This is a genomic window from Methylobacterium sp. (assembly GCF_019750675.1).
Taxonomy (GTDB): Bacteria; Pseudomonadota; Alphaproteobacteria; order Rhizobiales; family Beijerinckiaceae; genus Methylobacterium.
This window is the reverse complement of the sequence record NZ_JAIEOF010000293.1, coordinates 1-50,130: the sequence shown is the minus strand read 5'-3', so window position 1 is coordinate 50,130 and position 50,130 is coordinate 1. Positions and strand designations below refer to the sequence as shown.

The following is a 50,130-nucleotide window of genomic DNA, read 5'->3' as shown; positions in this document are numbered from 1 at the left end:
AGGGTTCACCCAAGATCGAACGAGAGGGGCCGCGCGGACAGATCCGCGCGGCCCCTTTTCCATCTCATACGGTTTCCAGTTGATGGCTTCGGTCATCCTGTACGCGACGCGCTCCCTCTCCTGGAAGGAGAGGGTTGGGGTTGAGGTGTGGTCCATCTCCGGAAAGGTCACACACCTCACCCTGTCCCTCTCCTTCCAGGAGAGGGGACCCGCGCCAGAAACCGAACGATTCCGCCCGAAACCGTTTCAGATGCCCTTCAGCGCCTGCGCCATCGCCACGAAGGCCGAGACCGGGACCTCCTCGGCCCGCGCGGTCTCGGGGATGCCGGCGGCGTCGAGGAGCCGGGCCGGGTCCGGAACGGCGGCCTTCAGGCTCTGGCGCAGCATCTTGCGGCGCTGCCCGAAGGCCGCGCGGGTGATGGCCTCCAGGGCCTGCACCGAGCAGGGCAGGGGATCGCGCCGCGGCGTCAGGCGGACGACGGAAGAGGTGACCTTCGGGGGCGGTACGAAGGCCGAAGGGGCGACGTCGAACAGGATGTCGGCCTGCGTGCGCCAGCCGCAGAGGACGCCGAGGCGCCCGTAATTGGCCCGGTCGTTCTCGTCGGCGACGATGCGCTCGGCGACCTCGCGCTGGAACATCAGCGTCAGGGATTCCCACCACGGCGGCCAGGCCGCGCCGGCGAGCCAGCCGACGAGGAGCGGGGTGCCGATGTTGTAGGGCAGGTTGGCCACGATCCGGACCGGCCCCGGCCCGATCAGCGGGGCGGGATCGAAGTGCAGGGCATCGGCGTCCACCACCTCCAGGCGTCCCGGATAATGTGCGGCGATCTCGGCGAGCGCGGGCAGGGCCCGGGGATCGCGCTCGATGGCGACGACCCGGGCCGCGCCCTCGGCCAGCAGCGCCCGGGTCAGGCCGCCGGGGCCGGGGCCGATCTCCACCACGGTGACGCCGTCGAGGGGGCCGGCGGAGCGGGCGATCCGGCCGGTCAGATTCAGGTCGAACAGGAAGTTCTGGCCGAGGGCCTTCTTGGGCTCGAGGCCGTGCCGGCGCACCACCTCGCGCAGGGGCGGCAGGCCGTCCGCGCTGAGGCCGGGTTCCTCGCTCACGCGCCGGCCCCTTCGCGCAGGTGGGTGCCCTTGGCGAGGCTCGACCCCTTGGCGAGGCGGGCGGCGAGCCGCAGGGCGGCCATCAGGCTGTCGGGCCGGGCGATGCCCCGGCCGGCGATGTCGAAGGCGGTGCCGTGGTCGGGCGAGGTCCGGATGAAGGGCAGGCCCAGGGTGACGTTGACGCCGTCGTCGAACGCGATGGTCTTGATCGGGATCAGCGCCTGGTCGTGGGTCGGCGTCAGGGCCACGTCGTAGGTCGCGCGGGCGCGTTCGTGGAACAGGGTGTCGGCGGGCAGCGGCCCCCGGATGTCGATGCCTTCCCCCTGCAACTGCATCACCGCCGGCTCCAGCACGTCGCGGTCCTCGCTGCCCATCGTGCCGTTCTCGCCCGCATGCGGGTTGAGTCCCGACAGGACGAGGCGGGGGCGCTCCAGGCCGAAGCGATGGCGCAGGTCGTGGGCGACGATGCGGGCCGTGCGCACCACGAGGTCCTGGGTCAGGAGGTCTGGCACGCGGCGCAGGGCCACGTGGATGGTCACCGGCACCACCGACAGGGTCTCGCTCCACAGCAGCATCACGGGGAGCGGCGGCGTCTCGCCGGGCGCCACCGCGAGGGCGGCGAGGAACTCGGTGTGGCCCGGATGGGCGAAGCCCACCTGGGTCAGGACGTACTTGGCGATCGGGTTGGTCACCAAAGCGGCGGCGACGCCGCGCGTGACGAGGTCCACCCCGGCGGTGATCGATTCGAGGATCGCCCCGGCGGAGGCCGAGTCCGGCCGGCCGGGCTCGGCGTCGACCCGCATGCCGCTGGGCAGCGGCATCACCGGCAGGGCGCGGGGAAAGACCTCCTCGGCGAGGTCCGGGCCGACATCCGCGACCGGGACCTGCAGGTTCATGGCGCTGGCGCGGCGCTCGATGAAGTCGGGATCGCCGATGAGGAAGAAGGTCGGGAGGCCGGGCCCGGCATCGCGCCTAAGCCACGCCATCAGGGCGAGTTCCGGGCCGATCCCGGCGGGATCGCCGAGGGTGAGGGCGATCGGTGCCAGTCGTCGGGTCATCGCCGGTTTCCTCGTCCCGGAACGCGAAGGCGCCTCAACGGACGGTCGAGATGCCGTCGGCCGTGACCGCGGTTCCGAGGTTCTGGCGGAAATCGGCTTCGCCGAGGGTCTTCAGTTCGAGCCGCAGCAGCACGGTGCGGTTGCGCTCGCTGGTGCCGAGCGCGGCGGCGGTGGGGGAGACGATGTAGTTCACCGACACCGTGGTGCACTCGTCCTGGTAGCCGCCGCCGATGCTCATGCCGGAGAGGTAGAAGCGCCCGGGGTTGGAATAGACCGGCGCGTCGCCGACCGGGTTGGCGAGGTAGGAGGCGTAGGCGGTTTTGAAATTGTCGCGCACGTCGAGGTAGTGCGACATGTCGATGAGGGCCGAGCCCGTGACGAACCAGTTCGGCGTCACGTGGTAGGTCGCCGAGGCGGTCAGGCCCTCGCGGCGGTTGGCGAAGCCGAGGGCCGGCTGCGCCTTGTAGTAGGAATAGAAGGCCGAGAGGTCGATCGGCGCGAAGGGCGCGAGCCGCGCGATCACGCCGGTCTCGATCCGGTTCACCCCGAGATCCGCCTGGTCGAAACGGCCGCGCGTGATGAAGGTGATGTTCTGGTTCGGCGAGACCTGGACCCGGCCGACGAAGTCCGACCGGCGGTTCTCCAACCCCGAATCGAGGCCCACATTCGCGATGTCGCCCCGGCGGAACGAGTTCACGCCCGCGATCTGGATCGACTCGCCGAACATGGCGTTCGCGTACCAGCCGGCCGGCGTCACCACGGAGTACTGGGCACCGAGATTGGTGCGCACGCCGCCCTCGACCCGGTCGTAGCCCGAGAACTTGTCCCACTCGAACAGCGAGGTGTCGTCGAAGATCAGGCTCTGCGCGTCCTCGTTCGGCAGGCGGCCGATACGGGTCTCGCTCGGGCGCGCGATGACCTGCGCGATCGGCTCGATCGTGTGGACGCCCAAGGGCCCGAAATTGCTGACGAAGGGATAGCGGTAGTCGATGCCGACGGCCGGCAGCACGCGGCCGGAGAAGTCGGCGTCCTGCCGGGCGATGTTCTGGACCAGGGCGTTCTGGTAGCCGGAATTGCGCGGGTCGACGAAGAACGCATCCGTGCGCAGGTAGGCGAAGGGCGTGAAGACCTGGCCCATGTCGTCGATGAAGGACCGCCGCCAGGAGAGCTGCGCCGAGGCCCGCGTGTTGGTGCCGGCCAACCCGCGCACGACGCAGCGGCCCCGCTCGAACACCGTGCAGGTCTCGTAGAGGTTGTAGGTGCGGCCGTTGATGGTGGGCTGGAGCAGGTAGCCCGTGGGGCTCTGGACCGCCTGGAAGTCGGTGGCCTGCCGGGTGAGGCTGGTGATGTTCGCCTCGAACCGGACCTCGCCGCCGAGCTGGCCCGGACCGTTGATCCGCTTGTCGTAGTCGATCACCGGCGCGACGAAGGGCTGCTCCTTCTGCCAGTCGAAGCTCGACAGGCCCTTGAAGTAGTAGCCCCGGGCCTCGAACCACGAGCGGTCGCCCTGGCCGATCAGGTAGGCCGTCGAGACCGCCTCACGGAAGTAGTCCGTGGTGATGCTCTGGTTGCGGATGCGGTAGTTGTCGAGGAACCACTTGTCGGTCACCCCGACCACGTCCCAGCCGGTGCGCCAGCGGTCGTTGATGTAGAACTGGCCCTTCGACTCGATCGAGCCGCGAAAGTCGCGGTCGCCCGCCCCGAGGGGGCCGGGCAGGAAGGCGCTCGGCGTGGTCTGGAAGATGCCCGACAGACGCAGGTTGTAGGAGCCGGTCTCGAGGCGGTGCCGGAACTCGGCCTGCCCGAGGACGCCCTGGTTGCTCAGGAAGGCCGGTGACAGGGTGAGGTCGTAGTTCGGCGCCAGGTTCACGAAGAACGGCGTCGCGATTCCCGAGCCCAGCGCCGTCGAGGTGAGGAAGCGCGGCGTCAGGAAGCCGGTCTTGCGCTTCACCGTCGGGTCGGCGGTCTCGAAATACGGCAGGTAGGCGACCGGGATCCCGCCGATCTCGAGGGTCGATTCCTCGAACGCGACGGTGTGGGTCTCGTTGTTGTGGACGATCTTGGTGGCGCGGATCTGCCAGAGGGGCGGCGTCTCCGGGTTGTTCTTGCACGGCTCGCAGGCCGTGTAGGTGCCGTACTCGAAGCTCGTGGTGTCGCCCTCGATCCGCTCGGCGCGGGGTGCCGAGAACCGGGTGCGCACGGGCTGGCCGTTCAGCTCCACCGTCTGCTGCACCCGCAGGGCATCGATGAAGCCGCTCCGGAAGTCGTCGGTGAGCTCCATCTTCTCGCCGGTGAGCACGGCGCCCGTGGCCTCGGTCAGCCGCACGTTGCCCTCCGCGAAGACGCGGCTCGCGTTGCGGTCGTAGGTCACCCGGTCGGCCTGCAGGGTGCGGGCGCCGTAATGCAGCTCCGCGTTGCCCCGCGCCGTCACCGTGTTGCGGTCGTTGTCGTAGATGAGCTCGGCGGCCTCCACGAGGAGGCGCTCGGCCGGCTTCTGGGCCGCGCCGGCCTTCTGGCCGGAGCCGGCCGCACCCTGGGCCAGGGCTCCGCCGCCGAGCGCCGCGGGGGCGGCGACCGTGACCAGGGCCACGAAGCCCGTGGCGAACGCGATGTCGGCGACCCTACGCAACGCCAGTCCCAACTCCTGCCAAGGTTCCCGCTCCGTCCCCACCGTGGAGTCCGGCATCAGCCGTCCTCCTGATAGAGAAGCGTGAGCGTACCGAGGAGACTCCCTACCACGGCCGGGAACCACGCCGCCACCGTCGGCGTCACGATTCCCGAGGCACCGAGGCCTTCCAGCACCTGTCGGGCGACATACAGCACGAACCCCGCCGCCACGCCGCCCAGCACCAGCTTGCCCACCCCACCAAAGCGGAAGAACCTTAAGGAAACGCTGGCCGCCACCAGCACCATGGCGAGGAACAGCACCGGCCGGGCGAGCAGCACGTCGTACTGGAGCCGGTAGCGGGTGGCATCGAGGCCGGCCCGCTCGAACCGCGAGATCGTCTCGGGGAGTTGCCAGAAAGGCACGGAATCCGGCGGCGTGAAGCGCTGCCGGACCTGCGAGGGCACCAGGGTGGAGGCGATGAGGTAGGTGTCGTAGCTCTCCGCCGGCTCGCCCAGCGCCATCACGCGGGCTTGGCTCAGCGCCCAGTAGCCGTCGTGCAGGGTCGCCCGCGCCGCCTCGATCTGCGCCGTGAAGGTGCCGGCATCGTCGAAGGTGAAGACCGAGACGCCCGCCAGGGTGGTCGTGCCCTCGATGGCGGTGTCGGCCCGCAGGATCGCCTGTCCGTCGAGGCCGCGCTGGCGGATCCACAGGTCCTTGCCGGAATTGGCCTTGGTGGACCGCGAGAAGATCTTGGCCTCGATCTCGGTGGAGCGCTGCTTCATCAGCGCGGAGACCGGATTGTAGACCCCCACCGTGAAGGCGCCGATCGCGAGCGCCACGAACGCACCCGGCTGCAGGAACTGCCAGGCCGAGATGCCGGCGGCGCGCGCCACCACGAGTTCGAGCTTGCGCGACAGCTGCAGCAGGGTGGCCATCGAGCCGAACAGGATCGCGAAGGGCAGCACGCCCTCGGCCACCGCCGGGGTGCGGTAGAGCGAGAGCTGCGCCATCAAACCTGTGGACGCACCCTCGGCATCCCCCGCGCGACGCAGGAGCTCGACGAAATCGAGGGTGTAGACGAGGGTGAACACCGTGAGGAACACGCCGAGGATCGTGCGCACGAAGCGCATGGCGAAGTAGCGGCCGAGGGTGGCACCGATCAGCATGGCCGCGCGCTCCGCCTCACTGCACGCCGAGGCGCGGACGCCGGCCGAGGCGGCCCGCGAGCCCGCTCATCGCCCGGGCCACCCGCGCGTTCCAGGCCCGCACCGCCGCGCCGTTGAAGATCATCACCGCCGAGATCAGGATCGCCAGGAGGGGCACGGCGTAGACCGCCACCACCGCGCCCGGGCTGCGGGCGGCCGCACTCGAGGCGGCGAAGCCCCCGATGCGCACCACCACCACGGCGAGCACGGCGCCCGCCACCGCGAGGCCGCGTCCCTGGCGCGTGGTGCGCGGATCGCCGAGCGCCGCGAAGGCGATGAAGGTGAGGGCGAGGGGGTAGAGCCAGGACGAGAGCCGGTCGTGCAGCTCCGCCCGGAAGCGGCCCTTCTGCTGCCGGTAGTAGGTCTCGCTGGTGTCGGGGAACAGGAGCTGCATCGTGGCACGCTCGCGCGGCTTGTAGACGAGCTCGGCATCCGGCGGCGTGAAGGCGGCCAGATCGACGGTGTAGCGCTCGAAGGTGATGATCGAGGCGTCGCGCGAGCCCTTCTGCTGCCGGTGGATGCTGCCCTTCTGCAGGGCGAGGTAGCTCTGGCCGCCATACTCCATCGCCTGGCCGCGCTCGGCGAGGTAGACCACCGACTTGCCCGCCTCGCGCTTGTCCTGGATGAACAGGCCGAGCAGGGCCCCGCCGGGCCCGCGCTCGCGGAAGTGGAAGGTGATGCCGCTGTCGAGACTGGTGAACTGGCCTTCCTTGACCACGTTGGCGATGAAGTCGCCGCGCACGCGGGTGAGCACGTCCCGCAATTCCTGGAACGAGGACGGCATGACCTGGATCGTCAGGAACGCCACCGCGAGGCTGACGGCGAGGCCGAGGCTGAGGAAGGGGCGCAGGATCTGCCGGGGTCGCATGCCGGCGGCCGACATCACGATGAGCTCGGAATCGCCGTTGAGCTTGTTGAGCGCGTAGACCACCGCGATGAACAGCGCCACCGGCGCGATCACGGTGATCAGGGTCGGCAGCGACAGGCCCGTGATCAGGAAGAAGATCACCAGGGTCTGGCCCTTGGCGGTGATTAGGTCGAGCTCGCGCAGGGCCTGAGTCACCCAGATCGTGCCGGTCAGGCCGACCAGGCAGGCCAGGAACGCCCCAAGCGCGATTCTGAAGATGTAGCGCTCGATCTGCGTCATCGGTTCTCGTGGATCGGCGTCATGCGGAATTGCCCCCCGCATCGGCCAGGGCGCGTCGACGCCCCGTCCGTCTCTCTAGCCGCCCACCCCCCGGCGGTCGACTCCGACCGGGGCGCGCCAATTCGGGCGGTTTCGCGGCATCGTGATCGCGTTGCGTTCTCTGCCTCAACGGGTACACAGAAGCCCTCGGAGCGGCGCGTCCCAGCGCGTGCCGCTCCGCACACGATTTCTCGCGCACCATCGATCGAACGGATTCCATCGTTCGAGCCAAATTCTCGGAAAGCAGCGTCATGGCGGACGGAATCACGATCGCGTTCGGGCCCCTGGGGCCGGTGGGCCGGGGCGACGTCGTCCTCTTCGTCGGCGACGATCTCGCCCTGGCCCCGGCGGTCGCCCAGGCCATCGGCGGCGGGGTGGCCGATCTCGTGGCCCGCGCGGCGGCCAGCGAGCGCTTCAAGGGCAAGTCCCTGTCGGCCCTGGCGCTGCCCGCCCCGGCCGGCCTCGAGGCCGACCGTCTGCTCGTCATCGGTCTTGGCTCGGAGAAGGACCGCGCCAAGATCGACTGGCCGGCGCTGGGCGGCTTCACCGCCGGCAAGGTCTCCGGGCGCAGCGCCGGAGTGGCGCTGATCGCCGCCGGCCTCGACGTCACCGCCGCGAACGCGGCCGACTTCGCCCTCGGCGCCCGCCTGCGCCACTACAGCTTCGACCGCTACAAGACCAAGAAGAAGCCCGAGGGCGAGGACGCCAAGGGCACCGCCCTGACCCTGATGGTGGCCGACGTCGCCGCCGCCGAGGCCGCCGCGAAGGTGTCCGAGGCCGTCGCCGACGGCGTCATCCTGGCCCGCGAACTCATCAACGAGCCGCCGAACGTCCTCTACCCGGAGGAGTTCGCCCGCCGCGCCGAGGCGCTGACGGCGCTCGGCGTCGAGGTCGAGGTGCTCGGCCCGGGCAAGCTCGAGGCGCTGGGCATGGGCGCGCTGCTGGCCGTGGCCCAGGGCTCGACGCGCGAGGCCCGCGTCGTGGTGATGCGCTGGAACGGCGCCACCGATCCGAACGAGGCGCCCATCGCCTTCATCGGCAAGGGCGTGTGCTTCGATTCCGGCGGCGTCTCGATCAAGTCGGCCGGCGGCATGGAGGACATGAAGGGCGACATGGGCGGCGCGGCCTGCGTCGTCGGCACGCTGCACGCGCTGGCCAGCCGCAAGGCGAAGGTCAACGTGGTGGGCGCCATCGGCATCGTCGAGAACATGCCGGACGGCAACGCCATGCGGCCGAGCGACATCGTCACCTCGATGTCGGGCCAGACCATCGAGATCATCAACACCGACGCGGAAGGGCGCCTCGTCCTCGCCGACGTGCTCTGGCACGTCCAGAGCGCCTACAAGCCGAAGTTCATGATCGATCTCGCCACCCTGACGGGCGCCATCATCGTGGCCCTGGGCCAGGACATCGCCGGCATGTTCTCCAACGACGACGCCCTCTCGGCCAAGATCACGGCGGCCGGCGAGGCGACCGGCGAGGCCGTGTGGCGGATGCCGCTGATCCCGGCCTACGACAAGGCGATCGATTCGAAGTTCGCCGACATGAAGAACACCGGCGGCCGTCACGGCGGGGCGGCCACCGCGGCCTCGTTCCTGAAGCGCTACGTCAATGACGTGCCCTGGGCCCACCTCGACATCGCAGGCGTCGCGATGTCCTCCTCGGCGAGCGAGATCAACCGGAGCTGGGGCGCGGGCTGGGGCGTGCGCATGCTCGACCGCCTGGTGCGCGATCACTACGAGGCCTGAGCCGCATGCTGGCGGCCGTGATCCCGCTGGCGGCCGCGATCCTGGCGGTCGCCCTCGCGTTCGCCACGGGCTTCGACCAGCGGTGGGCCCTACCGCCCGAACTGGACGCCCGGTTCTACGGCTTCTTCCTCGATCGCTATCCGCTCTTCGCGATCGCGATCGTCTACGGGCTCGCCTGTCTCGGTCTGCGCATCGTCCGGCCGGGACCGGCCGGCTGGCCCCGCCGCCTCGTCGGTGGGGCGCTCGCCCTCGCGCTGTTCCTCGCGGTCTGCCTCTACCCCACCTTCGGCGGCGTGACCCTGCGCCTCGCCTTCGCCAGCGGCGGCACCGCCTTCCTCACGCAGCAGGCGATGCCGGCGGCCTATGCCCTCGGCTCGGCGCTGGCCGCCATGGTGTTCGCCGCGGCACTCGGCGTCGGCGCCCTGCTGATCGGCAACCGGACGGCGCAGCGCCCCCGGCGCTGGCTGCGCGCCCTCGGCGAGGCGCTCGTCCGCACCCTCGCCCTCTGGTTCGCCCTGGCGGTCCTCGGCCTCGCGCATGCGGCGGGCTTCGGGATCTGGCCGCGTCGGTCGATGACGGCGGGCGACGCCCTGTTGGCCGTGGCCCTGGCGGCCATCGCCTTTCTGCCGCACGTCGCCTGCACCCGTTTGGGTTGCACCGGACTGACGACGCGGCGGGATCGTTCCCGCCGTCTCCACGCCGCGACTTGATCCGGCCGCCGGGATGGCCGAGGATGGTTTAGATGTGAACTAAGGGGGCAGGAAGCCGCCGGGTCACATCACAGGGAGGATGACATGGCCGAAACCCGGAGCGCCGCGCGCCCGTGGCTGTCCGCTTATCCGCCGGGCATTCCGGCGGACCTCGACATCGACCGCCTGGGCACGCTGGTCGACCTGTTCGACGACTGCATGGCGCGCCCGGCGCCACGTCCCGCCCTGGAGAGTTTCGGCGTCCAGGTTTCCTACGCGGCCCTCGGCGCATCCGCCGAAGCCGTCGCTGCCTGGCTCGCCGGCCAGGGCCTCGCCAAGGGCGACCGCGTCGCGATCATGATGCCGAACGTGGCGGCCTATCCGGCCACGATCTTCGGCGTGCTGCTCGCCGGCTGCACCGTCGTCAACGTCAACCCGCTCTACACCCCGCGCGAGCTGACGGCGCAGCTGAATGATTCGGGCGCGCGCGTCCTCTTCGTCCTCGAGAACTTCGCCCATACGGTGATGCAGGCCCTGCCGGACCTCGCCCTCGACCGCATCGTCCTGGCCGGACCCGGCGACGGCCTCGGCCTGAAGGGGCGGCTGGTCACCCTGGTCTCCCGCCACATCAAGAAGGCGGTGCCGCCCTATCGGTTTCCGGACGGGCTCGCCCTCCGCTTCGAGGCGGTGATCCGCGCGGGTACCGGCAAGCCCAAGGTCCGCGTGCCCGTCGGCCAGGACGACCTCGCGTTCCTGCAATATACCGGCGGTACGACGGGGGTCGCCAAGGCGGCGATGCTCACCCACCGCAACATCATGGCCAATGTCGAGCAGAGCCGGGTCTGGTTCCGCGTCTCGGCGGACGACGGCCGGATGCGCGTCATGGTCACGGCGCTGCCGCTCTACCACATCTTCGCGCTGACCTGCTGCTTCTTCTTCTTCATGAAGGTCGGCGGCTGCTGCCTGCTGATCGCCAACCCGCGCGACGCGGACGGCTTCATCAAGACGCTGAAGGGCACGCGCTTCACCCATTTCTCCGGGGTGAACACCCTGTTCAACCTGCTCATCAACCACCCGAAGATCCACGAGGTCGACTTCTCGAACCTCGACTTCGTCATCGCGGGGGGCATGGCGGTGCAGGCCACCGTCGCCGAACGCTGGAAGGCGATCACCGGCTCCGCCATCGTGGAGGGCTATGGTCTGTCCGAGACCTCGCCGGTGGTCTGCGTCAACCCGCCGGACCTCCCCGAATGGAGCGGGACCATCGGCTATCCCCTTCCCTCCACCGACGTCTCGGTGCGCGGGCTCGACGGGCAGGCGGTCGGGATCGGCGAGCCCGGCGAACTCTGCGTGCGCGGGCCCCAGGTCATGGCCGGCTACTGGAAGCGCCCGGACGAGACCGCCCGGGCGACGACGGCGGACGGCTACTTCCGCACCGGCGACGTGGCGGTGCTGAACCCCGATGGGCAAGTCCGCATCGTCGACCGGATGAAGGACATGATCCTGGTCTCGGGGTTCAACGTCTATCCGAACGAGATCGAGGACGTGCTCGCCAGCCATCCGGGCGTGCTCGAATGCGCCGTGGTGGGGGCCGTCAACGACGAGACCGGCGAGATGGTCGTGGCCCACGTGGTGCGCAAGGACGAGGCGATGACCACCGACGCGCTGCGGACCTTCGCGCGCTCGCAGCTCACCGGCTACAAGGTGCCGCGCCGGGTCGTCTTCCACGACGCCCTGCCCAAGACCAATGTCGGCAAGGTGCTGCGCCGGGCGCTGCGCGACGATTCCCCCCCTCCCTGATGTCCGGGTCCCGTAACCTTCGGCGGTCCGCCGGCGAAGGGTGACATCGCGACGGCTTGCGCGCCTGCCGCGTCCGGCCGATGTCAGAGGGCGAAATGTCCTGGCAACAGGCCGGCGCGCAGCGATCCGCGCCGCAGGGAGGGACCGACATGCATATCAGGCGAAACCGGGCATGGGAGATGCCCGAACATCTCGCGACGCCGGAGAGCGTCTTCCTCGACCGGCGACGCCTGCTCGGCGGCGCGGCCGGCCTCGCGGCGGCCTCCCTCGTCGGGACGGAGCGCGCTCTGGCGGCCTCCGACCCCACCGCCGATCTCTACCCGGCCAAGCGCAACGAGGCCTATACCCTCGACCGCCCGCTGACGCCGGAGAAGTTCAGCGCCGACTACAACAACTTCTATGAGTACGGCACCTCGAAATCGGTCCTTCCGGCCGCCAACGCCCTGAAGACCCGGCCCTGGACGGTGGCGATCGACGGTCTCGTCGAGAAGCCGATGACCCTCGGGATCGACGACCTCATCCGCAAGATGCCCCTGGAGGAGCGCCTCTACCGGCACCGCTGCGTCGAGGCCTGGTCGATGTCGGTGCCCTGGACCGGCTTCCCGCTCGCGAAGCTCGTGGCCCTGGCCAAGCCCACCGCGGGCGCGAAATACATCCAGATGCAGACCTTCCTCGACCGCGCGATGGCGCCGGGGCAGAAGTCGTTCCTGTATCCCTGGCCCTACACCGAGGGCCTGACCCTGGAGGAGGCGGCCAACGACCTCGCCTTCGTCGCCACCGGCGTCTACGGCAAGCCCCTCGCCAATCAGTTCGGCGCGCCGATCCGCCTCGTGGTGCCCTGGAAGTACGGCTTCAAGTCGGTGAAATCGATCACCAAGATCTCGTTCGTGGCCGAGCGGCCGAAGACCTTCTGGGAAGGGCTGCAGGCCGCCGAGTACGGCTTCTGGGCCAACGTCAACCCGGCGGTGTCGCATCCGCGCTGGAGCCAGGCGACGGAGCGGGTGCTCGGCACCGACCAGCGCGTGCCGACGCTGATCTACAACGGCTACGGCGAGCAGGTCGCCGGCCTCTACAAGGGGCTGGAGAAGGAGCGCCTGTTCGTCTGACCGACGCGGGCGGGGAGGGCCGGGGCGGCGGACCACCGCCCCGTCCCCTGGCCTCAGTAGGTCCAGCGCTGGGCCTTGGCGACGAGGAAGTCGCGGAACGCCTGCACGCGGGCGACGGTGCGCATCTCCTCGGCGTAGACGAGATAGCTCTCCATGTGGGGCATCTCGGTCTCGCGCATGACCTGCACGAGCCCGGTCTGACCCTCCGCCGCGTAGTCGGGCAGGATGCCGATGCCGGCGCCGGTGTCGATGGCCTGCTGCAGGGCGGTGATGTTGTTGACCGTGAAATGGATCGTCCGGCGCTCCTGGCCCTCGCGGCCCACCGTCGAGAGCCAGTGCGTGGCCAGCAGGTAGGACGGCTCGTTGCCGCCGAACGAGACGAGGCGGTGGTTGTCGAGGTCGGCGATCGATTTCGGCTCGCCGAAGCGCTTCACGTAATCCTGCGACGCGAAGGCGTGGTAGTGCACGGTGAACAGGCGGCGCTGGATCAGGTCCGGCTGGGCCGGGCGCCGCATCCGGATGGCCACGTCCGCCTCGCGCATGGCGAGATCGAGCTCCTCGTTGGTGAGGATGAGCTCGACGCGGACATCCGGGTAGAGGTCGAGGAATTCGGCGATCCGCTGGGCGAGCCAGGCCGTGCCGAGACCCACCGTGGTCGTCACCTTGAGGTCGCCGGTCGGCCGCTCGCTGGTCTCGACGAGGCGCGCCTTGGTGTTCTCCAGCCGCAGCTTCATGTCGCGCGCCGCGCGGAACAGGAGGTCGCCCTGCTCGGTCAGGATCAGGCCGCGGGCATGGCGGTGGAACAGCGGCGCCTTCAGTTCGCGCTCGAGGGCGCTGATCTGCCGGCTCACCGCCGACTGGCTCAGGCCGATGTCGTCGCCGGCGCGGGTGAAGCTGCCGGCCTCCGCGACGTTGAGGAAGATGCGGATCTTGTCCCAGTCCAAGGCGACCACTCCCGTACGCAACCCGACGCCGATTGGCCCCGCACCATGAACGTCGCGGCCAGGTCCCGGCGGACCCGGCTCCGGTCACCCGCGCATCGGTGGGGAATCGGAGGAAGAGTCATGCGGCAAGCGCCGACGGCTCATGCCGCCAGCGCTTAGGTTAGGGGAACGACCTTGCGATTGTCTTGACGTCCCGCGCAAGGCGCAGGCCGCGTTCATCCGCCGGATTCTTGCATCCGTAGGATTCTTGCATCCGCCGGATTCTTGCTATTCGGCGGCCGCTTGCTGCGGCGTTTCGCCGACTTCGAGGGCGGCGAGGTATTTCTCCGCGTCGAGGGCAGCCATGCACCCCATGCCGGCGGCGGTGATCGCCTGACGGTAGACGTCGTCGGTGACGTCGCCCGCCGCGTAGACGCCCGGGATCGCCGTGTGGGTGGTGCCCGGCGCGGTCTCGATGTAGCCGCCGTCGCGCATGGCGAGCTGGCCCTCGAAGATCGCGGTGGCGGGCTGGTGCCCGATGGCGATGAAGACGCCGTCGGTCTTGCGCTCGGTGATCTCGCCGGTGCGGGTGTCCTTCAGGCGGACATGGGTCACGGACGGGGGCTTCTCGCCGCCGCAGATCTCCTCCACCGCGTGGTGCCAGACCACCTCGACGTTGGGATGCTTGAACAGGCGCTCCTGCAGGATCCGCTCGGCCCGGAACTCGCCCCGGCGATGGACGACGATCACCTTGGCGGCGAGGTTGGCGAGGTAGAGCGCCTCCTCCACGGCGGTGTTGCCGCCGCCCACCACGACCACCTCCTTGCCCCGGAAGAAGAAGCCGTCGCAGGTGGCGCAGGCGGAGACGCCGAAGCCCTGGAACCGGGCTTCGGACGGCAGGCCCAGCCACTTCGCCTGGGCGCCGGTGGCGATGATGACCGCGTCGGCCGAGTAGGTCTCGCCGGAATCGGCCTCGAGCCGGAACGGCCGGACCTGAAAATCGACCTTGGTGATGTACTCGGACACGATCTTGGTGCCGACATGCTCGGCCTGGGCGCGCATCTGCTCCATCAGCCAGGGCCCCTGAATCGCCTCGGCGAAGCCCGGATAGTTCTCGACGTCGGTCGTTATCATGAGCTGGCCGCCGGGCTGGAAGCCCGAGATCATCAGCGGCTCCACCATGGCGCGGGCCGCGTAGATCGCCGCGGTGTAGCCGGCGGGACCGGAGCCGATGATGATGAGTTTGGCATGCGTATGGGCCATCGTGTCCGTCCTCCTTCAGGCCCAGTTCGCGCGGTGATCCGCGTAGGCCTTGGCCATCGCGTCGGCGATGGCGGGTGTCGCATCCATGGGCGGGTAGTGCATTTCCTCGAGGCGGCCGATGAAGGGCTTCAGGGCGCCCGCCATCGCGAGCCCCGCGAAGAGCCGTCTGTGCCGGATATAGGTCTTCGGCAGGTTGAACAGGAGGACGGGCGCCCCCGTGCTCACGGCCTCGCCGACCATGTTGGCCGAATCGGAGGTGACCACGATCTGCTCGGCGAAGGCCAGCATCCCCACATACGGGTTGCCGCCGGTTCCGTCCCAGAAGAAGCCGCCCTTGGCCGCCACGAGGTCGCGCAACGCCTTGCGCAGGTTCTCCGGCGTGCGCCGGGACACCGTCACCATCAGCGAGCAGCCGCCATCCGCGAGCTTCGTAAGCTCGGCCAGCAGGCGGCGCATGTCGGCGGCGCGGTAGCTCAGGTGCCGGCTGTCGCCGCCCACCAGCACGGCGACGCGGGGCCAGGGCAGGTCGACGAGGCGCGGATCGGGCGCATTGCGCGCGGCCTCGATCCGGGCGGCCGAGACCGGATGCGGGGGGGTGAGGGTGGTGAAGACGTTGGGGCCGCGCAAATCGTCGTAATCGGGCACCCAGACGAAATTGGCCGTGTCGTGCCCCGTGCGCGGATCCTTGAGGAAGGCCGTGAAGGTGCGCCCGCCGGAGGCCTGCCGGACGGCCCGGAGATACGGCACCGCGCGCCGGCCCGAGGCGATCAGCAGGTCGGGCAGCGGACCCGCGAGGGCGCCCTTGCGCCCGCCCGGCTGGTCGCGCGGGTCGATCGGCCCCCAGGGCGCCATCCAGCCGAAGGGCGGGCGGGGCGTCACGCGCCGCCGCTCGAAGGCGACGCCGAGGGTTTCCGCGATGGCGACGCACTGGTTCTCGTCGCCGGCCTTGCCGTCGGTGATGATCCAGGTTCGGGCCCGGGCGAGGTCGGGGAGTGAGTTCGGCGCGGCCGCGCCGGAAGCGGAGGTCATTGCGGACGCTGCCGACATCGGACGATCCAGGTCAATCCTTTAGGAGCGGTCAATCCACCAGGAGGATCGCTCCTGGAAAAACCGACCGCCCGGTGGTCGCTCGGTGAGCGCTCAATCGCGCGCGAGCGCCCGGCGCAGCCATCCCGCGTAGTGCCCGGCGATGGCGGCGACGCGCCGCCGCTCGGATTCGGGGTCGTACCAGGCGCCGCCGGAACTCGCGGGCGTCGCGGAGAGCTGGGGATGGCGCGCCAGAACCTCGCCGCGCCGCCCGACGAGAAGGGCGTCCCCGTCGAGGTAGTCCGTCTGTCCGCCCCCGCCGAAGCGTCCGCGCCCGCCCTCGCCACCCGCGTACGGGTTGATCGTAAGGCCCTTGATCCGCACCACCAGCACGGGCCCGGCGCCGCCGAGCCGGTCGGCGAACTCCGTGCGCAGGGCCGCCGTCAGGTCGTCGCGCAGGGCCAGGGCTTGCGCACCGCCGCCCTGGGCGAGCAGGGGCTGGACGTCGACGCGGATGCCGGAGAGCCCGGCGGCCGCGAAGCCGGCGGGCGGTTCGGCCCGTGCCGACCCCGGGGCGCCGGTCCAGAGCAGGACCGCGAGCCCGAGCGTCGCCCCGGCCGCGCGCAGCGTCACCGGCCGCATCGGCGGATCAGCCGCCGTACTGGACGGCGACCACCTCGTAGGACTTGCCGCCGCCCGGCGTCGTCACCTCGACGGTGTCGCCGACGCCCTTGCCGATCAGCGCACGGGCGATGGGCGACGTGATCGATACCAGGCCCGAGCGGACATCCGCCTCCGGCTCGCCGACGAGCTGGTAGGTCTTCTCCTCCTCGGTGTCCTCGTCGAGGAGCTTCACGGTGGCGCCGAACTTGATCTTCGTGCCCGAAAGCTTCGAGACGTCGATCACCTCGGCGCGCGAGATCATGCTCTCCAGTTCGAGGACGCGGCCCTCGTTGTGGGACTGCGCCTCCTTGGCGGCATGGTACTCGGCATTCTCCGACAGGTCGCCGAGGGCGCGGGCCTCGGCGATGGCCTGGATGATCCGCTGGCGCTCCACCTGCTGGCGGTGCTTCAACTCCTCTTCCAGCGCTGCGTAACCGCGCACCGTCATCGGAACCTTGTCTATCGTCATCGTCTCGCGCCACAATGAATAGGCCCGGCCAGGAGCACTGTGCTCCCTCCGGGCCAGAGTAAGAAACTCCTGAACCGCAGACAGCACGGCCCCCGATCAAGTCGGAAGCCGCGCCAAAATTCAGGCCGCGAAGTATTCCTGCAAGGCGCGGACCTTGAGATCGCCCCCGAGATAGGCCTTGATCCCTTCGGCCGCCGCCATCGCTCCGGCAAGAGTGGTGTAGTACGGCACTTTATGCAAGAGGGCCGCACGCCGGAGTGAACGCGAGTCCGAGAGGGCGCCGGCGCCCTCGGTGGTGTTGAACACCAGCTGGATGTCGCCGTTCTTGATCGAGTCGACGACGTGCGGCCGGCCCTCCAGCACCTTGTTCACCCGCTCCGTCGCGACCCCCTGATCCGCCAGGTAGCGCTGGGTGCCGCTGGTGGCCACGATGGTGAAGCCGAGCTCCGACAGCAGCCGGATGGCCGGCAGGATGCGCTCCTTGTCGGCATCGCGCACCGAGACGAAGACCGCGCCGCCCTTCGGCACCAGGGTGCCGGAGCCGAGCTGGCTCTTGGCGAAGGCGACGCCGAAGCTCGAATCGAGGCCGATGACCTCGCCGGTGGAGCGCATCTCCGGTCCGAGCAGGACGTCGACGCCGGGGAAGCGCGCGAAGGGGAACACCGCTTCCTTGACGGCGATGTGGTCGAGATCCTTGGCCTTGAGGCCGAAGCTCGCGAGGGGCTCGCCGGCCATGACGCGGGCGGCGATCTTGGCGATGGGCTCGCCGATGACCTTCGCCACGAACGGCACCGTGCGCGAGGCGCGGGGGTTCACCTCCAGCACGTAGATCGTGCCGTCCTTGATGGCGTACTGCACGTTCATCAGGCCGCCGACCTTGAGCGCCAGGGCCATGGCCTTCGTCTGCCGCTCCAATTCCGAAATGATCTCCGGCGAGAGCGAGCGCGAGGGCAGCGAGCAGGCGGAATCGCCCGAGTGGATGCCCGCCTCCTCGATGTGCTCCATGATGCCGGCGATGAACACGTCGGTGCCGTCGCAGATCGCATCGACGTCGATCTCGGTGGCGTCCGAGAGGTAGCGGTCGAACAGCAGCGGGTTCTTGCCCAGCACCGTGTTGATCTGCCCCGTCTTGTCGTTGGGGTAGCGCGCCTTGACGTCGGAGGGGATCAGGCTCGGCAGGGTGTCGAGGAGGTAGTCGGCGAACTGGGTCTCGTCGCGGATGATCGCCATCGCGCGGCCGCCGAGCACGTAGCTCGGGCGCACCACGAAGGGCAGGCCGAGATCGGAGGCGATGAGGCGGCTCTGCTCCACGGAGTAGGCGATGCCGTTCTTCGGCTGCTTCATCCCGAGCTTGTCGAGGAGGCGCTTGAACTGGTCGCGGTCCTCGGCGAGGTCGATGGCATCCGGCGAGGTGCCGAGGATCGGCACGCCGGCGGCCTCCAGGGCGCGGGCGAGCTTCAGCGGGGTCTGGCCGCCGAACTGCACGATGACGCCGTGGAGGGTACCGGCCTGGCGCTCGGTCTCGATGATCTCGAGGACGTCCTCCTGGGTGAGCGGCTCGAAATAGAGCCGGTCGGAGGTGTCGTAGTCGGTCGAGACCGTCTCCGGGTTGCAGTTGACCATGATGGTCTCGTAGCCGGCCTCCGAGAGCGCGAAGCAGGCGTGGCAGCAGCAATAGTCGAACTCGATGCCCTGGCCGATCCGGTTCGGGCCGCCGCCGAGGATGATGACCTTCTTGGCGTCGGTGGGCCGCGCCTCGTCCACGACGGTCCCGGCGAAGGGCGCCACGTAGGTCGAGTACATGTAGGCGGTGGGGGCCTGGAACTCGGCCGCGCAGGTGTCGATGCGCTTGAAGACGGGGCGGACGCCGAGCGCCCGCCGGGCGGCCCGCACGCTGTCCTCGTCGGTCTTGGCGAGCACGGCGAGGCGCGCGTCGGAGAAGCCGGCGGCCTTGAGATGGCGCAGCGCTCCGGGGGTGTTCGGGATGCCGTGCGCCTTGACCCGGTTCTCGAGGTCGATGATCGCCTGGAGCTGCTCCAGGAACCACGGATCGATCTTGCAGGAGGCATGGACCTCCTCGTGGCTGACGCCGAGGCGCAGCGCCTGGCCGACCTTGAGCAGACGGTCGGGCGTCGGCGTGCCGAGGGCCGCCTTGATCGCGTTGTGGTCGTCGCCCTTGCCGAGCCCCTCGATCTCGATCTCGTCGAGGCCGGTGAGACCGGTCTCCAGGGAGCGCAGGGCCTTCTGGAGCGATTCGGCAAAGCAGCGGCCGATCGCCATGGCCTCGCCCACCGACTTCATGGCGGTGGTCAGGGTCGGCTCGGCGCCGGGGAACTTCTCGAAGGCGAACCGGGGAATCTTGGTGACGACGTAGTCGATCGACGGCTCGAACGAGGCCGGGGTCGCGCCGCCCGTGATGTCGTTGGCGATCTCGTCGAGGGTGTAGCCCACGGCGAGCTTGGCCGCGACCTTGGCGATCGGGAAGCCGGTGGCCTTGGAGGCCAGCGCCGACGAGCGCGAGACGCGCGGGTTCATCTCGATGACGATCATCCGGCCGGTGGCCGGGTCGATGGCGAACTGCACGTTCGAGCCGCCGGTCTCGACGCCGATCTCGCGGAGCACCGCGAGCGACGCGTCGCGCATCACCTGGTATTCCTTGTCGGTCAGCGTGAGCGCCGGCGCGACCGTGATGGAATCGCCGGTGTGGACGCCCATCGGGTCGATGTTCTCGATGGAGCAGACGATGATGCAGTTGTCGTTCTTATCGCGAACGACCTCCATCTCGTATTCCTTCCAGCCGAGGACCGACTCCTCGATCAGGACCTCGTTGGTCGGCGAGGCGTCGATGCCGCGCTCGACGATGTCCAGGAATTCCTCGCGGTTGTAGGCGATGCCGCCGCCGGTGCCGCCCATCGTGAAGGAGGGGCGGATGATCGCCGGCAGGCCGACCTCGGCCAGCGCGATCAGCGCCTGCCCGATGGCGTGCTCGCCGTAGCGCTTGCGCCGCTCGGACTCGCCCCGGTGCCAGGTCTTCTCGAAGGCGGCGAGGGCGGCCGTCCGGGCCTCGCCCTCGTTCGCGGCCTCGATGCGGGCGATCTCGGCGAGGTACTTCGCGCGGTCGGCCTTCTTGGCGGCGGAGGCGTTGGCGAGCGCCGATTTCGGCGTCTCCAGGCCGATCTTCGTCATCGCGTCGCGGAAGAGGTGGCGGTCCTCCGCCTTGTCGATCGCCTCGGTGGTGGCGCCGATCATCTGGACGTCGAACTTCTCGAGCACGCCCATCTTCTTGAGGGAGAGGGCGCAGTTCAGCGCGGTCTGGCCGCCCATGGTGGGCAGCAGGGCGAACCCGCCCGGAACGGCGTAGCGCTCCTTCTCGATGATCTTGGCCACGATCTCGGGCGTGATCGGCTCCACATAGGTGGCGTCGGCCATGTCCGGGTCGGTCATGATCGTGGCCGGATTCGAATTCACCAGCACGATCCGGTAGCCCTCCTCGCGGAGGGCCTTGCAGGCCTGGGTCCCGGAATAATCGAACTCGCAGGCCTGACCGATGACGATCGGCCCCGCACCGATGATCAGGATCGAGGAGATGTCGGTGCGTTTCGGCATCGGGCGCCTTGGCTGCAAGCACGCGCGCCCGGCCGGGCACTGTGCCGGAGCGGCACGGGCCTGGGGGCGCTAGCGGCGTGGATTGTCGTTGATCTTGGCACTTACACGCAGCCCGCTTCCATTGGAAGGGCGTGGGCCGACGGTGGAGCGCCGACGGGGCTCAGAAGCCGAGATAGAGGGCCGAGACCGCGCGGTCGATGGACAGGTAGAACACTCCGAAGGCGACGAGCGCGGCGGCGGCGAATTCGAGGGCCGCGTTGGAGAGGGTCTGGCTCCGGCGCAGCATCTCGCGGCCGAAATACAGGCCGATCCAGGCGAGCGTCATCACCACCGGCATCGCGAACAGGAAGGACCAGGTGCTCTCCACGCGGTCGAGGCCGGTCGCGGGGTCGATCAGCGCCCGGATGTTGCGGACCCAGGGGGCGTAGCAAGCCGAGAACAAGGCGGTCATCCAGGCGAGGCCGACCGCCACCCCGAGATGGAACGTGAAGAGGCGATGCAGGCGCGAGAAGTCGTCGCGCGCGTCGTCGAACGTCATGTGGAAATCCCCGCCTGTATCCGGATGCGAACCCGCCACGATCCTCGGAGGTCGTGGTGAACGGGTCGTTGACGGGGACGGAGATGCCGGGAAATGCCGGATTTTTTGTGACCGCGCGGGAACCATTTCGCGGTTGGCATTTTCGGAGTGCAGGGCAGGCCTACGCCCGGAGCGCCGCCGGACGGCGATACGGCCCGCCCGGCGTTCGCGGGATCAGTCGGCGCTGGTGACCAGGGTCTCGGGCTTGCCGGCCTTCATCAGGGCGACGAAGCGCTCGAACAGGTAGTGGCTGTCGCGCGGGCCCGGCGAGGCCTCGGGGTGGTGCTGCACCGAGAAGGCCGGCCGGTCGGTGAGGGTGAGCCCGCAATTCGAGCCGTCGAACAGCGAGACGTGGGTCTCCAGCGCGGTCTCGGGCAGGCTCGCCGGGTCCACGGCGAAGCCGTGGTTCATCGAGACGATCTCGACCTTGCCGGTGGTCTTGTCCTTCACGGGGTGATTCGCGCCGTGATGCCCCTGGGCCATCTTCACGGTGCGGCCGCCGAGCGCGAGGCCCATGAGTTGGTGCCCGAGGCAGATGCCGAAGGTCGGGACCTTCTCTTCGAGAAGCGCCCGGATCACCGGCACGGCGTATTCTCCGGTGGCGGCCGGATCGCCGGGGCCGTTCGACAGGAACACGCCGTCCGGCTTCATGGCCATGATCTCCTCGGCGCTCGTCGTGGCGGGCACCACGGTGACGTCGCAGCCGGCTTCCGCCAGCAAGCGCAGGATGTTGCGCTTCACGCCGTAGTCGATCGCCACGACCTTGAGGCCGGTGCCGGGCTTGCGGTCGCCGTAGCCGGTCTTCACGCCCCAGGTGGTCTGCGACCATTCCGAGCGCGCGCGGCTCGTCACCGGCGGCACGAGGTCGAGGCCTTCCATCGGTGCCAGCGCGGCGGCGCGGGCCTTCAGGGCCTCGCGGTCGAAATGGCCGCCCGGATCGTTGGCGATGACCGCGTTCGGCATGCCGTGGTCGCGAATCAGCGCGGTCAGGGCGCGGGTGTCGACGCCGGTGATGCCGACGATGCCGCGGGCCTTGAGCCAGGCATCGAGGTGGCTCGACGAGCGCCAGTTCGACGGGTTGGTGACGGCGGAGGCGATCACGGTGCCGCGCACGCCCGAGGCCGGGGCCGCGTCGAGGCTCTCGAGATCCTCGTCGTTGGTGCCGGTGTTGCCGATATGCGGGAAGGTGAAGGTGACGATCTGGCCGGCATAGGACGGGTCGGTCAGAATCTCCTGATAGCCCGTCATCGCGGTGTTGAAGCAGACCTCGCCGTCGGCGACACCGGTCTGGCCGATGCCGAATCCCTCCAGCACGGTTCCGTCCGCCAGGACGAGGAGGGCGGTCACCAGGGGCTCCGCCCAGGGAGCCGGGGGCGCGGGCACGGCAGGCGTGTGGACGCCTTCATCTTGCAGCATCGGCGTGATCTCGCTTATGTCCGGCCGATCCCGGCGCCGTTCAGCGGCGCGTGCGGGCGGCTTGTCGTGCGGCGCTCATAGCGAGCGCGCCGCGTCAGGGTCAATGTGGCCCCGGCGTCGGCGCGTCTCAAGAACCCCGGTTCGCGCAGCAATTCGCAGACCACGCCGTCGATCCGCCCTCCGGGGTCCCGCTTTTTCAGGAGTCACACCATGCTGCGCGCCCGTCTCACCACCGAGATGAAGGAAGCCATGAAGGCCGGCGACAAGGCGAAGCTCGCCACCGTCCGGATGATTCAGGCCGCCCTGAAGGACAAGGACATCGAGGCGCGCGGCCTCGGCAAGGAACCGGCCTCCGAGGAGGACATCCTCGCGCTCCTCCAGAAGATGATCAAGCAGCGCAACGAATCGGCCGCCGTGTACGACCAGGGCGGCCGGCCCGAACTCGCCGAGAACGAGCGCAACGAGGTCGCGATCATCCAGGGCTTCCTGCCCCAGCAGATGGACGAGGCCGAGACCCGGGCGGCGATCGACAAGGCCGTGGAGGAGACGGGCGCGGCCGGCCCCAAGGACATGGGCAAGGTCATCGCCGCGCTGAAAGGGGCCTATGCCGGCCGGATGGACTTCGCCAAGGCGAGCGGCCTCGTGAAGGACGCGCTGAACGCCAAGGCCTGAGGGCGTCCCGGCGCCGCGCATCGGCGTTGGGGACTCCTTAAGCCCGGGCTGCTAGTCTCGACGGCCGCAGAGGTCCGGTTCCAGCCGTGCGTTACCCGCCCCACATCCTCGAAGAGATCCGCGCGCGCCTGCCCGCCTCCGACATCGTGGGGCGGCGCGTGCGGCTGAAGAAAGCGGGCCGCGAGTGGCGCGGCCTGTCGCCGTTCAATGCCGAGAAATCGCCGTCCTTCTACGTGAACGACCAGAAGCAGTTCTATCATTGCTTCTCCTCCGGCAAGCACGGCGACGTCTTCACCTTCCTGATGGAGACGGAGGGCCTGAGCTTTCCGGAAGCGGTGGAGCGTTTGGCGGCGGAGGCCGGCGTGTCCCTGCCGGCGCCGAGCGCCGATGCCCGCGAGCAGGAGACCAAGCGCGCCGGGGCCTTCGAGGTCATGGAGATGGCCGCCGCCTTCTTCGAGGAGCAGCTGCGCGGCCGCGCCGGTACGGAAGCCCGCGCCTATCTCGACCGGCGCCAGCTCGGCCTGGAGACCCGGACCCGCTTCCGCCTCGGCTACGCACCCGGCGACCGCTACGCCCTGCGCGACCACCTCGCCGCCAAGGACGTCGACCGCGACCTGATGATCGAGCTCGGCCTGCTCGTGGCCGGCGAGGACATCCGCGTGCCCTACGACAAGTTCCGCGACCGGGTGATGTTTCCGATCTGCGATTCGCGCGGGCGCGTCATCGCCTTCGGCGGCCGGGCGATGCAGAAGGACGCCAAGGCGAAGTACATGAACTCGCCGGAGACGCCGCTCTTCCACAAGGGGCAGCTGCTCTACAACCTGCATCAGGCCCGCAAGCCCGCCCATGACCGCGGCGTCATCATCGCGGTTGAGGGCTACGTCGACGTCATCGCCATGACACTCGCCGGCCATCCCAACGCGGTGGCGGGCCTCGGCACGGCGCTCACCGAGGAGCAGATCGGCCTGCTCTGGCGCAACGCCGACGAGCCGATCCTGTGCTTCGACGGCGACGGCGCCGGCCAACGCGCGGCCTTCAAGGCCCTCGACGTGGCGCTGCCCGGCCTGACGCCGGGCAAATCCCTGCGCTTCGCCATGCTGCCCGAGGGGCAGGACCCCGACGATCTCCTGCGCGCCGAGGGCAAGGCGGCCGTCGACCGGGTGCTCGACGCGGCGCGCCCCCTCGTCGAGGTGCTGTGGTCGCGGGCCACCGACGGGGCCCCCCTCGATACCCCCGAGCGCCGGGCCGGCCTCGCCAAGTCCCTGCGCGAGATGGTCGCCTCCATCCGCGACGAGACCGTGCGCGGCTTTTATCGCGATGAGATCGAGGGGCGGCTGCGGGCGCTGTCGCCCCAGGCGAGCCAGGGCCGGCGCGCCTGGGAGCCGCGTGGCGGGGGAGGTGGCGGCGGTCAGCGGCCAGCCTTCCAGCGCCAGCCCCGTCCGGGCGATCCACCGCCCTCGCCGCGAATCACCACCAAGTTCAACCCGCTCTATGCCGGCGAGACCAGCGCATCGGGCCCGGTGGCCTTCCGCGACCGGGAGGCGATGATCGTCTGCAGCCTCCTCGTCCACCCCGAACTCCTCGGGATCGAGGCGGAGGACCTCGCCGAGCTCGAACTCGGCGACCCGGACGCGCAGGCCCTGCGCTCTCTGTTGCTCGACAGCCACGCCGATGCGGATCTGCCCGGCGTCGAAGTTCTGGAGAGCCGTCTCAAGCGGGCCGGGCTCACCGAAGCGGCGGCCCGATTGGCCAGCCATGTGCGGCCGGGGGACCGCTGGACCCTTGACGCGCATGCCGATCCTGTGCGTCTCGAAGACGCATTGCGTCAGGCCGTGATCTTGCACCGCAAGGCTGGAGCGCTAAATAGCGAACTCCGCTTGGCTGAGCGGGCCCTGGTCGAGGACGAGACGGAGGCGAACTTCGCTTGGCTGTGCGACGTGAAGGCCCGTATGGCCGTGATCGCAGGCGCGGAGGCGGACGAGGTGGTGCCCGATGCGGACGAGGCATCGACACCCTGAAGCGTACGCCCGGAATGAATTCGGCCGCCATCGGCGGCGCATGGTTAACAATCGGTCAAGCGTCTCGCTTGCATACCGGGATCTGACATCGACGCGGCTGTCATCTCGACGGTCCGCACATCACATGAATTTCGGCGTCGACGACGCGGAGTGAGCGACACGCTCCCGCGCGACACTGACACGACAACCATAGGCGGACCATGGCGACGAAGGCAACGGAACGGGACGAGACGGATGCTGCGCCGGAGCAACAGACCGACGGGCCGCTCCTCGATCTGACGGATGCCTCCGTCAAGCGGATGGTGAAGCTCGCGAAGAAGCGCGGCTACATCACCTACGAAGAGATCAACGAGGTCCTGCCCGACGGCCAGTCCGATCCCGACCAGATCGAGGACGTGCTGTCGCAGCTCTCGGAGATGGGCATCAACGTCGTCGAGGCGGAAGAGACCGAGGAGACGACGGAGGCCAAGGCCAACGGCGAGGCCGATGACGAGGACGGCGCCGAGGGCACCGAGGTCGCCGAGATCGCGCCGGCCAAGCCCCTGGCTGTCCGCGAGACGACGGCCAAGGAGCCCACCGACCGCACGGACGATCCCGTGCGCATGTACCTGCGCGAGATGGGCTCGGTGGAGCTCCTGTCCCGCGAGGGCGAGATCGCCATCGCCAAGCGCATCGAGGCCGGTCGCGAGGCGATGATCGCGGGGCTCTGCGAGAGCCCCCTGACCTTCCAGGCGATCATCATCTGGCGCGACGAACTCGTCGACGGCCGGGTGCTGCTGCGCGAGATCATCGATCTGGAGGCCACCTACGCGGGCCCCGACGCCAAGAACGCGATGCAGATCGCGGATGGCGCCGAGGAGGGCGAGGAAGCCGAGTCCGAGGCCCCGGCGCCGCCCGAGGGCGACGACGAGGACGACATGGAGAACAACGTCTCCCTGGCGGCCATGGAGACGGAGATCAAGCCGCGCGTCCTCGAGACGTTCGACAACATCGCCAACAATTACCGCAAGCTGCGCAAGCTGCAGATCGATCATGCCGAGCTGAAGGCTTCGGGCGGCACCCGCACCGATGCCCAGGAGCGCAAGCAGGACGAGCTGAAGGACGCCGTCGTCACCGACGTGAAGTCGCTCTCGCTCAATGCCAACCGCATCGAGGCCTTGGTCGAACAGCTCTACGACATCAACAAGCGCCTCATCTCGCATGAGGGCCGCCTGATGCGCTACGCCGAGAGCCACGGCGTCGCCCGCGACGAGTTCCTGCGCCATTATCAGGGCTGGGAGCTCGACCCGAACTGGATGGAGCGCGTCGGCAGCCTCGGCGGCCGCGGCTGGAAGAACCTCGTCGAGAAGGGGTCGGGCGAGGTCGCCCGCCTGCGCGAGCAGATCCTGACCCTGGCCTCGGAGACGGGCCTGGAGATCGGCGAGTACCGCAAGATCGTCAACATGGTCCAGAAGGGCGAACGCGAAGCCCGTCAGGCCAAGAAGGAGATGATCGAGGCCAACCTGCGCCTCGTGATCTCGATCGCCAAGAAGTACACCAACCGCGGCCTGCAGTTCCTGGACCTGATCCAGGAGGGCAACATCGGCCTGATGAAGGCGGTGGACAAGTTCGAGTACCGGCGCGGTTACAAGTTCTCGACCTACGCCACCTGGTGGATCCGTCAGGCGATCACCCGCTCGATCGCCGATCAGGCCCGCACCATCCGCATCCCGGTGCACATGATCGAGACGATCAACAAGATCGTCCGGACCTCGCGCCAGATGCTCCACGAGATCGGACGGGAACCCACGCCCGAGGAACTGGCCGAGAAATTGGCCATGCCGCTGGAGAAGGTTCGAAAAGTTCTGAAGATCGCCAAGGAGCCGATCTCCCTCGAGACGCCCATCGGCGACGAGGAGGACAGCCACCTCGGCGACTTCATCGAGGACAAGAACGTCGTCCTGCCCATCGACGCGGCGATTCAGTCGAACCTGCGCGAGACCACCACGCGCGTGCTCGCCTCCCTCACGCCCCGCGAGGAGCGCGTGCTGCGCATGCGCTTCGGCATCGGCATGAACACCGACCACACCCTGGAAGAGGTCGGCCAGCAATTCTCGGTGACGCGCGAGCGTATCCGTCAGATCGAGGCGAAGGCCCTGCGCAAGCTCAAGCATCCGAGCCGGTCGCGCAAGCTGCGCAGCTTCCTCGACAACTGAGCCTGTCGCGGGCGATGCCGGCCCGGGTTCTCATCCCGGAGCGACGCCAGCGATCATCGCGATGAGCCGGATGATGGCGCCCCCGGGCGTTTCGCCCGGCGGGTTCGAGAACCCGGCGTGGTCCTTTCCGTCATGGGAAGGACCACGCCGGGCGTTTCGCACCGGTTGTCGTATCCCGAGCCCGAACCCACCTTGGCCATATGCTTGACCGCGGCCCGCCCCAGCCACAGCCCACCGCCGAAGCCGACGGCTCGGAGGCGGCCGACGTTCCCTTCGGCGCGCTTCAGCAATGCGTCGCCCTGCGGGACTGGCTGCTCAGCGAAGGCGCGCGGATGCCCAAGGCCGAGGACCTGCTCTCGGGGCTCGCCGAGCGCCTGATCGCCCTCGACGTTCCGGTGGATCGCGCCACCACCGCCATCGACGCGCTGCACTCCGAATATTCCGGCGTCGGCCGGTTCTGGACCCGCGAGGCCGGCTCCACGGTGCGGCTCTTCCCGCACGGGGAGGCCTCCGAGAAGGCCTATCGCCAGAGCCCGTTCTTCCGTGTCCACGAGACCGGCGAGTGGCTGTTCCTCGATCTGCCCGAGACGCCGGACGACGCCTTCGCGGTGATCCCGGACCTCAAGGCGGAGGGCTACCGGCACTACATCGTCGCGCCGCTGTTCTTCACCAACGGCACCCGCAACGGCATCTCGTTCGCCACCCGCGCGGAAGCCGGGTTTCGCGACGAGGACGTGGCGATCCTGCGCTTCGTCATGCCGACGCTCGCCGCCGTGATGGAGATGCGCAGCGTCAACAAGCAGCTCGACCACGTGCTGCGGATTTACGTGGGCGACGAGCCCCACAAGGCGATCCTCGGGGGCTCGATCCGGCGCGGTCACGTCCAGCGCATCCGCTCGGCCATCCTGTTCGCCGACATGCGGGACTACACCCGCATCTCCGCCGACATGACGCCGGAGGAGGCCGTCGATCTCCTGAACATCTTCTTTGACTGCCTCGTGCCGGCGATCGAGCGCGAGGGCGGCGAGGTCCTGAAATATCTCGGTGACGGCCTGCTGGCGATCTTCCGCGAGCGGGGGGACGATCTCGGAGGCGCCGCCAAGGGGGCCCTGACCGCCGCTCAGAGTGCCATGGCGGCGCTCGCCGAGGCCAATGCCCTGGGGCGTTTCGCCAATCCGGTGGCGGCCGGCATCGCCCTGCATCACGGGGAGGCGGCCTACGGCAATGTCGGCTCCGGCGCGCGGCTCGACTTCACGGTGATCGGCCGCGACGTGAACCTCGCGAGCCGCGTCGCCCGCCTGAACCGGACGCTCGGCGAGCCCATCCTGATGTCGAAGCCCTTCGTCGATTTCCTCTGGGACATGCCCGAACCCCTCGGCGACCACGTCCTCGACGGTTTCGCGGAGCCGATGGGCGTCTACCGGCCCGGGCGACCGCCCGCCACGGCCTGAACGTCGCGACGGGGATTGACCGGAGCGCGCCGGCGGCCCACATCAGGGGCGTTCCAGGGAGATCCCCGGCAAGGGGCTGAGAAACCGATAGCTCTCCGTTCGCGGATGGCGGCGCGGAAATCCTTCGAACCTGACCCGGTTCATACCGGCGTAGGGATTGGACCGCGGGTTTCCGTCACGAGCCCGGCACGCTTCTCACGATGAAGCTGCAGCCTCACCAATCTCGGCGCCGCTCGCGGAGATTGTGTTGGACGTGCCCCCGAATTCCCCCCTGAACCTGCGCCGCACGCGCGGCGATGCGCTCACCGCCGCGACGCTGCCGGCGCGCAGCGACGTGGTCGTGGTCGGCGCCGGTCTCATCGGATTGTCGGCCGCGTGGCGCCTCGCGCAGGGTGGCCGGACCGTGACCGTGCTGGAACGCGAGACCGTCGGCGCCGGCGCGAGCCTGGCCGCCACCGGCATGCTGGCACCCGCCGCCGAGCACGAGCCCGGCTCCGATCCGCTGCTGCCGCTGGCTCTGGAGAGCCTCGCGCGCTGGCCGGGCTTTCGCGATGACCTCCAGGCCGCGTCCGGCCTCCACATCGACTACCGCGAGGAGGGCACCCTGGTGCTCGCCATCGGCCGCGACGAGGTCGAGCGCCTGCGCTTCCGCCACGATCTCCAGACGCGCTCCGGCCTCGAGGCTCGCTGGCTCTCGGGCCCCGAGGTGCGTGCCCGCGAGCCGGGTCTGCGCCCCGGGATCAGCGCCGGCCTCCACTGCGCGCACGACCATCAGGTCGATCCGAGCCTCGTCATGGCCGCCCTCGTGCGGGCCTGTCTCGGCGCCGGGATCACCATCGTGGAGGCCTGCCCCGTCGAGGCCCTGGACTGGAGCGGGGGACGCGTCACCGGCGTCCGGACCGCCCGGGGGGCCGTGCGGGCGGACGTCGTGCTCCTCGCCTCCGGGGCCTGGAGCGGGCAGGGCGGCCTCCTGCCGGAATCCCTGGCCCTTCCGGTGCGCCCGCTGCGCGGCCAGTCGCTCGCCCTGCGCACCACGGCGCGGACCGGCACGCTGAACCACATGGTCTGGACCGAGCAGGTCCACATGGCGCCCAAGGGCGACGGCCACCTCATCGTCGGGGCCACGGTGGAGGATTGCGGCTACGTCCCCGGCGTCACCGCCGGAGGCCTCTACGCCCTGCTCGAAGGCGCGCGCCGCGTCCTGCCCGGCATCGAGGAGATGGCGGTCGAAGCCCTCTGGAGCGGTTTCCGCCCGACATCCGACGACGACGCGCCGATCATCGACACCCTGGCGCCGGGGCTCGTCGTGGCCACGGGGCACCATCGCAACGGCTACCTGCTTGCACCCGCCACCGCCGACGCGGTGGCCGACCTCATCGGGGCGGGGGAACTGCCCGGCTATGCCCGGGCCTTCGGTCTCGCCCGGTTCGGGCAGGCCGCCGAGCGGAGGGCCTCCGCATGAAGCTCACCGTCAACGGAGAGCCCCGCGAGAGCGCGGCCGCCGATCTCGACGCGCTGTTCCGCGCCGAGGCCGAGGAGACCGGCATCGAGAGCCCGCAGGGCATCGCCATCGCGCTCAACGGTTCGGTCGTCCGCCGCCGGGACTGGGCGGCGACGCCCCTCGCGGAGGGCGACCGCGTCGAGATCGTCCGCGCCATGCAGGGAGGCTGAAGGCATGACCGAGACCCAGACCGAGATCCCGGGCGATGCCCTCGTCATCGCCGGTATTCCCCTGCGCTCGCGCCTGTTCATCGGCACGGCCGGTTATCCGACCCAGAGCATCCTGTTCGACGCGGTCGCGGCCTCCGGCGCCGAGGTCGTCACGGCCTCGATCCGGCGGGTTTCCCTCCAGGGCCACGGCTCCGACACCCTGCGGCGGCTGAAGGGGCACCGCTTCCTGCCGAACACCGCCGGCTGCGAGACCGCCCGCGACGCGATCATGACGGCGGAACTGGCCCGCGAGGCCCTCGACACGACCTGGATCAAGGTCGAGGTCATCGGCGACCGCGAGACGCTCTATCCGGACGTGGCCGAACTGCTCGAAGCCTGCCGGCACCTCGTGGACGACGGCTTCACGGTGCTGCCCTATTGCAACGACGATCCCGTCGTGTGCCAGCGCCTCGCCGATCTCGGCTGCGCGGCCGTGATGCCGATGGGCTCGCTGATCGGCTCCGGTATGGGGGTCGCGAATCCGGCCAACCTCGAACTGATCTGCCGGCGCTCCCCCGTGCCCGTCATCGTCGATGCGGGCATCGGCACCGCTTCGGACGCGGTGATCGCCATGGAACTCGGTGCCGCCGGCTGCCTCCTCAACACCGCCGTGGCCAAGGCGGACGATCCCGTGCGCATGGCCCGGGCCATGCGGTCCGCGGTCCAGGCGGGCCGCGACGCCCACTGCGCCGGACGCATTCCGAAGCGGGGTCGCGCCGAACCGTCGAGCCCGCAACTCGGCCTCGTGGGCTCGTGAGGTCGCGCTTTCGCCCTGCGCCGGCAACGCGCGGATGAGCGGGCTGCCGGCGCCCCTGCTCGCCGTGACGGACCGGCCTTCCGATGACGCGAGCGGATCGGGGGAAGCCCTCCTGGGGACCCTCGATCGCCTCCTGGAGGCCGGCATCCGCTGGGTCTGGTTCCGCGAGCGGGACCTCGCATCCGAGCCGCGTCGGGTCCTTGGTAAGGCGGTGGCCGAGCGCGTGCGCGCGCATCGCGGGACCCTCACCGTCGGCGGGGATCCCGCCCTCGCGGCTGAACTGGGCGCCGATGGCGTGCATCTGCCGGGTGGCACCTCGTCCGCCGCGATCGAGCGGGCGCGTCTCCTGTTGCCGAAGGGGCTGCTCGGCGTCTCGGCACACGGGATCGCGGAGGTCCGGGCCGCCGCAGCCGCAGGCGCCGACTACGTCACCCTGAGCCCGATCTTCCCGACCGCGAGCAAGCCGGGTTACGGTCCGGCCCTCGGTCCAGCTGCCCTGCGCCGCGCGACCGCATTCGGCTGCCCCGTGATCGCGCTGGGGGGCATCACGCCGGATCACGTCGCCGATTGCATGCGTGCCGGGGCGGCGGGTATCGCCGTGATGGGCACGCTGATGCGCGGCCCACACCCCGCGTCGGAGGCGCGGCGCTACCTCGCGTGCCTGGACGCGGCACCACGCTCGGATTGAAAAGAAGAGGATGAGTCGATGTGGGTCGGGACCGTTTTCCCGATCTCGTCGCGGTCGCCGGGGCGGGCGGCTTCCGCTCCCTCGGCCTGTGCCGCTCCGACGCGGGCAGGCGTACGCACCAGGATGGCAGCCGTCCAGGCGCGGACCGACCGGCCCTCGAACCCGAACCTCTTCCGGCACCTCGCCGAGCCGGCGGGTGCCGCTTCGTCACGCCGAGGACGCCATCGCGCTCGGGGAGGCCTTGAGGCCCTGACTACTTCGCGGCCGGCGGCGGTCCGTAGGGCGGCCGCGGTATCGCCCGGTGGGCGGCCCGCAGGGCGGCAGACCAGCGCTCGCGCAGATCGTGGAAGTAGCTCTCGCCGGCCTCGATCCGGTGGTTCACCTCGAGGTCGAGGGCGTTGCGGCGGGCTACCGCGATGTCGATGGGCAGGCCGACGCCGAGATTCGAGCGCATGGTCGAGTCCATCGAGACGAGGCCGACCTTGAGGGCATCGTAGAGGTCGGTCTCGTACTTCACCGCCCGGTCGAGGATCGGCTTGCCGTACTTGTGCTCGCCGATCTGCAGGAAGGGCGCGTCGCCGCTGCACTCGATGAAGTTGCCGGCCGAATAGATCAGGTAGAGCTTCATCGGCTCCGCGCCGATCTGCCCGCCGAACAGCAGCGAGACCGAGAAGCGCAGGTTGGCCGCCTCGAAGCCTGCCTTCTCGATCTCGCGCACGCGGCGGATGGCGCGGCCCACGAGCTGCGCCGCCTGGAACATCGTCGGCGCCTCGACGAGCTTCATCTTGGGCTCCCCGGCATCGCCCTCGACACCCTCGGACAGGAGGCTGAGGACCGACTGGGTGATGGAGAGGTTGCCGGCCGAGGCCAGCATCATCACCCGCTCGCCCGGAACGTTGAAGTGGTGGAGCTTGCGATAGGTCGAGATATCGTCGAGCCCGGCATTCGTCCGGGTGTCGGCGATCATCACCAAGCCCTCTTCCACGAGGACGCCGACGCAATAAGTCATGACTTCGTCTTTCCCGCGTCCGTCCGCGATCAGGACTGGACGGTAGCCTGTGCCTGCTCGACGCGCAGCGTCACGTCGAGCGTCTCTGTTCCGCCGCCCATGCGGCTGCCGCGAATCGGCGCCGCGCCGAGGTAGTCGAGGGCGACCGCCACGCGGATATGCGCCTCCGTGGTGGCGATCCCGTTGGCGGCGTCGAAGCCGACCCAGCCGAGGCCCGGCACGAGGGATTCCGCCCAGGCGTGGCCGGACCCCTGGTCCGTCTCGCCGTCGGAATGATGGAAGTAGCCCGAGACGTAGCGGGTCGGGATCTCGAGGTGCCGTGCGGCCGCGATGAACAGGTGGGTCAGGTCCTGGCAGACCCCCTTCTCCTGCGCGAAGGCCTGGGCCGCGTTGGTGCTGGCACTGGCCGGCCCCGGCACGAAGGCGACCCGCGCGTGCACCGCCGCCAGGAGCCGGTGCAGGCAGGGCAGGGGCGCCGGATCCCCGGCGGCCGCGACCTCGCGGGCGAAGACCTGGATCGCGTCGTTGGCCAGGGCGAGGTCGGAATCGCGCAGGTAGAAGACCTCGGGCAGGCGCTCGATGGTCCCGCGCACGATGCCGTGCATCTCGATCGTGTCGACCTCGCCGGTGACGCGGATGGAGAGGGCCTCGGCCGGCTCGTCGGCGGTGAACCAGTGCACCACGTTGCCGAAGCCGTCCTCGCGCTCGCTCACCCGCCCGTCCACCGAGGGTTCGATGCGCCAGCGCCGGACATATTGGCCGTCATGGTCGCGCGGGCGCAGGCGCAGAACCTGGATCAGGCCACGGGCCGGCTGCTCGTAGGTGTAGTTTGTCTCGTGGAAGACGCGGATTCGCATGCGGCGGCCTTTGCGCGGCGTCGGGCTGGGGTCGGCCCTATACCAGATATTGCTCGATCACCGCTGCGCCGAGGCGATTGTTCTCGACGATGAACTCCGTCACGAACTCATGCAGGCCGGAGGCGAAGATGCGGTTGATGTTCTCGCCCTCCAGCCGGGCCAGGGTGTTGCTGGCCAGGCGCTGGCTCGCGCCGCGCCGACCGTAGGCGTCGGCGATGAGGTCGAGGTGTTCCACCAGCATGCCGTAGCAGTTGCTGAAGGAGCGCGGCATCTGCCGGTTGAGGATGAGGAGGTCGGCCACCAGCAGGGGCTTCACGCTCTCCCGGTAGACCCAGTGATACGCGTTGAAGGCCGAGACCTCGCGCAGGATCGTGGTCCACTGGAAGTAGTCGAGGCTGCCCCCGACCTTCTCCGTCGCGGGGAGCAGGATGCGGTACTTCACGTCGAGGATGCGGGCGGTGTTGTCCGCCCGCTCGATGGCGGTGCCGAGGCGCGTGAACCAGTACGCGTCGTTGCGCAGCATGGTCCGGTAGGCCGATCCGTCGAAGGCGAGCGAGACGCCCTTCACCCAGTCGAGGAAGCGGGTGAACTCGTCGCGGTTGAGTTCGCGCCCCTCGTAGTTGCGCAGTTCGAGCCAGGCGCCGTTGATCGCGTCCCACATCTCGGTGGTCAGGGCCGTGCGCACGCTGCGGGCGTTCTCGCGCGCGGTCTCGATGCACGAGCGGATCGAGGAGGGGTTGTGCGGGCTGAAGGCCAGGAAGTCGCAGACGGTGGCTTCCGTCACGCTGTCGTAGAGCGGCTTGAACACTTCCGGGTCGCCCGCCGAGGCCAGGGCGGAGGCCCACTCGTTGGTCTCGCCGCCGCCGTAGCTGGATGGCAGGGCGGCCAGCCGCAGCGCCGCATCGAGGATGCGGGCGACGAACTCAGCCCGCTCGGCGTAGCGCGAGAGCCAGTACAGGTTGTCGGCGGTCCGGGACAGCATGGGGTTCCGTTGAGACGCCGGCCGGGCTTGGAAGCGCCGGCCGCTGGGCTGAAGGGACTATGCCGTGGGCGGCAATCGATTGGGAAGGTCCCCGGCGCGGATCCGCGCGGCGGAGACCCGGCATTGTCTCAGGCGTCGAGGACCCAGGTGTCCTTGGTGCCGCCGCCCTGGCTGGAATTGACGACGAGGGACCCTTCCTTGAGGGCGACCCGGGTGAGGCCGCCGGGCACGATGCGGATCTCGTCCGAGCCGCACAGCACGAAGGGGCGCAGGTCCACGTGCCGGGGCGCGACCCCGGAGGCGACGAAGGTCGGGCAGGTTGAGAGCGCCAGCGTCGGCTGTGCGATGAACCCGTCCGGGGCGTGCCTGAGCTTGCGCCCGAACTCCTCGATCTCGCGCTTGGTGGCGTGGGGGCCCACCAGCATGCCGTAGCCGCCCGAGCCGTTGACCTCCTTCACCACGAGGTCGCCGAGGTTGTCCATGACGTAGGCGAAGGCGTCCTTCTCGCGGCAGCGATAGGTCGGCACGTTGTGCAGGATCGGCTCCTCGCCGGTGAAGAACCGCACGATCTCGGGCATGTAGCTGTAGACCGCCTTGTCGTCGGCGATGCCGGTCCCGACGGCGTTGGCGAGGGTCACCGTCCCGCGCTCGTAGGCGTTCATGATGCCGGGCACGCCGAGCACCGAATCGGGCCGGAACACCAGGGGGTCGAGGAAGTCGTCGTCGAGGCGGCGATAGAGTACGTCGACCCGGCGCGGCCCCTCCGTGGTCCGCATGTAGACCACGTCGTCCTTGGTGAAGAGGTCGGAGGCCTCCACGAGGTCGACCCCGAGCTTGTCCGCCAGGAACGAGTGCTCGTAGAAGGCCGAGTTGTAGCGGCCGGGGGTGAGCAGCGCCACGGTCGGGTCGCGGGTGGCGGTCGACGGCGCGAGGCTGCGGAGGGTGGCCAGAAGGGCGTCCGGGTAGTTCTCCACGGGGGCCACGCGGTGGCGCGAGAACAGCTCGGGGAAGAGGCGCAGCATCACCTCCCGGTTCTCCAGCATGTAGGACACGCCCGACGGCGTGCGGGCATTGTCCTCCAGCACGAAGAAGTCGTTCTCGCCGGTGCGCACGATGTCGATGCCGGCGATGTACACGTAGAGGTCGTGCGGCACCCGGAAGGCGCGCATCTCCATGCGGTAATGCGGGTTGCGGTAGACGAGGTCGGCGGGGATCACCCCGGCCTTGATGCATTCCTGGGCGCCGTAGATGTCCTTCAGGAAGGCGTTGATCGCGGTGACGCGCTGCTTCAGGCCCCGCTCGAGGAAACCCCATTCCGGCTTGGTGATGACCCGGGGGATGATGTCGAACGGGATCAGGCGCTCGGTCGATTCGTTCGCCCCGTAGACCGCGAAGGTGATGCCGATGCGCCGGAACAGCATCTCGGCCTGGCTTCGGCGGGTGTTGAAGTGCTCGGGCGGCGTCGTGTCGAGCCAGGTCTTGAGGCTGTTATAGGCTTCGCGCACGCCGGGGTCGTTCAGCGCCCCATCGGGCAGGCCGGTCATCTCGTCGAATGCAGCGAGCGCCATTCGCGCCTCCCCCTTGAAACGCCACGATCCAGGCAAGAGGCGCGCCAGCGGTCGAGCCCCGCGGTCGCAACCCTACCGCCCTGACGTGCACCGTAGCACGATCAGATCAACTTCAAGCCCTTGAAGCTGGCATGTCCCTCACGCCCCAGGATGATGTGATCGTGGACGATGATCCCGAGGGGATCGAGCACGCCGATGATCTCGCGGGTCATCCGGATGTCGGCCGCCGAGGGGGTCGGATCGCCCGACGGGTGGTTGTGGGCGAGCAGGATCGCGGTCGCGGAGAGTTCCAGCGCCCGGCGCGCCACCTCGCGCGGGTAGACGGGCGTGTGGTCCACGGTCCCCCGCCCCTGGATCTCGTCGGCGATGAGGTGGTTGCGCCGGTCGAGGAACAGCACGCGGAACTGCTCGCGGGGCGCGAAGGCCATGGTGGCCCGGCAGTATTCCAGCACGGCGCTCCAGGAGGAGAGCAGGGGCCGCTCGGCGATGGCGCCCCGCGCCAGGCGGTGACCTGCCGCTTCGATGAGCTTCAGGTCGGCGATGACCCCGGCGCCGATGCCTTCGATTTCAGCAAGTCGGGCGGGTTCGGCGCTCAGCACCTCGGCAAAGCTGCCGAAGCGCCGGATCAGGGCCTTGGCGAGCGGCTTCACGTCCCGGCGCGGAATCGCACGGAACAGCGCGAGTTCGAGGAGTTCGTAGTCCGGCAGGGCGTCGGCACCGGCCTGCGCGAAGCGGGCCCGCAGGCGGTCGCGGTGGCCGAGATAATGCGGCTCGGCCTCCTTCGCGCCGTCGATAGGGTCGGGACGGGGCGGGGGCGGGACGCTCACGGGGGGGCGACGTCAGCCGGCCGTGGGAACCGGCTGGTGCAGCCCCTTGGGCGACAGGGTGAAGATCTCGGCCCCCGTCTCCGTCACCGCCACGGTGTGCTCGAACTGGGCCGAGAGCGAGCGGTCCCGCGTCACCGCGGTCCAGCCGTCGGAGAGCACCTTCACCGCCGGACGGCCGAGGTTGATCATCGGCTCCACGGTGAAGAACTGGCCGGGCTGGAACCGCACGTCGTAGCTCGGCTCGACGTAATGCAGGATGGTCGGCGCGTCGTGGTAGCTGCGCCCGAGGCCGTGGCCGCAGAAGTCGCGCACCACCGAGCAGCGCTCCGCCTCCGCGTAGGCCTGGATCGCCCGGCCGATATCCGTGGTGGAGCCGCCGGGCTTGATCGCCGCGATGCCGCGCATCAGGCACTCGTGGGTGATCTCGCAGAGGCGCTGGGCCTTGCGCGGCACGTCGCCCACATAGGCCATGCGGCTCGAATCCCCGTGCCAGCCGTCGACGATGAGGCAGATGTCGAGGTTGACGATGTCGCCCTCGCGCAGGGGCTTGTCGTTGGGAATGCCGTGGCAGACCACGTGGTTGATCGACGTGCAGATCGACTTCGGGTAGCCGCGGTAGAGCAGCGAGGCCGGGTAGGCGCCGTGATCCATGGCGAAGGTGTAGGCGAGCTTGTCGAGGTGCTCGGTGGTGACGCCGGGGGCGGTGGCCTCCATCAGGACGTCGAGGGCTTCGGCGGTGAGCCGGCCCGCCTTGCGCATGCCCTCGAAAGCCTCCGGGCCGTGGATCGGCGGCTGGGGCGTGCGGCGGCCGCTCTCGGAGACGGCCTGTTCGGTCTGGGTCATGGGCGGATTTCGTGCGGGTGCCGGAGCGGCTCGATCCCTATGTACGGTGGCGCGGGCATGAGGCCAACCCTGCGGCCGGCCTTCCCGCGATGCACTAGGCGTGCGCCGTGCGAGCCGCTAGAGACGGGATCGGCAGACCCTTCACATGGAGCCCGCGCGGACGGCATGTCCCCCGGGCCGGCAGGCAGGACGAGGCGATGGCTGACAAGGCGGTGCCGCATTTCCACAACGACCCCGGCGTGGCCGTGATCCATGTCGGCTCGAAGGAGTTCATGTGCATCGGCGCGAAGCCGCCCTTCGACCATCCGCACATCTTCCTCGACATGGGCACCGACGACGAGACCATCTGCCAGTACTGCTCCACGCTGTTCCGCTACCGGCCGAACCTCGCGGCCGGGACGGCGGATCCGGCGATCTGCGTCTGGGACAACCAGGCCTCGGCCGCCGCCTGACGTCTTGGAGCGGACCGTCCCCGTGCCGGGGCTGAACATCGCCATCGTGGGCGCCGGGATCGGCGGTCTCACGGCCGCGCTCGCCCTCGACGGGGCCGGCCATGCGGTCACGCTGATCGAGCGGCGCACCGGCTTCAGCGAGGTCGGGGCCGGCATCCAGGTCTCGCCGAACGCGAGCCGGGTTCTCATCGGGCTCGGCCTCGGAGCGGCCCTGCGGCGGGCGGCGAGCGAGCCGCCGCGCGTGGTGGTCCGGTCGTTGCGCGGCGGCCAGGCGATCGGCGGCGTGGCGCTGGGACAGAGCCACCGCGACATCTTCGGCGCGCCCTACTACGTGATCCACCGGGCGGACCTTCAGACCCTGCTCCTCGACGCCGTGCGCGGGCGCCCCAACATCCGCCTCCTCGTCGGCCGCGACGTGACCGGCTACGCCGAGCGGGCCGACGGCGCCGACCTGACCCTGGAAAGCACCAGCGGTGGACGGCCCGAGACCTTCGCGGCCGACCTCGTCGTCGGGGCGGACGGCGTCCGTTCGCGCCTGCGCGCCCATCTCGACGGACAGCCGCTGCGCTCCTGTCGCGCGGCGGCGTGGCGGGCCATCGTCCCCCGCGAGGCCATGCCGCCGGAGCTCGACGCGGAGGCCACCGGACTTTGGCTCGGCCCGGGGCGCCACGTGGTGCACTACCCCTTGCGCGGGGGCCAGCACGTCAACGTCGTGGCGGTCGTTCCGGAGCGTACGGGAAGCGAGGGCTGGGGCCAGCTTGGCGAGCCCGCCGTGCTGCGCGCCCGATTCCGGGATGCCGCCGCCCCCCTCGCGGCTCTGCTCGCGGTGCCGGACTCCTGGCTCGTCTGGTCGCTCGAGGACCGTCCCGCCGCGCGCGTGATGGCGCGCGGGCGCCTCGCCCTCCTGGGCGATGCCGCCCACCCGATCCTGCCCTTCCTGGCCCAGGGCGCGGCCCTCGCCATCGAGGACAGCGCCGTCCTGGCGATGGCCCTCGGGCCGGCGGGCTCCGCGCGCGATCTGCCCGCATCGCTGGAAGCCTATCGGCGTGCCCGGACCGCCCGCGTCGCCCGCGTGCGCGCGGCCGCCCGCGCCAACGGACGCACCTACCACGCGGGCGCCCTCGTCGGCCGCGTGCGCGACGCCGTGATGCGCCGCCTCGGGCCGGATGGCATGAACCGCCGCTACGCCTGGCTGTACGGCTGGACGCCTTGATCTCCTTGGCCCGTCCCGCTACCGCTGATCGGGGTAAGCGGACGTGGCGAAACCGGTAGACGCACGAGACTTAAAATCTTGCGGCCTTTGGCTGTGCGGGTTCGAGTCCCGCCGTCCGCACCAGCGCGCTCCCCAACCTTCGCGCCTGCTCCTCGACCCCTCTCGGAATTGGCTGCCGCGTCAACCGAGGGTCGGGATTTTGGTGGCCGGGATCCTGGCCACCGCCACCGAGCCATCGTTGAGCATGAGGAAGCGAATTCCGGCGCGATGAAGGGCGCCGATGGCCTTGCGGCGCGAGCGGCTGGGATGGGGGTCCTCGCCGTCCTCCAGGCGCTTGACGGTCGATATGGAGAGTTCGCTGGACCCGGCCAGGGTTTGCATGGGCCAGTCGAGGAGCGCGCGCGCGGCGCGCAGATGACAACCGAGGACCACCCCCTCGAAGTCGGTCGGAAGCGAAGGCTCCGGCGGCAGATCCCGAGCGCACGTCTTCGCGTTCTGCGGCGCATTCGGTTCGACCGCTCGACCCGTCTGTCCGGATCCCGACGTCGGAATGTTCGGGTAAAAAACCATCACAGCCAGCAAGGATCGAAGTTTTCAACTTTAAGTTTATTTCTTGACGTTTCCGAGCGACGCAATATGAGCACTAGGGTTCTTTCCGATGCTGCATGTGCAAGGGTTGCTGGAAGCGATAAACAAAAGATACACGTTGATCTTCCCGACTCCATGCGCTTGTCTTGACCAAGAGCGCGCGAACAGTTGACCAGGCGTGCAGCCGGCCACCTCTGCTCGAGGGATTCCGGACATTCGCGCTCTGATGGTGTCCGTGTCGCGCGGTGGTCCTCGGCGAGGCGCCAACGTCGGATCGAGCAGGACACGTTCTACGAGGAGACAAGCCAGCGGTGCAGACGATCTTTTCGACCGCAGCCTTCAGGGGGAAGGATCGCTTCCGCCTCTGGCAGGACTTCGTCCAGGAGCGCGTCGGTCCGATCGAACAGGCGCATCTCAGCGCGGAGCCGTTCGACGGATTGGTCGAAGCCCTCGACGTCGGACCGCTCCGGTTGACGCGGGTTATCGAGAGCGCGGTCCAGAGTCGGGTGACGCCCGCCACCCTTCGCCGGCGCGACGAGCCCGGTTCGCTCTTCGTCCTGATCCAGCAGGCCGGCGTTTCGATGTCGGCACAGGACGATCGTGAGGCCGTCCAGCGGACCGGCGACATCACGGTGCTGGGCGGCAGGCCGAACCTCCACGTCGCAGGCCGGGGGGACGCGATGCTGGTGCTCGAAGTCCCGCGCGAGCGCCTGGAGGTGATGCTCGGATCGAGCCGGCTGTTCACCGCCCTGACGATCGAGGGGAACCGGCCGGCGACGGCGCTGGCGACGGCGTTCATCCGGGATCTCGTTCGTCTGGGCGGGCAGCTCGATCCGGATTGCGCCGCCCGGATGGCCACCATCGCAACCGACCTCGTCATCGCCAGCATCGCCGACCGCCTCGCCCGCGACGTTCCCGGCCCGCTCCACGGGACGGTCGTGGTCCAGCGGGCGAAGGCCTATATCGAGGCCCATCTCGGGGACCCGACCCTCGATCCGCGCCGGCTCGCCGAAGCGATCGGGGTCTCGTTGAGGCGCCTTCAGGAATTGTTCCACGCCCAGGGACATCACATTTCCGACTGGATCTGGCAGCGCCGCCTGGAGGTGGCCGCCGAACGCCTGACCGATCCCGGAACCCGGCACCTGACGATCGGGACCGTCGCGTATGGCTGCGGTTTCACGAGTGCTGCCCATTTCTCGCGCCGCTTCCGGGCGCGATACGCGACGACACCGCGCGAGCACCGGGAGGCCGCCGGTCAGCCGGCGTCCTGATGCAGGGGGGTCGGTCGTCCATCGGAATTGGCGGATTCCAGGGTGAGCAGGGCACCCTCGACGCGGTCGCGCCCGCCGCGCTTGGCCCGGTAGAGGGCGTCGTCGGCGGCCTTCAGGAGATCTCGCTCGCTGATCCCGAAGGCCGCGATGCTTCCGTGGGCCGCGGCGATGCCGACGCTCACCGTCACGTGCCCGCTCCGGCCCAGGCCCGGATGCGGATACGCCAGCGCGGCGACGGCCGCGCGCAGGCGCTCGCCGATCACGCGAGCCCGAATCAGGTCAGCGGATGGGATCTGGACCCCGAATTCCTCCCCGCCATAGCGCGCGATGCGGGCGCCTTCGGCCTCGGCGGTCTCCCGCAGGGCGTCGGCCACCCGCTGCAGGCAAAGGTCGCCTTCGAGGTGCCCTGCGGTGTCGTTCAGGCGCTTGAAGGCGTCGATGTCGATCAGCGCCACCGCGATCCAGTCTCCGGCGTCGAGAGCGCCGAGCCAGTCCGTGCGCAGGTTCGCCGTGAAGGAGCGCCGGTTCGACAGACCCGTGAGGGCGTCGGTCTCGGACAGCACGGTCAGGCGCGCGTTCGCCTCGGCGAGGTCCGTGTCCCGGCGTGCCTTCTCGAGGGTCAGAAGGAACGCCTCCTTCATCGTCCATTCCCGCGAATAGGCGAGTTTGAGCGGCACGAGGACGAGGCTGGCGATCAGCAGCGGTAGCCCCGTCGGTGCATCCTGCGGCAGGACGAAGGCGGTCACGTAGCCCACGTAGAGGGCGAAGGCGGAGCCGCAGAAGATCAGGCAGTGCCGGAACGACAGGGGCGCGATCATCCCGACGACGAGGGGGACCACCACCGCGAGGATCCGGTACGAATCGGCGTGGCCGACCGGCGCGGTCTGCGCGCTGGTCAGCACCACCGTCATGTCGATGAGCGCCGTCCCGATCACCACCGTCGCCTGCCGGTCCGTGCTGGGCGAGCCGTGAAGGGCGAGGATTCCCGCCACGGTGATCGGTGTGAACACCCCGAGTGTGAGGAACGCCGGGACCACGAAGCCTTCGGCCCCGAACACGTCGAAGTCCATCTTGAGGGAGAGGACGTTGAACGCGATGAAGACGAGCAGCCAGGATTGGAGGTAGCCGCCGGGGGAGACCCGGGTGGTGGAACGGAACGCGGCCTCGAGGGCACCCGGGAGACGCAGGCGGAACCACGGTCTGCGCCGGGCGGCCTCGATCAGGCTCTCGTTCGGATCGGACATCGGTTCCTTCGCCAGATGACAGGTCTCGTTTTAGGCAATCTATCCTTTTCGGATCGTAAAAACGCGCGGGCTTTGAGCTGTTTCGCGTCATATCGCGGATCGGAAGTCCCTGATCGTCCCGACCCGGATCGAGCCGCGAGCCGTCTCACGAAGACCGGCCCGACGTTGCAAGGCCGCCTGATCCTGCTAAGAGAAGGCATGCTGAAGGATCGAGCCAGATTGTACGCACGGCCGACGCCGCCGTAGCCGCCGCTCTCCGAGAAGACACTCCCCGTTCCGATTCCGGTGCCGCCGTTGCGGCGGCCGCCGCTTCCCATTCCTGTCCCCGCCAGCGCTTCGCGCGCCGGGACGACTGGATCGACACATCCCATGACAGTCACGAATCTGCGGAGCGAGTGGGCTCCCGATATCACGCGCGAGATCCTCGCCGGCACCGTGGTCGCCCTCGCGCTCATTCCGGAGGCGATCGCCTTCTCCCTCATCGCGGGGGTCGATCCGAAGGTCGGCCTCTACGCCTCCTTCTGCATCGCGGTGATCACCGCCTTCGCGGGTGGGCGGCCCGCAATGATCTCCGCCGCCACCGGGGCGATGGCCCTCGTCATGGTCAGCCTGGTCAAGGAGCACGGGCTCGGCTACCTCTTCGCCGCGACCCTGCTGACGGGCGTGTTCCAGATCGTGGCCGGAGCGCTGCGGCTCGGCAACCTCATGCGCTTCGTTTCGCGCTCGGTGGTGACCGGCTTCGTCAACGCCCTCGCGATCCTCATCTTTCTCGCCCAGATGCCCGAACTGATCGGGCAGGGGAGCATCGTCTACGGAATGACGGCGCTCGGCCTCGTGCTGATCTACGGGCTGCCCTACCTCACGAAGGCGGTACCCTCGCCCCTCGTCACCATCGTCCTCCTCACGGGCGCCTCGATGGCGCTCGGCCTGCCGATCCACAAGGTCGGCGACATGGGCGCGCTGCCCACCGAACTGCCGGCCTTCGCCCTGCCGCAGGTGCCCCTCACCCTCGAGACCCTGCGGATCATCCTGCCCTACGCGCTGACGCTCACCATGGTCGGCCTCCTCGAGAGCCTGATGACGGCGGCGATCCTCGACGAGATGACCGATACCGGCTCGAACAAGAACCGCGAATGCGCCGGCCAGGGGCTCGCCAATATCGGCGCGGGTCTCTTCGGCGGCATGGCCGGCTGCGCGATGATCGGCCAGTCGGTGATCAACGTCTCCTCCGGCGGGCGTGGACGCCTCTCGACCCTGTGGGCGGGCGCCTTCCTGCTGTTCCTCATCGTCGCGCTCGGGCCCTACGTGGCGCAGATCCCGATGGCGGCCCTGGTGGCGGTGATGATCATGGTCTCGATCAACACCTTCCAGTGGAACTCGGTGCGCACCCTGCTGACGAACCCGAAGAGTTCGAGCGTGGTCATGCTCGGCACGGTGGCGGTGGTGGTGGCCACGCACGATCTGGCCAAGGGCGTGCTGTTCGGCGTCGTCCTGAGCGGCTTGTTCTTCGCCCACAAGGTGACGCGCTTCTTCGCGGTGACATCGCAGCGCGACGGCACGCTCCGGACCTACCGCATCACGGGGCAGATCTTCTTCGCCACGGGGCAGGCCTTCCACGACGCCTTCGATTTCCGCGAGGCGGGGCTGACCGGCATCGTGATCGACCTGAACGCGGCCCATTTCTGGGACATCACGGGGGTGAACGCCCTCGACCGGGTGGTGCTCAAGTTCCGCCACCACGGCGTCCCGGTGGAGATCACCGGCATGAACCCCGCCACCGCCTCGATGGTCGAACGCCTGGGCACGCACCAGAAGCCCGGCATGGCCCTGGCGCCCGGCGGGCATTAGGGAAACGGCGCGGGATCGGATCCGGCCCGCGATCCGCTGGCCTGGGATCTGCAGGACTCGGATCTGCAGGATTCGGATCTGCAGGACTGCGAGCCAGGGTTGCGGGCGCGGGGCCATTGACGGCCCGCGTGTCCGGCCGAGATCAGGGCTCGGGCGCGCAATCGTCATGCGCCTGCGCTACGAAAGAGAGGCACGGCCGGCGCTCGCCCCGTATCGGGGCGGGCGGCCGCCGCGCCGACGCGAGGAGAGATTGGCCATGAGCGCGCTTCACCCCGAGATCGCCGCCGTCACGGCTCGCATCGTCGAGCGCTCGGCGCGGACGCGAAAGGCCTATCTCGACCTGATCGCCCGCGAGAAGGAATCCGGCGTCCATCGCCCGATGCTGAATTGCGGAAACCTCGCGCACGGCTTCGCGGCGTCCGGCGAGGACAAGGCCGTGATCAAGTCCGGCCGGGCCATGAACATGGCCATCGTCACCGCCTACAACGACATGCTCTCGGCGCACCAGCCCTACGGCCGCTACCCCGAGCAGATGAAGCTGTTCGCCCGCGAGGTCGGCGCCACCGCGCAGGTGGCGGGCGGCGTGCCGGCGATGTGCGACGGCGTCACGCAAGGCCAGCGCGGCATGGAGTTGTCGCTGTTCTCCCGCGACACCATCGCGCTCTCCACGGCGGTCGCCCTCAGCCACGGCATGTTCGACGGCGCGGCGCTCCTCGGCATCTGCGACAAGATCGTGCCGGGCCTGCTCATCGGCGCGCTGCGCTTCGGGCACCTGCCGATGATCCTGATCCCGGCGGGCCCGATGCCCTCGGGGCTGGCCAACAAGGAGAAGCAGCGCATCCGCCAGCTCTATGCCGAGGGCAAGGTCGGGCGCGACGAGCTTCTGGAATCGGAATCCGCCTCCTATCACGGGGCCGGCACCTGCACCTTCTACGGCACCGCCAACTCCAACCAGATGATGATGGACGTGATGGGCCTGCACATGCCCGGCGCCTCCTTCATCAATCCGGGCACGAAGCTGCGCCAGGCCGTGACCCGCGCGGCGGTGCACCGCCTGTCCGAGATCGGCGCCAACGGCAACGACTACCGGCCGCTGGGCCACTGCGTCGACGAGAAGGCGATCGTGAACGCGGTCGTCGGGCTCCTGGCCACGGGCGGCTCCACCAACCACGCCATCCACCTGCCGGCCATCGCGCGGGCGGCCGGCATCGTCCTCGACTGGGCGGATTTCGACCGGCTCTCGGCCGTCGTGCCCCAGGTGGCCAAGGTCTATCCGAACGGCTCGGGCGACGTGAACCACTTCCACGCGGCCGGCGGCATGTCCTACGTCATCGCCAGCCTGATCGATGCCGGCCTGCTCCACGACGACATCCTCACCGTGGCGGGCACGCGCCTGCGCGACCACGCCCGCGACCCGAAGCTGATCGACGACGCGCTCGTCTTCGAGGACGCTCCCGAGCGCTCGCACGACGAGAGCATCCTGCGCACCCCCGCCAACGCCTTCCAGCCCGATGGCGGCATGCGCCTGGTCAAGGGCAATCTCGGGCGCGCCACCTTCAAGACCAGCGCTGTCGATCCCGCGCGCTGGACGGTCGAAGCGCCGGCCCGCGTCTTCGACGACCAGGACGACGTCATGGCGGCCTTCAAGGCGGGCGAACTGGAGCGCGACGTGGTGGTGGTGGTACGCTTCCAGGGGCCGCGGGCCAACGGGATGCCGGAACTCCACAAGCTGACGCCGCAACTCGGCGTGCTGCAGGATCGCGGCTTCCGCGTCGCCCTCGTCACCGACGGCCGCATGTCGGGCGCCTCCGGCAAGGTCCCGGCCGCCATCCACCTCAGCCCCGAGGCCCTCGGTGGTGGTCCCCTGGCGAAGCTGCGCGACGGCGACGTCGTTCGCCTCAGCGCCGAGGAGGGGACCCTGGAGGCCCTGGTCGACGCGGCCGAGTGGGCGCGCCGCGACGACGCCACGGCCCCGCCCCCGGCCTTCGGCACCGGCCGCGAGCTCTTCGCCTTCATGCGGCACGGAGCCGACGGGGCGGAGCAGGGCGCCTCGGCCATGCTGGCAGCCGCCGGTCTCTGACATCCGCCCCCCGATCCGAAGGAGACTGCCCATGACCTCCATCGACGCGCTGATGCGCTCCGTTCCCGTCATTCCCGTCCTCGTGGTGGAGGACGTCGCCCAGGCCGAGCCCATCGCCGCCGCCCTGGTGGCGGGCGGGCTGACGGCGCTGGAGGTCACCCTGCGCACGCCGGCCGCCCTCGACGTCATCCGCGCGATGGCGCGGGTGGAGGGCGCCGTGGTGGGAGCTGGGACTGTGCTCAACGCGCGGGACCTCGACGCCGCGATGGAGGCGGGGGCGACCTTCATCGTCAGCCCCGGCCTGACCGACCCCCTCACCAAGGCGGCGATCGCGCGCGGCATCCCCTACCTGCCGGGGGTCGCCAACGCCGCCGACATCATGCGCGGCCTCGACCACGGCCTCGACCGCTTCAAGTTCTTTCCCGCCGAGGCGGCCGGCGGCATCAAGGCCCTGAAGGCCCTGGCGGGCCCCTTCGGCCAGGTCCGCTTCTGCCCGACCGGCGGCATCTCCGAGGCGACGGCGCCGGACTGGCTTGCCCTGAAGCCGGTCCTGTGCGTCGGCGGGAGCTGGGTCGTCCCGCCCGGCGCGCCGGACGCGGCGCTGATCCGGCGTGCGGCCGAGGCGGCGAGCCGCCTGCGTCCCGCCTGAGGCGCCCGGGCGTAGGCCCGGTCCCCGCCGGCCGCCGCCGCGTTCGGTCGTGGCCGGCGATGGACGACGCGTCCGAGCACGACGGCGCGACGATGCCCTGCGCCTTCGCGGTCATGCTCATCGCCGAGGCCTACAGCACGCCGCTTTTCCTTCGCCTCCTGCGGGCTGATGGTCCGCGAGGACGACCCGCAACGCAATTGCCTCGTCACCGTCACTTTCCAGCGCCCGGCCGAATCGCGCGAACTGCGCTGGATGTGCCGATCTCCGACGATCTCCACACCAACGTCCAGAGAATCGGGCTCCAGGACTGACTGGACTTCGCGAGACGGCGCCGCCGCGAGACGCCGCAACGCGGCCTCCCCGGCGCGCGCAAGGTCCGCCCATGTCCCCGGCGGCCCCCTGATTCGATCACGCGGCGCGTCGGCGGACGCGGTTCTCCACAGATTGGCATACCAGCGTCAGACGGCGTGCGCGCAGGTCCATGGGGCACGCTTCGGCACGGCTCATTCCCTGAGCACAGGTCAGGAATGTGTCGTGAATCATGGATTATTCCGTATTTCCTATGACTTGGCCGACGCGCCAGGGCGGCCGACATCGGGCCGGCGGGCCGAAACGTGCCTCTCGGACAGGCACTTAGCCACCTGTGCAACGTTGCACGGCAGCAACAGCATCGGGGAACCGCCACCCCGATCACGATTCCGAGTTGCCGCCGTTAACCCGCTCGCACAGAGTGTTTTCGCACTGGGGGCAACGCCAGGGCAGAGATGCAATTTCCAGCGGTCAACGCTCGGTCATTCAAAAACAAAGGGTGACGCGATATCGAGGTCCTCGAAGATCTCGGGCGCAGTATGCCTTCCCTCGGGTCTCGAAGCTTTTGGAGATATCAATGAAGCTCTTGAAGAGCTCGCTTCTCGCCTCCGCAGCAGGGTTTGCTGCGGTCGCCGGAGCACAGGCAGCCGACCTTCCGGTCAAGAAGGCTGCGCCGATCGAGTACGTCCGCGTCTGCTCCGCCTACGGCGCCGGCTTCTTCTACATCCCCGGCACGGATACCTGCATTCGTCTCTCGGGCCGCGCCCGCCTCGACGTCGGCTACCAGCCGACCGACGCCCGCTCCAACAACGGTTCGGCGGGTGACACCACCGGCTACATCGGCCTCGCCCGCATCAACGTCGACGCCCGCACCCAGACCGGCTACGGCACCCTGCGCGCCTTCGTGCGTCTCCAGTTCGCCTCGCGCACCGGCGCCACCGGCGGTCTGCGCTCGGGCACCCAGGAGCGCATCGGCAACGCCTTCGCCGCCACCGGCCAGGACCAGGGCGGACGCGTCCAGCAGTTCGTGAACACCGACAAGGCGTTCATCCAGTTCGCCGGCCTCACCGCCGGTCGCGCCTCCTCGTTCTTCGACTTCTACGCCCACGACTTCGAGTTCGCCGGCGCCACTGCCAACTCGGACCTGCAGTCGACCAACCTGCTCGCCTACACGAGCAAGCTCGGCGACGGCGGCCTGTCGGCCACGGTCTCGCTCGAAGATCCGTCCTTCCGCCGCAACACGATCAACTCGCAGGAATCCACCGCTGCCGGTGCCCTCTCCCGCGTCCTGCTGTCGACGAACGCCCTCGGCGTTCCGACCTTCCAGCAGATCGAAGTCTCGCAGCGCAACCGTATGCCCGACTTCGTCGGCGTGCTCCGCTACGACGCCGCCTGGGGTTCGGCCCAGCTCTCCGCCGCCGTCAAGGAGCTGAACACCAGCAACGTCATCGGCACGGGCAGCGCCAACGTCGCCGGCATCGTCGGCCTCCAGAACAACTTCTTCGCTCCCGGCATCGTCGGTCCCGGTGCCCGCGTCTCCAGCGAGTACGGTTGGGCCGTCCAGGGTGGCGTGAAGATCAACATGCCCTTCATCGCCCCCGGCGACACCCTGTACCTGCAGGGCGCCTACGGCGAGGGCGCGACCCTCTACACCGGCTACTCCTCGTACAACGGCAGCTACGCGCGTTCGGTCAGCATCATCAACGGCGCTGCGTTCGATCCCTACATGTCGGATGCCACGCTGAACCCGATCACGGGCAAGATCGACCTCTCCACCAGCTGGACGGTGGTCGGTTCGTTCCTGCACTACTGGGCTCCCGAGTGGCGCTCGGCCGTGTTCGGCAGCTACGGCGAGATGTCCTTCGCTCGTGGCGCGCGTGAAGCCAACGCCGCCGCCTATGCCGGCTCGGCCTTCGCGCCGGGTGTGAACTCCGCTGCGTTCATCGGCGCGCCGGGCTCGCGTGCCTTCGCTCTCAGCCCGGCCCTGCGCGACAACTACCAGTTCGTCGCAGGCGGCAGCATCATCTGGTCGCCCGTGAAGGACCTCGATATCGGTCTCGAGGGCTTCTACACCAAGGTCGGCGTCCAGAACGGTCGCGTCATCGATCAGTTCAACAACGGCACGCTGACGGCGGCCCAGGTGAACGCCCTCACGGCGGCCCAGGCCACCAGCCTCCGGACGGTCACCGCCTCGGACACCTTCCAGCTGCGCGCCCGCGTCCAGCGCGACTTCTAAGCCCAAACACCACGAGCGATCCGGGCTCGCCTTCGAGCCCGGATCGTTCAAAGCCCGATTTCTTCGAGACATGCGGACTGGCCCGGCTGAAAAGTCGGGCCTTTTTGCGTATCGGCTCGCCGCAGCGCGGGGGGAGGGGATCGTCCCGGGGGCGGCGCTGCATGCGGCATGGCCCGCGCGGCATACCCCTTGCCTGGGGGGAGGGCACTTCCA

Annotated in this window: 40 protein-coding genes, 1 tRNA gene and 1 riboswitch; of the genes, 20 read left to right on the top strand and 21 right to left on the bottom strand. The window is 69.5% G+C overall.

Features of this window, described 5'->3' with window-relative positions:
• Nucleotides 1–246: 246 nt before the first annotated feature.
• Genes rsmA through lptF form a run of 5 tightly spaced genes read right to left on the bottom strand, consistent with a single transcriptional unit; the run spans nucleotide 247 to nucleotide 7,125 of the window.
• Nucleotides 247–1,107 (bottom strand): 16S rRNA (adenine(1518)-N(6)/adenine(1519)-N(6))-dimethyltransferase RsmA, encoded by an 861-nt coding sequence (rsmA, locus tag K2X24_RS15470; protein ID WP_292499258.1) that lies wholly within the window; start codon nucleotides 1,105–1,107, stop codon nucleotides 247–249.
• A complete protein-coding gene (gene pdxA / locus K2X24_RS15465) occupies nucleotides 1,104–2,165 on the bottom strand; it encodes a 4-hydroxythreonine-4-phosphate dehydrogenase PdxA (protein ID WP_292499257.1) in 1,062 nt (353 codons plus the stop codon). The genes rsmA and pdxA overlap by 4 nt, the downstream gene beginning before the upstream one ends.
• 34 nt (nucleotides 2,166–2,199) lie before the next feature.
• Complete coding sequence (locus tag K2X24_RS15460) at nucleotides 2,200–4,794, bottom strand: LPS-assembly protein LptD (protein ID WP_292499259.1); 2,595 nt, start codon at nucleotides 4,792–4,794, stop codon at nucleotides 2,200–2,202.
• Between the two features lie 56 nt (nucleotides 4,795–4,850).
• Nucleotides 4,851–5,939 carry an LPS export ABC transporter permease LptG gene (gene lptG, locus K2X24_RS15455; protein ID WP_292499256.1) on the bottom strand — a complete coding sequence of 363 codons (1,089 nt, stop codon included), beginning with the start codon at nucleotides 5,937–5,939 and terminating at the stop codon, nucleotides 4,851–4,853.
• A gap of 16 nt (nucleotides 5,940–5,955) precedes the next feature.
• Nucleotides 5,956–7,125 carry an LPS export ABC transporter permease LptF gene (lptF, locus tag K2X24_RS15450; RefSeq protein ID WP_292499255.1) on the bottom strand — a complete coding sequence of 390 codons (1,170 nt, stop codon included), beginning with the start codon at nucleotides 7,123–7,125 and terminating at the stop codon, nucleotides 5,956–5,958.
• Between the two features lie 290 nt (nucleotides 7,126–7,415).
• Between lptF and K2X24_RS15445 the strand changes: the two genes are divergently transcribed.
• The 4 genes from K2X24_RS15445 to msrP all read left to right on the top strand — a co-directional run bounded on the left by K2X24_RS15445 (nucleotide 7,416) and on the right by msrP (nucleotide 12,507).
• Nucleotides 7,416–8,912, top strand: a complete 1,497-nt coding sequence (locus K2X24_RS15445) for a leucyl aminopeptidase (RefSeq protein ID WP_292499254.1) — start codon at nucleotides 7,416–7,418, stop codon at nucleotides 8,910–8,912.
• Nucleotides 8,913–8,917: 5 nt separating this feature from the next.
• Nucleotides 8,918–9,622 carry a hypothetical protein gene (locus K2X24_RS15440; protein ID WP_292499253.1) on the top strand — a complete coding sequence of 235 codons (705 nt, stop codon included), beginning with the start codon at nucleotides 8,918–8,920 and terminating at the stop codon, nucleotides 9,620–9,622.
• An 84-nt stretch (nucleotides 9,623–9,706) separates the two neighbouring features.
• Nucleotides 9,707–11,401 carry an AMP-binding protein gene (locus K2X24_RS15435; protein WP_292499252.1) on the top strand — a complete coding sequence of 565 codons (1,695 nt, stop codon included), beginning with the start codon at nucleotides 9,707–9,709 and terminating at the stop codon, nucleotides 11,399–11,401.
• Nucleotides 11,402–11,550: 149 nt separating this feature from the next.
• Nucleotides 11,551–12,507 (top strand): protein-methionine-sulfoxide reductase catalytic subunit MsrP, encoded by a 957-nt coding sequence (gene msrP / locus K2X24_RS15430; RefSeq protein ID WP_292499251.1) that lies wholly within the window; start codon nucleotides 11,551–11,553, stop codon nucleotides 12,505–12,507.
• 53 nt (nucleotides 12,508–12,560) lie between these two features.
• Here msrP and K2X24_RS15425 read toward each other — a convergent pair whose 3' ends face one another.
• The 8 genes from K2X24_RS15425 to carA all read right to left on the bottom strand — a co-directional run bounded on the left by K2X24_RS15425 (nucleotide 12,561) and on the right by carA (nucleotide 22,450).
• Nucleotides 12,561–13,451, bottom strand: coding sequence for a LysR family transcriptional regulator (locus tag K2X24_RS15425; protein ID WP_292499250.1), 891 nt, complete (start codon nucleotides 13,449–13,451; stop codon nucleotides 12,561–12,563).
• Nucleotides 13,452–13,718: 267 nt separating this feature from the next.
• On the bottom strand, nucleotides 13,719–14,693 hold the full coding sequence (gene trxB / locus K2X24_RS15420) for a thioredoxin-disulfide reductase (protein ID WP_243915687.1): 975 nt from the start codon (nucleotides 14,691–14,693) through the stop codon (nucleotides 13,719–13,721).
• A gap of 15 nt (nucleotides 14,694–14,708) precedes the next feature.
• Nucleotides 14,709–15,740, bottom strand: a complete 1,032-nt coding sequence (locus K2X24_RS15415) for a mitochondrial fission ELM1 family protein (RefSeq protein ID WP_292499249.1) — start codon at nucleotides 15,738–15,740, stop codon at nucleotides 14,709–14,711.
• A 93-nt stretch (nucleotides 15,741–15,833) separates the two neighbouring features.
• Nucleotides 15,834–16,361, bottom strand: a complete 528-nt coding sequence (locus K2X24_RS15410) for a hypothetical protein (RefSeq protein ID WP_292499248.1) — start codon at nucleotides 16,359–16,361, stop codon at nucleotides 15,834–15,836.
• 7 nt (nucleotides 16,362–16,368) lie between these two features.
• Entirely contained in the window at nucleotides 16,369–16,845 is a 477-nt protein-coding gene (gene greA / locus K2X24_RS15405; RefSeq protein WP_181017364.1) for a transcription elongation factor GreA, read from the bottom strand.
• A 126-nt stretch (nucleotides 16,846–16,971) separates the two neighbouring features.
• Nucleotides 16,972–20,457 carry a carbamoyl-phosphate synthase large subunit gene (gene carB / locus K2X24_RS15400; RefSeq protein ID WP_292499247.1) on the bottom strand — a complete coding sequence of 1,162 codons (3,486 nt, stop codon included), beginning with the start codon at nucleotides 20,455–20,457 and terminating at the stop codon, nucleotides 16,972–16,974.
• Nucleotides 20,458–20,617: 160 nt separating this feature from the next.
• On the bottom strand, nucleotides 20,618–20,995 hold the full coding sequence (locus K2X24_RS15395) for a hypothetical protein (RefSeq protein WP_292499246.1): 378 nt from the start codon (nucleotides 20,993–20,995) through the stop codon (nucleotides 20,618–20,620).
• Nucleotides 20,996–21,208: 213 nt separating this feature from the next.
• Complete coding sequence (carA, locus tag K2X24_RS15390; protein ID WP_292499245.1) at nucleotides 21,209–22,450, bottom strand: glutamine-hydrolyzing carbamoyl-phosphate synthase small subunit; 1,242 nt, start codon at nucleotides 22,448–22,450, stop codon at nucleotides 21,209–21,211.
• A gap of 210 nt (nucleotides 22,451–22,660) precedes the next feature.
• Here carA and K2X24_RS15385 point away from each other — a divergent pair, with 210 nt between their 5' ends.
• From K2X24_RS15385 to K2X24_RS15350, 8 genes are all read left to right on the top strand, one after another.
• Nucleotides 22,661–23,122, top strand: coding sequence for a GatB/YqeY domain-containing protein (locus K2X24_RS15385; RefSeq protein ID WP_238278742.1), 462 nt, complete (start codon nucleotides 22,661–22,663; stop codon nucleotides 23,120–23,122).
• 86 nt (nucleotides 23,123–23,208) lie between these two features.
• Entirely contained in the window at nucleotides 23,209–25,140 is a 1,932-nt protein-coding gene (dnaG, locus tag K2X24_RS15380; protein ID WP_292499244.1) for a DNA primase, read from the top strand.
• Between the two features lie 200 nt (nucleotides 25,141–25,340).
• Nucleotides 25,341–27,335 (top strand): RNA polymerase sigma factor RpoD, encoded by a 1,995-nt coding sequence (gene rpoD, locus K2X24_RS15375; protein ID WP_292499243.1) that lies wholly within the window; start codon nucleotides 25,341–25,343, stop codon nucleotides 27,333–27,335.
• Nucleotides 27,336–27,535: 200 nt separating this feature from the next.
• The gene (locus tag K2X24_RS15370; protein ID WP_292499242.1) at nucleotides 27,536–28,786 is read left to right on the top strand and encodes an adenylate/guanylate cyclase domain-containing protein; all 1,251 of its coding nucleotides are present in this window, start codon (nucleotides 27,536–27,538) and stop codon (nucleotides 28,784–28,786) included.
• A gap of 46 nt (nucleotides 28,787–28,832) precedes the next feature.
• Nucleotides 28,833–28,961, top strand: a riboswitch (TPP riboswitch).
• A gap of 78 nt (nucleotides 28,962–29,039) precedes the next feature.
• Nucleotides 29,040–30,248, top strand: coding sequence for a glycine oxidase ThiO (gene thiO / locus K2X24_RS15365; protein WP_292499241.1), 1,209 nt, complete (start codon nucleotides 29,040–29,042; stop codon nucleotides 30,246–30,248).
• Nucleotides 30,245–30,457, top strand: coding sequence for a sulfur carrier protein ThiS (gene thiS / locus K2X24_RS15360; RefSeq protein ID WP_292499240.1), 213 nt, complete (start codon nucleotides 30,245–30,247; stop codon nucleotides 30,455–30,457). Before thiO ends, thiS begins: the two co-directional genes overlap by 4 nt.
• A 4-nt stretch (nucleotides 30,458–30,461) precedes the next feature.
• Entirely contained in the window at nucleotides 30,462–31,253 is a 792-nt protein-coding gene (gene thiG, locus K2X24_RS15355) for a thiazole synthase (RefSeq protein ID WP_243915697.1), read from the top strand.
• Nucleotides 31,254–31,287: 34 nt separating this feature from the next.
• Nucleotides 31,288–31,941 (top strand): thiamine phosphate synthase, encoded by a 654-nt coding sequence (locus tag K2X24_RS15350; RefSeq protein WP_292499239.1) that lies wholly within the window; start codon nucleotides 31,288–31,290, stop codon nucleotides 31,939–31,941.
• 253 nt (nucleotides 31,942–32,194) lie between these two features.
• Here the strand turns inward: K2X24_RS15350 and K2X24_RS15345 are convergent, their stop codons facing one another.
• The 6 genes from K2X24_RS15345 to map all read right to left on the bottom strand — a co-directional run bounded on the left by K2X24_RS15345 (nucleotide 32,195) and on the right by map (nucleotide 38,027).
• Entirely contained in the window at nucleotides 32,195–32,950 is a 756-nt protein-coding gene (locus K2X24_RS15345) for a peptidase (RefSeq protein WP_292499238.1), read from the bottom strand.
• 29 nt (nucleotides 32,951–32,979) lie between these two features.
• Nucleotides 32,980–33,807 carry a transglutaminase family protein gene (locus K2X24_RS15340; protein ID WP_292499237.1) on the bottom strand — a complete coding sequence of 276 codons (828 nt, stop codon included), beginning with the start codon at nucleotides 33,805–33,807 and terminating at the stop codon, nucleotides 32,980–32,982.
• A gap of 37 nt (nucleotides 33,808–33,844) precedes the next feature.
• Nucleotides 33,845–34,789, bottom strand: coding sequence for an alpha-E domain-containing protein (locus tag K2X24_RS15335; RefSeq protein ID WP_292499236.1), 945 nt, complete (start codon nucleotides 34,787–34,789; stop codon nucleotides 33,845–33,847).
• A gap of 128 nt (nucleotides 34,790–34,917) precedes the next feature.
• Entirely contained in the window at nucleotides 34,918–36,357 is a 1,440-nt protein-coding gene (locus K2X24_RS15330) for a circularly permuted type 2 ATP-grasp protein (protein WP_292499235.1), read from the bottom strand.
• 101 nt (nucleotides 36,358–36,458) lie between these two features.
• Entirely contained in the window at nucleotides 36,459–37,184 is a 726-nt protein-coding gene (radC, locus tag K2X24_RS15325; RefSeq protein WP_292499234.1) for a DNA repair protein RadC, read from the bottom strand.
• 12 nt (nucleotides 37,185–37,196) lie between these two features.
• A complete protein-coding gene (map, locus tag K2X24_RS15320; protein ID WP_292499233.1) occupies nucleotides 37,197–38,027 on the bottom strand; it encodes a type I methionyl aminopeptidase in 831 nt (276 codons plus the stop codon).
• A 197-nt stretch (nucleotides 38,028–38,224) separates the two neighbouring features.
• Between map and K2X24_RS15315 the strand changes: the two genes are divergently transcribed.
• The 3 genes from K2X24_RS15315 to K2X24_RS15305 all read left to right on the top strand — a co-directional run bounded on the left by K2X24_RS15315 (nucleotide 38,225) and on the right by K2X24_RS15305 (nucleotide 39,815).
• The gene (locus K2X24_RS15315; protein WP_238278713.1) at nucleotides 38,225–38,479 is read left to right on the top strand and encodes a zinc-finger domain-containing protein; all 255 of its coding nucleotides are present in this window, start codon (nucleotides 38,225–38,227) and stop codon (nucleotides 38,477–38,479) included.
• Between the two features lie 22 nt (nucleotides 38,480–38,501).
• On the top strand, nucleotides 38,502–39,692 hold the full coding sequence (locus K2X24_RS15310; RefSeq protein WP_292499232.1) for an FAD-dependent monooxygenase: 1,191 nt from the start codon (nucleotides 38,502–38,504) through the stop codon (nucleotides 39,690–39,692).
• Nucleotides 39,693–39,729: 37 nt separating this feature from the next.
• A tRNA-Leu gene (locus tag K2X24_RS15305) sits at nucleotides 39,730–39,815 on the top strand.
• 57 nt (nucleotides 39,816–39,872) lie between these two features.
• Here K2X24_RS15305 and K2X24_RS15300 read toward each other — a convergent pair.
• Complete coding sequence (locus K2X24_RS15300) at nucleotides 39,873–40,274, bottom strand: helix-turn-helix transcriptional regulator (protein WP_292499231.1); 402 nt, start codon at nucleotides 40,272–40,274, stop codon at nucleotides 39,873–39,875.
• A 317-nt stretch (nucleotides 40,275–40,591) separates the two neighbouring features.
• On the opposite strand from K2X24_RS15300, the gene K2X24_RS15295 reads away from it, so the two are divergent.
• Complete coding sequence (locus tag K2X24_RS15295; RefSeq protein ID WP_292499230.1) at nucleotides 40,592–41,551, top strand: helix-turn-helix domain-containing protein; 960 nt, start codon at nucleotides 40,592–40,594, stop codon at nucleotides 41,549–41,551.
• On the opposite strand, the gene K2X24_RS15290 is transcribed toward K2X24_RS15295, so the two are convergent.
• On the bottom strand, nucleotides 41,536–42,795 hold the full coding sequence (locus K2X24_RS15290; RefSeq protein WP_292499229.1) for a diguanylate cyclase: 1,260 nt from the start codon (nucleotides 42,793–42,795) through the stop codon (nucleotides 41,536–41,538). The genes K2X24_RS15295 and K2X24_RS15290 overlap by 16 nt on opposite strands.
• Nucleotides 42,796–43,164: 369 nt before the next feature.
• Here K2X24_RS15290 and K2X24_RS15285 point away from each other — a divergent pair, with 369 nt between their 5' ends.
• From K2X24_RS15285 to K2X24_RS15270, 4 genes are all read left to right on the top strand, one after another.
• Nucleotides 43,165–44,643 carry a SulP family inorganic anion transporter gene (locus K2X24_RS15285; protein ID WP_292499228.1) on the top strand — a complete coding sequence of 493 codons (1,479 nt, stop codon included), beginning with the start codon at nucleotides 43,165–43,167 and terminating at the stop codon, nucleotides 44,641–44,643.
• Between the two features lie 256 nt (nucleotides 44,644–44,899).
• On the top strand, nucleotides 44,900–46,723 hold the full coding sequence (edd, locus tag K2X24_RS15280) for a phosphogluconate dehydratase (RefSeq protein WP_292499227.1): 1,824 nt from the start codon (nucleotides 44,900–44,902) through the stop codon (nucleotides 46,721–46,723).
• A gap of 31 nt (nucleotides 46,724–46,754) precedes the next feature.
• A complete protein-coding gene (gene eda, locus K2X24_RS15275) occupies nucleotides 46,755–47,372 on the top strand; it encodes a bifunctional 4-hydroxy-2-oxoglutarate aldolase/2-dehydro-3-deoxy-phosphogluconate aldolase (protein ID WP_292499226.1) in 618 nt (205 codons plus the stop codon).
• 886 nt (nucleotides 47,373–48,258) lie between these two features.
• Nucleotides 48,259–49,917 (top strand): porin, encoded by a 1,659-nt coding sequence (locus tag K2X24_RS15270; protein WP_292499225.1) that lies wholly within the window; start codon nucleotides 48,259–48,261, stop codon nucleotides 49,915–49,917.
• Nucleotides 49,918–50,130 lie beyond the last annotated feature (213 nt).

Excerpts from the sequence above, each read along its gene's own strand:
- pdxA (WP_292499257.1), bottom strand. The coding sequence starts at position 2,165 with ATGACCCGACGACTGGCACCGATCGCCCTCACCCTCGGCGATCCCGCC.
- lptG (WP_292499256.1), bottom strand. The coding sequence starts at position 5,939 with ATGCTGATCGGTGCCACCCTCGGCCGCTACTTCGCCATGCGCTTCGTG.
- lptF (WP_292499255.1), bottom strand. The coding sequence starts at position 7,125 with ATGACGCAGATCGAGCGCTACATCTTCAGAATCGCGCTTGGGGCGTTC.
- K2X24_RS15445 (WP_292499254.1), top strand. The coding sequence starts at position 7,416 with ATGGCGGACGGAATCACGATCGCGTTCGGGCCCCTGGGGCCGGTGGGC.
- K2X24_RS15440 (WP_292499253.1), top strand. The coding sequence starts at position 8,918 with ATGCTGGCGGCCGTGATCCCGCTGGCGGCCGCGATCCTGGCGGTCGCC.
- K2X24_RS15435 (WP_292499252.1), top strand. The coding sequence starts at position 9,707 with ATGGCCGAAACCCGGAGCGCCGCGCGCCCGTGGCTGTCCGCTTATCCG.
- msrP (WP_292499251.1), top strand. The coding sequence starts at position 11,551 with ATGCATATCAGGCGAAACCGGGCATGGGAGATGCCCGAACATCTCGCG.
- trxB (WP_243915687.1), bottom strand. The coding sequence starts at position 14,693 with ATGGCCCATACGCATGCCAAACTCATCATCATCGGCTCCGGTCCCGCC.
- K2X24_RS15415 (WP_292499249.1), bottom strand. The coding sequence starts at position 15,740 with ATGTCGGCAGCGTCCGCAATGACCTCCGCTTCCGGCGCGGCCGCGCCG.
- K2X24_RS15410 (WP_292499248.1), bottom strand. The coding sequence starts at position 16,361 with ATGCGGCCGGTGACGCTGCGCGCGGCCGGGGCGACGCTCGGGCTCGCG.
- carB (WP_292499247.1), bottom strand. The coding sequence starts at position 20,457 with ATGCCGAAACGCACCGACATCTCCTCGATCCTGATCATCGGTGCGGGG.
- K2X24_RS15395 (WP_292499246.1), bottom strand. The coding sequence starts at position 20,995 with ATGACGTTCGACGACGCGCGCGACGACTTCTCGCGCCTGCATCGCCTC.
- carA (WP_292499245.1), bottom strand. The coding sequence starts at position 22,450 with ATGCTGCAAGATGAAGGCGTCCACACGCCTGCCGTGCCCGCGCCCCCG.
- K2X24_RS15385 (WP_238278742.1), top strand. The coding sequence starts at position 22,661 with ATGCTGCGCGCCCGTCTCACCACCGAGATGAAGGAAGCCATGAAGGCC.
- rpoD (WP_292499243.1), top strand. The coding sequence starts at position 25,341 with ATGGCGACGAAGGCAACGGAACGGGACGAGACGGATGCTGCGCCGGAG.
- K2X24_RS15370 (WP_292499242.1), top strand. The coding sequence starts at position 27,536 with ATGCTTGACCGCGGCCCGCCCCAGCCACAGCCCACCGCCGAAGCCGAC.
- thiS (WP_292499240.1), top strand. The coding sequence starts at position 30,245 with ATGAAGCTCACCGTCAACGGAGAGCCCCGCGAGAGCGCGGCCGCCGAT.
- thiG (WP_243915697.1), top strand. The coding sequence starts at position 30,462 with ATGACCGAGACCCAGACCGAGATCCCGGGCGATGCCCTCGTCATCGCC.
- K2X24_RS15350 (WP_292499239.1), top strand. The coding sequence starts at position 31,288 with ATGAGCGGGCTGCCGGCGCCCCTGCTCGCCGTGACGGACCGGCCTTCC.
- K2X24_RS15345 (WP_292499238.1), bottom strand. The coding sequence starts at position 32,950 with ATGACTTATTGCGTCGGCGTCCTCGTGGAAGAGGGCTTGGTGATGATC.
- K2X24_RS15340 (WP_292499237.1), bottom strand. The coding sequence starts at position 33,807 with ATGCGAATCCGCGTCTTCCACGAGACAAACTACACCTACGAGCAGCCG.
- K2X24_RS15335 (WP_292499236.1), bottom strand. The coding sequence starts at position 34,789 with ATGCTGTCCCGGACCGCCGACAACCTGTACTGGCTCTCGCGCTACGCC.
- K2X24_RS15330 (WP_292499235.1), bottom strand. The coding sequence starts at position 36,357 with ATGGCGCTCGCTGCATTCGACGAGATGACCGGCCTGCCCGATGGGGCG.
- map (WP_292499233.1), bottom strand. The coding sequence starts at position 38,027 with ATGACCCAGACCGAACAGGCCGTCTCCGAGAGCGGCCGCCGCACGCCC.
- K2X24_RS15315 (WP_238278713.1), top strand. The coding sequence starts at position 38,225 with ATGGCTGACAAGGCGGTGCCGCATTTCCACAACGACCCCGGCGTGGCC.
- K2X24_RS15290 (WP_292499229.1), bottom strand. The coding sequence starts at position 42,795 with ATGTCCGATCCGAACGAGAGCCTGATCGAGGCCGCCCGGCGCAGACCG.
- K2X24_RS15285 (WP_292499228.1), top strand. The coding sequence starts at position 43,165 with ATGACAGTCACGAATCTGCGGAGCGAGTGGGCTCCCGATATCACGCGC.
- edd (WP_292499227.1), top strand. The coding sequence starts at position 44,900 with ATGAGCGCGCTTCACCCCGAGATCGCCGCCGTCACGGCTCGCATCGTC.
- eda (WP_292499226.1), top strand. The coding sequence starts at position 46,755 with ATGACCTCCATCGACGCGCTGATGCGCTCCGTTCCCGTCATTCCCGTC.
- K2X24_RS15270 (WP_292499225.1), top strand. The coding sequence starts at position 48,259 with ATGAAGCTCTTGAAGAGCTCGCTTCTCGCCTCCGCAGCAGGGTTTGCT.